The organism is Oceanirhabdus seepicola (assembly GCF_023684385.1).
Taxonomy (GTDB): domain Bacteria; phylum Bacillota; class Clostridia; order Clostridiales; family Clostridiaceae; genus Oceanirhabdus; species Oceanirhabdus seepicola.
This window is the reverse complement of record NZ_JAGSOJ010000002.1, coordinates 1,038,082-1,095,752: the sequence shown is the minus strand read 5'-3', so window position 1 is coordinate 1,095,752 and position 57,671 is coordinate 1,038,082. Positions and strand designations below refer to the sequence as shown.

57 protein-coding genes and 2 riboswitches (2 of these 59 only partly in view) are annotated in these 57,671 nt (G+C 31.0%); all 57 genes read right to left on the bottom strand.

All coding sequences use genetic code 11. The features are described 5' to 3' along the window. Positions 1 to 603, bottom strand: the 5' portion of a protein-coding gene (locus tag KDK92_RS12490) for a cobalt-precorrin-6A reductase (RefSeq protein ID WP_250859589.1). It extends 174 nt beyond the left edge of the window; only the first 603 of its 777 coding nucleotides appear in the window; its start codon is at positions 601 to 603; the stop codon falls past the left edge of the window. Positions 604 to 694: 91 nt separating this feature from the next. Further along, positions 695 to 1,414, bottom strand: coding sequence for a precorrin-3B C(17)-methyltransferase (gene cobJ / locus KDK92_RS12485; protein WP_250859587.1), 720 nt, complete (start codon positions 1,412 to 1,414; stop codon positions 695 to 697). 34 nt (positions 1,415 to 1,448) lie between these two features. Further along, positions 1,449 to 2,504: a cobalt-precorrin 5A hydrolase gene (gene cbiG, locus KDK92_RS12480; RefSeq protein ID WP_250859585.1), complete on the bottom strand. Its 1,056-nt coding sequence runs from the start codon at positions 2,502 to 2,504 to the stop codon at positions 1,449 to 1,451. Positions 2,505 to 2,632: 128 nt separating this feature from the next. After that, positions 2,633 to 3,394 carry a precorrin-4 C(11)-methyltransferase gene (gene cobM / locus KDK92_RS12475; RefSeq protein ID WP_250859583.1) on the bottom strand — a complete coding sequence of 254 codons (762 nt, stop codon included), beginning with the start codon at positions 3,392 to 3,394 and terminating at the stop codon, positions 2,633 to 2,635. 12 nt (positions 3,395 to 3,406) lie between these two features. Next, complete coding sequence (locus KDK92_RS12470) at positions 3,407 to 4,090, bottom strand: cobalt-factor II C(20)-methyltransferase (protein WP_250859582.1); 684 nt, start codon at positions 4,088 to 4,090, stop codon at positions 3,407 to 3,409. A gap of 86 nt (positions 4,091 to 4,176) precedes the next feature. After that, positions 4,177 to 4,737, bottom strand: coding sequence for a precorrin-6Y C5,15-methyltransferase (decarboxylating) subunit CbiT (gene cbiT, locus KDK92_RS12465; RefSeq protein WP_250859580.1), 561 nt, complete (start codon positions 4,735 to 4,737; stop codon positions 4,177 to 4,179). Next, on the bottom strand, positions 4,737 to 5,339 hold the full coding sequence (gene cbiE / locus KDK92_RS12460; RefSeq protein ID WP_250859579.1) for a precorrin-6y C5,15-methyltransferase (decarboxylating) subunit CbiE: 603 nt from the start codon (positions 5,337 to 5,339) through the stop codon (positions 4,737 to 4,739). The genes cbiT and cbiE overlap by 1 nt, the downstream gene beginning before the upstream one ends. Positions 5,340 to 5,371: 32 nt before the next feature. Further along, the gene (gene cbiD, locus KDK92_RS12455; RefSeq protein WP_250859577.1) at positions 5,372 to 6,466 is read right to left on the bottom strand and encodes a cobalt-precorrin-5B (C(1))-methyltransferase CbiD; all 1,095 of its coding nucleotides are present in this window, start codon (positions 6,464 to 6,466) and stop codon (positions 5,372 to 5,374) included. A 12-nt stretch (positions 6,467 to 6,478) separates the two neighbouring features. After that, positions 6,479 to 7,105: a precorrin-8X methylmutase gene (locus KDK92_RS12450; protein WP_250859575.1), complete on the bottom strand. Its 627-nt coding sequence runs from the start codon at positions 7,103 to 7,105 to the stop codon at positions 6,479 to 6,481. Positions 7,106 to 7,134: 29 nt separating this feature from the next. Further along, positions 7,135 to 8,517: a cobyrinic acid a,c-diamide synthase CobB gene (locus KDK92_RS12445; protein ID WP_250859574.1), complete on the bottom strand. Its 1,383-nt coding sequence runs from the start codon at positions 8,515 to 8,517 to the stop codon at positions 7,135 to 7,137. A gap of 89 nt (positions 8,518 to 8,606) precedes the next feature. Next, positions 8,607 to 8,800, bottom strand: a riboswitch (cobalamin riboswitch). A 112-nt stretch (positions 8,801 to 8,912) separates the two neighbouring features. After that, positions 8,913 to 9,752, bottom strand: a complete 840-nt coding sequence (locus tag KDK92_RS12440) for a hypothetical protein (RefSeq protein ID WP_250859572.1) — start codon at positions 9,750 to 9,752, stop codon at positions 8,913 to 8,915. 28 nt (positions 9,753 to 9,780) lie between these two features. Further along, positions 9,781 to 10,599 carry a hypothetical protein gene (locus KDK92_RS12435; RefSeq protein WP_250859571.1) on the bottom strand — a complete coding sequence of 273 codons (819 nt, stop codon included), beginning with the start codon at positions 10,597 to 10,599 and terminating at the stop codon, positions 9,781 to 9,783. 45 nt (positions 10,600 to 10,644) lie between these two features. Further along, positions 10,645 to 11,466, bottom strand: a complete 822-nt coding sequence (locus tag KDK92_RS12430; RefSeq protein ID WP_250859570.1) for a CalY family protein — start codon at positions 11,464 to 11,466, stop codon at positions 10,645 to 10,647. Positions 11,467 to 11,600: 134 nt separating this feature from the next. Continuing rightward, positions 11,601 to 12,689: a pyridoxal phosphate-dependent aminotransferase gene (locus tag KDK92_RS12425; protein ID WP_250859569.1), complete on the bottom strand. Its 1,089-nt coding sequence runs from the start codon at positions 12,687 to 12,689 to the stop codon at positions 11,601 to 11,603. A 21-nt stretch (positions 12,690 to 12,710) separates the two neighbouring features. Further along, positions 12,711 to 13,664 (bottom strand): adenosylcobinamide-phosphate synthase CbiB, encoded by a 954-nt coding sequence (gene cbiB, locus KDK92_RS12420; RefSeq protein WP_250859568.1) that lies wholly within the window; start codon positions 13,662 to 13,664, stop codon positions 12,711 to 12,713. Next, complete coding sequence (locus KDK92_RS12415; protein WP_250859567.1) at positions 13,664 to 15,145, bottom strand: cobyric acid synthase; 1,482 nt, start codon at positions 15,143 to 15,145, stop codon at positions 13,664 to 13,666. Before KDK92_RS12415 ends, cbiB begins: the two co-directional genes overlap by 1 nt. 10 nt (positions 15,146 to 15,155) lie before the next feature. Next, positions 15,156 to 15,986 (bottom strand): sirohydrochlorin cobaltochelatase, encoded by an 831-nt coding sequence (locus KDK92_RS12410; RefSeq protein WP_250859566.1) that lies wholly within the window; start codon positions 15,984 to 15,986, stop codon positions 15,156 to 15,158. A 16-nt stretch (positions 15,987 to 16,002) separates the two neighbouring features. Beyond that, positions 16,003 to 16,184, bottom strand: a riboswitch (cobalamin riboswitch). A 194-nt stretch (positions 16,185 to 16,378) separates the two neighbouring features. Continuing rightward, entirely contained in the window at positions 16,379 to 18,196 is a 1,818-nt protein-coding gene (locus tag KDK92_RS12405; protein ID WP_250859563.1) for a 5'-nucleotidase C-terminal domain-containing protein, read from the bottom strand. A gap of 168 nt (positions 18,197 to 18,364) precedes the next feature. Beyond that, positions 18,365 to 20,503 carry a hypothetical protein gene (locus KDK92_RS12400; protein ID WP_250859562.1) on the bottom strand — a complete coding sequence of 713 codons (2,139 nt, stop codon included), beginning with the start codon at positions 20,501 to 20,503 and terminating at the stop codon, positions 18,365 to 18,367. A gap of 73 nt (positions 20,504 to 20,576) precedes the next feature. Further along, positions 20,577 to 21,233, bottom strand: coding sequence for a hypothetical protein (locus KDK92_RS12395; RefSeq protein WP_250859560.1), 657 nt, complete (start codon positions 21,231 to 21,233; stop codon positions 20,577 to 20,579). Between the two features lie 43 nt (positions 21,234 to 21,276). Then, a complete protein-coding gene (locus tag KDK92_RS12390; RefSeq protein ID WP_250859558.1) occupies positions 21,277 to 21,972 on the bottom strand; it encodes a YveK family protein in 696 nt (231 codons plus the stop codon). 156 nt (positions 21,973 to 22,128) lie between these two features. Then, positions 22,129 to 22,821 (bottom strand): single-stranded DNA-binding protein, encoded by a 693-nt coding sequence (locus KDK92_RS12385; protein ID WP_250859557.1) that lies wholly within the window; start codon positions 22,819 to 22,821, stop codon positions 22,129 to 22,131. 186 nt (positions 22,822 to 23,007) lie between these two features. Beyond that, the gene (locus tag KDK92_RS12380; RefSeq protein WP_250859555.1) at positions 23,008 to 23,496 is read right to left on the bottom strand and encodes a VanZ family protein; all 489 of its coding nucleotides are present in this window, start codon (positions 23,494 to 23,496) and stop codon (positions 23,008 to 23,010) included. A gap of 98 nt (positions 23,497 to 23,594) precedes the next feature. Beyond that, positions 23,595 to 24,452 (bottom strand): mannose-1-phosphate guanylyltransferase, encoded by an 858-nt coding sequence (locus tag KDK92_RS12375; protein WP_250859553.1) that lies wholly within the window; start codon positions 24,450 to 24,452, stop codon positions 23,595 to 23,597. A 238-nt stretch (positions 24,453 to 24,690) separates the two neighbouring features. Further along, positions 24,691 to 25,671 (bottom strand): UDP-glucose 4-epimerase GalE, encoded by a 981-nt coding sequence (gene galE / locus KDK92_RS12370; protein WP_250859552.1) that lies wholly within the window; start codon positions 25,669 to 25,671, stop codon positions 24,691 to 24,693. A 165-nt stretch (positions 25,672 to 25,836) separates the two neighbouring features. Further along, complete coding sequence (locus KDK92_RS12365) at positions 25,837 to 26,220, bottom strand: hypothetical protein (RefSeq protein ID WP_250859551.1); 384 nt, start codon at positions 26,218 to 26,220, stop codon at positions 25,837 to 25,839. Between the two features lie 98 nt (positions 26,221 to 26,318). Continuing rightward, complete coding sequence (locus KDK92_RS12360; protein ID WP_250859550.1) at positions 26,319 to 27,197, bottom strand: hypothetical protein; 879 nt, start codon at positions 27,195 to 27,197, stop codon at positions 26,319 to 26,321. After that, on the bottom strand, positions 27,181 to 27,918 hold the full coding sequence (locus tag KDK92_RS12355; protein WP_250859549.1) for a class D sortase: 738 nt from the start codon (positions 27,916 to 27,918) through the stop codon (positions 27,181 to 27,183). The genes KDK92_RS12360 and KDK92_RS12355 overlap by 17 nt, the downstream gene beginning before the upstream one ends. Positions 27,919 to 27,936: 18 nt before the next feature. Next, positions 27,937 to 28,461 (bottom strand): LPXTG cell wall anchor domain-containing protein, encoded by a 525-nt coding sequence (locus tag KDK92_RS12350; RefSeq protein WP_250859548.1) that lies wholly within the window; start codon positions 28,459 to 28,461, stop codon positions 27,937 to 27,939. Positions 28,462 to 29,109: 648 nt separating this feature from the next. Continuing rightward, the gene (locus tag KDK92_RS12345; protein ID WP_250859547.1) at positions 29,110 to 29,331 is read right to left on the bottom strand and encodes a hypothetical protein; all 222 of its coding nucleotides are present in this window, start codon (positions 29,329 to 29,331) and stop codon (positions 29,110 to 29,112) included. Then, positions 29,328 to 31,292 (bottom strand): glycoside hydrolase family 32 protein, encoded by a 1,965-nt coding sequence (locus KDK92_RS12340; RefSeq protein ID WP_250859546.1) that lies wholly within the window; start codon positions 31,290 to 31,292, stop codon positions 29,328 to 29,330. The genes KDK92_RS12345 and KDK92_RS12340 overlap by 4 nt, the downstream gene beginning before the upstream one ends. A gap of 598 nt (positions 31,293 to 31,890) precedes the next feature. After that, on the bottom strand, positions 31,891 to 32,643 hold the full coding sequence (locus KDK92_RS12335) for a WecB/TagA/CpsF family glycosyltransferase (RefSeq protein ID WP_250859545.1): 753 nt from the start codon (positions 32,641 to 32,643) through the stop codon (positions 31,891 to 31,893). After that, complete coding sequence (locus KDK92_RS12330; RefSeq protein WP_250859544.1) at positions 32,630 to 34,573, bottom strand: alginate lyase family protein; 1,944 nt, start codon at positions 34,571 to 34,573, stop codon at positions 32,630 to 32,632. Before KDK92_RS12330 ends, KDK92_RS12335 begins: the two co-directional genes overlap by 14 nt. 1 nt (position 34,574) lies before the next feature. Further along, positions 34,575 to 35,903: a phenylacetate--CoA ligase family protein gene (locus KDK92_RS12325; protein ID WP_250859543.1), complete on the bottom strand. Its 1,329-nt coding sequence runs from the start codon at positions 35,901 to 35,903 to the stop codon at positions 34,575 to 34,577. Between the two features lie 20 nt (positions 35,904 to 35,923). After that, on the bottom strand, positions 35,924 to 37,009 hold the full coding sequence (locus KDK92_RS12320; RefSeq protein WP_250859542.1) for a GNAT family N-acetyltransferase: 1,086 nt from the start codon (positions 37,007 to 37,009) through the stop codon (positions 35,924 to 35,926). 42 nt (positions 37,010 to 37,051) lie between these two features. Next, positions 37,052 to 37,636 (bottom strand): hypothetical protein, encoded by a 585-nt coding sequence (locus KDK92_RS12315; protein ID WP_250859541.1) that lies wholly within the window; start codon positions 37,634 to 37,636, stop codon positions 37,052 to 37,054. A gap of 1 nt (position 37,637) precedes the next feature. Further along, positions 37,638 to 38,834 carry a hypothetical protein gene (locus tag KDK92_RS12310; RefSeq protein ID WP_250859540.1) on the bottom strand — a complete coding sequence of 399 codons (1,197 nt, stop codon included), beginning with the start codon at positions 38,832 to 38,834 and terminating at the stop codon, positions 37,638 to 37,640. 32 nt (positions 38,835 to 38,866) lie between these two features. Continuing rightward, positions 38,867 to 39,055: an LbetaH domain-containing protein gene (locus tag KDK92_RS12305; protein WP_250859539.1), complete on the bottom strand. Its 189-nt coding sequence runs from the start codon at positions 39,053 to 39,055 to the stop codon at positions 38,867 to 38,869. Continuing rightward, the gene (locus tag KDK92_RS12300; protein ID WP_250859538.1) at positions 39,036 to 39,221 is read right to left on the bottom strand and encodes an LbetaH domain-containing protein; all 186 of its coding nucleotides are present in this window, start codon (positions 39,219 to 39,221) and stop codon (positions 39,036 to 39,038) included. The genes KDK92_RS12305 and KDK92_RS12300 overlap by 20 nt, the downstream gene beginning before the upstream one ends. Then, complete coding sequence (murJ, locus tag KDK92_RS12295; protein ID WP_250859537.1) at positions 39,221 to 40,789, bottom strand: murein biosynthesis integral membrane protein MurJ; 1,569 nt, start codon at positions 40,787 to 40,789, stop codon at positions 39,221 to 39,223. The genes KDK92_RS12300 and murJ overlap by 1 nt, the downstream gene beginning before the upstream one ends. 28 nt (positions 40,790 to 40,817) lie before the next feature. Beyond that, positions 40,818 to 41,858, bottom strand: a complete 1,041-nt coding sequence (locus KDK92_RS12290; protein ID WP_250859536.1) for a glycosyltransferase family 4 protein — start codon at positions 41,856 to 41,858, stop codon at positions 40,818 to 40,820. Beyond that, the gene (locus KDK92_RS12285) at positions 41,827 to 43,104 is read right to left on the bottom strand and encodes an O-antigen ligase family protein (RefSeq protein ID WP_250859535.1); all 1,278 of its coding nucleotides are present in this window, start codon (positions 43,102 to 43,104) and stop codon (positions 41,827 to 41,829) included. Before KDK92_RS12285 ends, KDK92_RS12290 begins: the two co-directional genes overlap by 32 nt. A 213-nt stretch (positions 43,105 to 43,317) precedes the next feature. After that, a complete protein-coding gene (locus tag KDK92_RS12280; RefSeq protein ID WP_250859534.1) occupies positions 43,318 to 44,625 on the bottom strand; it encodes a nucleotide sugar dehydrogenase in 1,308 nt (435 codons plus the stop codon). 21 nt (positions 44,626 to 44,646) lie between these two features. After that, complete coding sequence (wecB, locus tag KDK92_RS12275; protein ID WP_250859533.1) at positions 44,647 to 45,795, bottom strand: non-hydrolyzing UDP-N-acetylglucosamine 2-epimerase; 1,149 nt, start codon at positions 45,793 to 45,795, stop codon at positions 44,647 to 44,649. Between the two features lie 94 nt (positions 45,796 to 45,889). Continuing rightward, positions 45,890 to 46,546 (bottom strand): sugar transferase, encoded by a 657-nt coding sequence (locus KDK92_RS12270; RefSeq protein WP_250859532.1) that lies wholly within the window; start codon positions 46,544 to 46,546, stop codon positions 45,890 to 45,892. Between the two features lie 64 nt (positions 46,547 to 46,610). Then, positions 46,611 to 47,591: an LCP family protein gene (locus KDK92_RS12265; RefSeq protein ID WP_250859531.1), complete on the bottom strand. Its 981-nt coding sequence runs from the start codon at positions 47,589 to 47,591 to the stop codon at positions 46,611 to 46,613. 563 nt (positions 47,592 to 48,154) lie between these two features. Beyond that, on the bottom strand, positions 48,155 to 48,931 hold the full coding sequence (locus KDK92_RS12260) for a tyrosine-protein phosphatase (protein WP_250859530.1): 777 nt from the start codon (positions 48,929 to 48,931) through the stop codon (positions 48,155 to 48,157). After that, positions 48,932 to 49,642: a CpsD/CapB family tyrosine-protein kinase gene (locus tag KDK92_RS12255; protein ID WP_250859529.1), complete on the bottom strand. Its 711-nt coding sequence runs from the start codon at positions 49,640 to 49,642 to the stop codon at positions 48,932 to 48,934. 16 nt (positions 49,643 to 49,658) lie between these two features. After that, positions 49,659 to 50,366, bottom strand: coding sequence for a YveK family protein (locus tag KDK92_RS12250; RefSeq protein WP_250859528.1), 708 nt, complete (start codon positions 50,364 to 50,366; stop codon positions 49,659 to 49,661). 211 nt (positions 50,367 to 50,577) lie between these two features. Next, positions 50,578 to 51,279: a CpsD/CapB family tyrosine-protein kinase gene (locus KDK92_RS12245; protein ID WP_250859527.1), complete on the bottom strand. Its 702-nt coding sequence runs from the start codon at positions 51,277 to 51,279 to the stop codon at positions 50,578 to 50,580. Positions 51,280 to 51,582: 303 nt separating this feature from the next. Next, on the bottom strand, positions 51,583 to 52,569 hold the full coding sequence (locus KDK92_RS12240) for an LCP family protein (RefSeq protein WP_250859526.1): 987 nt from the start codon (positions 52,567 to 52,569) through the stop codon (positions 51,583 to 51,585). A 24-nt stretch (positions 52,570 to 52,593) separates the two neighbouring features. Further along, positions 52,594 to 53,352 carry an adenosylcobinamide-GDP ribazoletransferase gene (gene cobS, locus KDK92_RS12235; RefSeq protein WP_250859525.1) on the bottom strand — a complete coding sequence of 253 codons (759 nt, stop codon included), beginning with the start codon at positions 53,350 to 53,352 and terminating at the stop codon, positions 52,594 to 52,596. Positions 53,353 to 53,362: 10 nt separating this feature from the next. Beyond that, positions 53,363 to 53,911 (bottom strand): bifunctional adenosylcobinamide kinase/adenosylcobinamide-phosphate guanylyltransferase, encoded by a 549-nt coding sequence (gene cobU, locus KDK92_RS12230; RefSeq protein WP_250859524.1) that lies wholly within the window; start codon positions 53,909 to 53,911, stop codon positions 53,363 to 53,365. 4 nt (positions 53,912 to 53,915) lie between these two features. Beyond that, the gene (locus KDK92_RS12225; RefSeq protein WP_250859523.1) at positions 53,916 to 54,503 is read right to left on the bottom strand and encodes a histidine phosphatase family protein; all 588 of its coding nucleotides are present in this window, start codon (positions 54,501 to 54,503) and stop codon (positions 53,916 to 53,918) included. Beyond that, positions 54,503 to 55,588 carry a nicotinate-nucleotide--dimethylbenzimidazole phosphoribosyltransferase gene (gene cobT, locus KDK92_RS12220; protein WP_250859522.1) on the bottom strand — a complete coding sequence of 362 codons (1,086 nt, stop codon included), beginning with the start codon at positions 55,586 to 55,588 and terminating at the stop codon, positions 54,503 to 54,505. Before cobT ends, KDK92_RS12225 begins: the two co-directional genes overlap by 1 nt. Positions 55,589 to 55,859: 271 nt before the next feature. Beyond that, on the bottom strand, positions 55,860 to 56,501 hold the full coding sequence (trmB, locus tag KDK92_RS12215; RefSeq protein ID WP_250859521.1) for a tRNA (guanosine(46)-N7)-methyltransferase TrmB: 642 nt from the start codon (positions 56,499 to 56,501) through the stop codon (positions 55,860 to 55,862). A 74-nt stretch (positions 56,502 to 56,575) separates the two neighbouring features. After that, positions 56,576 to 57,671, bottom strand: the 3' portion of a protein-coding gene (locus KDK92_RS12210; RefSeq protein WP_250859520.1) for an ABC transporter permease. 44 nt of this gene lie beyond the right edge of the window; the window shows 1,096 of its 1,140 coding nt (coding positions 45–1,140); its start codon lies off the right edge, out of view; it ends in the stop codon at positions 56,576 to 56,578.

Here is a 57,671-nt window from a genome sequence, read left to right as displayed (position 1 = left end):
TACACATTCTATATTATACTCTTTATAAAAAGCTTTATTCAACTGATAGCTCACAGGCCCCTTTATCATTATAAGATTATGAGGTTCAATACCTAGTTCCTCCATCTCAGTCATGACTTTTAAAGTTGGAAGCACTCTGTGTATTACTCTGTTATGGACATTTAGCTCCTTAACTCTTTTTATATTCCTACTACCAGTGGTGTTAAGCACGTTACCCTGTATATTCTCAAGTACCTCTTGAAGACCTTCATATCCTTCTACTAGATGAACCAGTTCCTCATCTCCGTACTTTTCAACCACGCTCTCTCTCTCATACCTCAAATAGGTTATACCACTCTCATTACAAGCTTCTATAATATTCTTTGAAACCTCAACAGCATAAGGGTGAGTACTATCAAGAAAGATTTGTATATTAAGTTCTTTTATCTTATCTTTGAATCCCTTTTTATCAAGAGGTGTTGTGTTGAGTATTTTTATATCATACTCGTTTAATATATCTCCACCATACTTTGTGGCCGTTGTAACAAAGACATCTCCTGTAAATTCATTGATTCTTTGTAAAATCTCTCTTCCTTCGCTTGTTCCAAGAACTAAACCTATCATCCCTACCTCTCCTCACTACCTAATGTAGTTTCTCACGCCAGTGAGAACTCTCCATCATTCTACATTATCAATTATCCATTATCCATTTGTTTTAATCTATCTTATATCCTCTAGGAGTTATTATTCTTCCATTTTCAATATATGTATTACTATTACCAATAACCACGATAGACATCATATCTACAATTTCTTCATCGAAGTTTCCAAGAGTAGATATATGCACGCTCTGATCATCCCTAAGTGCATTTCTAACTACCCCTATTGGAGTATTCCCATCTCTATATTCTCTAACAATATCAAGACACTCTTTAAGATATTGTGGTCTTCCTTTACTTCTAGGGTTATATAATGAAATTACAAAATCCCCTTCTGCCGCAAGTTTCACACGTTTCTTTATAGCTTCATATGGAGTCATAAGATCACTTAAGCTTATGTTACAGTTATCATGCATCAATGGTGCTCCAAGAACTGAAGCTGCTGAGCTACTTGCAGTTACCCCTGGTATAATCTCCACATTAGCATTATTATCCAGCTGTAATATCAAACCTGCCATTCCGTATATACCTGAATCACCGGTGCTTATAACAGAAACAACCTTATCTTGAGCAAGTTCGATTGCTTTCTTACATCTATCCTCTTCACCTCTCATACCAGTAGCATATGTTTCTTTTCCTTCAAGAAGGGGTTCAACCATTTTTAAATATTTTGTATAACCAACAACTATGTCACTTTCCTCAATAGTCTTTTTTGCCTTTATTGTCATATGCTCAAGACCACCAGGTCCAATTCCAATAACATATAATTTCTTCATATGAAATCTCCTCACTTTAGGCATATTATATACCTTACTTAATCTTTCCTATAGCCAAAGTCATTCCTTCTAGCTTCTCCTTATGATGTGTTATCTCCCCACCATAGAGTTCAATAACAGGTTCAGCCACACATCTCACTCCAGTAATTTTCTCCACAAAATCACTGCCTTCATACTTTAAGTGAACTGTGCTTATCTCCTCTTTTGAATAAGTTCTAAAAGGACATTGAAGGTGCTCTGCTAATTCAATTATGCACTTTTCATCTTTCTTAATATCAATAGATACAATTTCCTTAACTCTGCGTTTATCTATATTATATTGCTGAAGTTTTTCTTCAACTGTTCTAATCATCTTTTCCTTTGAAAATTCTCTTCTACATCCAATCCCTAGGATTATATCCTGTTTCATGAGATATAGCATAGTTTTTTCATTATTATCTTTCCAATTGATTTTATCTAGTATCTCTTTTCCGTCCAGAGGATTACCAACAATAACAGCTCCATGAACGAGCTCTTTACTGCCTTTTCCCTGGTCAAGATTAACATACCCTCTTGGCGTAGATATCTTATTATCATTATCAATAAATACAACGCTTTTATTGTTCACCAAAAACGCTGCAATATCCTTGCATACTTTCATGTCATGGATGATAAGATTATTTTCCTTTGCCACCATATCTGGCGCACATATTCCAAGATTATCAGTTGCGGTTGTTATAACAGGAACGGCATTTAATCCCTCACCAATTATGTGTGTTAACTCATTTGCCCCACCAAGATGACCACTTAAAAGACTTATTGCAAACTTACCTGTACAATCCACCACCACAACAGCTGGATCTGTAGCTTTACTCTTCATTAAGTTTCCAATTCCCCTTACAGCTATTCCTGTAGATGAAATGAATACGATTGAACCATATTTTACAAATGCATTTTCAACACACTTTTTAAATCCCTGCTCTTTCACTTCATTGCTCTTCATCATATGAATACATTCACTTTGAAAAGTTGATTTGAGAACATCTACCACCTTATATCCTATAGAATCGCCCTTAGCAGTCACACTTATTACTACAACCTTGCTCTTCATAATTTTCCCCTTACTCATTATTCACATATAGACATCCTACATCAAAATTCAATATAAGATATTCTGAAGCATGAAAAATATCTTCAATATTTATTCTTTGTTCTTTGTTCTTTGTTCTTTATTATCTATTATTTATTTTTCCCGTGGGAACTTCTGAACATGTGTGTAAAATCCTTATCATATAATTTACTCTTCTCATATTCACAGTCAATAAAATCACCCACAAGAATTTGTGCTTGTTTTTTAATTCCTGCTTCATGAACCTTCTCTGCGATGTCATCAAGAGTTCCAAATATAACTCTTTCATTTTCCCACGTTGCTCTCTCAACTATAGCTATAGGCACATTTTTCCCATATCCTCTTCTAAGCTTATCAACAACCTTTTCAATCATGCTGATTGAAAGGAATATTGCCATTGAAGCACCTACTGAAGCAAGTCTCTCAAGATCTTCTGTCTCAGGTACTGGAGTTCTTCCTTCAACTCTTGTTAAGATAATAGTTTGAGTTACCCCTGGAAGTGTAAACTCTTTCTTTATAGCAGCTGCTGCCGCTGTACATGAGCTAACCCCTGGAACTACTGTATATTCTATATTTAACTTATCAAGTTCATCCATCTGTTCTTTTATAGCACCATAGATAGCTGGATCGCCTGTGTGTAATCTTACAACATCTTTACCTTCTTCAGTTGCTCTTTTCATAACCTCTATAACATCCTCAAGAGTCATAGAAGCTGAGTTAAATTTTTCAACTCCCTCTTTACAGAATTCAAGATGAGCTGGACTAACTAATGAACCTGCATATATAACCACATCTGCTCTGCTTAGAGCATCTCTTCCCTTAACTGTTATTAAATCTACATCTCCTGGACCTGCACCAACTATATAAATCATTCTATTTTCCCCCTATATAACCTGTGCTAATTCTTTTTTCTTAGCAAGAATTAACGCCATATATTCTTTGTTCTTTATAATTTCTTCTCTATCTCTTAAAATCTCTTCTCCAACTCTTCCAGCTTTCTTTATATAAACATAGTCAAATCCATTAGCATCTAAGAAATCAACAACCTCTTCTTCTCTCTTATATACTTTCATAATAACCAAAAACTTTTCATCTTTAACAGCATCTAATCTAGCTGCTGGCGTAACCATAAGAGGTTCATTACCAAGCACTAGGTATTCATTAGCAACAGCGGCACTAGCACAGAAAGAAGTTATACCAGGTACAGTTACAACCTCAAATCCTCTTTCGTTGATATAATTCAACAAATGAGTGTAAGTACTATATACAAAAGGATCTCCTATTGTAAGGAATGATACATTCATACCTTTCTTTAAATATTGATATATTGCTTCATATGTTTCCCTTGCCTTATCTTGAGTATTATCCTTTCCCATTGGAAAATGAATTATCTCAATCTTCTTATCTTCACTAATATACTCTTTCGCAGTTTCGTATGCGATACTCTCTCCACCTTCAAATGCACTTGGAGCAAATATAACCTCACTGTTCTCCATTGCTCTAATAGCTTTAATTGTTAGAAGTTCACTATCTCCTGGTCCAACACCTATTCCAAATAACTTTGCCATTACTTTTCCTCCTCTTAGGCATATTCAAAAAACTAACCAGTCAGCATGCGACGGATATTTTGTATCATACGCCTTAATCAATATTTTTATTTTCTTCCGTTAATTATAAAAATGGGATTGTTAGCCAATATCATTTTACTCTTACCCTTTATTCTGTTAACAGCTACTTGTACACACTCATATTCCATACCCATTTCTTCAAGTTTGTCCATAGCTTTCACGGCATTTGTCAATGTGATGAAGTTCAGTACCATGTTACCTTCATCATAAAGGAGATTGTAGCATATTTCAATTATTTCATCCAACTCTCCGCCGCTTCCTCCGATAAACACTGAATTAAACTTTCCATTAAGTCCTTTTAGTTCTTCAAGAGCCAGACCATGGATTACTTTCATATTATCTATTCCAATTTTATCTATATTGAGTTTAATAAGCTCAACAGCTTTATCTTCCTTCTCAATAGCGATAACTTCTCCCTTTGGACAATTCACTGCAGCGCCAATACTCACTGAGCCTGTACCCGCTCCAACATCAAGTATTCTACTGTCTTCTTTAATATCCATTTTTACTAGACTTAAAGTTCTTACTTCTTCTTTAGTCATGGGAACCTTAGCTCTTATAAATTCATCATCTTTTATTATTCTCATTAGACTTTTCTCCTAACAACCACAACACTCAGCCATGAAAACTCTTTATTCATAAGTTCCTCAGGGCTTCCTTCTGTGATTTTTTCATCTTCATAGGATAGATTCTCCCCAACAATAACCTTACACATAATCTCATTATTGAAAAGTTCTTTGCATAACATCTCAGGAGTATTCTTCTTACCTGTTAACCAAAACGAAGTTTCCTTCTCCTGAACACATTGTATAAAGTTATTTTCTCTCCCATGCATACTACTCACATGTGCATTATGCCAAGGAAGAGCTTTCTTTGATGCAAGATATTGAAAGCTACTTATACCAGGAATTATTCTAATCTCTTCATCCATATTTCTCTTCAAATAATCACTTATCCCATAGAAACAAGGATCGCCTGATGCTACTATAGCAGCATTTCCTTGGTACCCTTTGACCTCTTCAAGTATAGAAGATATGCTAGTTACACATTTCTTGTTCTTATCTATAAAATCTATACTCTTTAATGCTCTTTCAAAACCTAGAATTACATCACTTTCTTTTAACACATCAATAGCTAAAGGAATAATATATTCTCTAGCACCTGGCCCAATACCAACAATGGTTACCATTATTTATCCCCTCCTATATAGAAAATTACATTCTATTTCTCTATTGTGCTGTATAAAAGTCCTCTCTTCATTGCAAAGATTGCCACATCACACTTCATCTCTTCATAATTGTATATCTCGATTCTTCTTTGAATCTTCTCACATAAATTCTTATATATGAAATCATATTTATCTTCATATTTCTCATGGAGTTTATTAACAGCTCCTTCTGTTGTCTTCTCATCATATATATCTTTCACAATGGAAGTATCAACTCCATTCAACGCCAACTCTAGTGCTAAACTCTCAAGTCTAACATCACTAACACGTGAATGAGTCTGAAAACATCCCATTGATATTTTGCACATCTTTCCTATATGACCTACTATGGTTACCTTTTTAATTCCAAGTCCTCTGCATGTATCAAGAGCAAACCCAACAAAGTTTGACATCTCAACACACTTGGATTTATCAAGTCCCATCTTCTCACAGAAATTCTCACCCATATTCCCAAAAACAAGAATAGGTTCAGTTACTCCCTGTTTAAACTTAGACTGTATCTCAAGCTCCACAGAACCTTTCAAAGCTTCTTCACTCATAGGAACAACAATCCCTGTGGTACCTAATATAGATATTCCACCAATTATATTAAGTCTTGGATTAAAAGTCTTTTTAGCAATTTCCTCCCCTTCAGGAACAAATATTGTAATTGTCACACCACAGTCCTCAGGTAGAACCTCATGAACCTCTTTCTTTATCATCTTACGTGGAACTGGATTTATTGCTGGTTCTCCAACAGGTACATATAAACCTTCACCCTTGACAACTCCTACACCAATACCACCTTTTAGTTCATAACCATCTTCTTTTTTCTCAGCTCTAGCCCATATCTCGATACCATTAGTTATATCTGGGTCATCTCCACCGTCTTTTAAAACACAGCATTCCACAAAATCTTCCCCAACCCTTACCTTCTCAACTGGTATGGTAAGTCTAATCCCTTTAGGGGTATCAATCTCTATACTCTTAAGTTCACTCTTTTGAAAGAGCATTTGTGTTGCAGCTTTAGCAGCAGCCGAAGCACATGAACCCGTCGTATATCCACATCTAAGCTTTTTACCACCACTGTTAATATATAAATCTAACATACTTATCAACCTCTAGTTTCTGTCTACATTTAAGTACATAAGAGCATTCACAATTGAAGCTGCAACAGTACTTCCACCTTTTCTTCCTCTTACAGTAATCATTGGTATATCCATCTTTTCAATCTCTTCTTTGCTCTCAGCTGCTCCCACGAATCCTATCGGTGCACCTAAAACGAATTTAACATCAGCTTTTCCTTCTAACATCAACTCTTTAAGTCTAAATAAAGCAGTTGGTGCATTACCGAATACATAGAACTGAATCCCCTCTTCAACAGCCTTCTCAACACCTGCCATAGAACGAGTTATCCCTCTCTTCTTTGCATCAATAGTAACATCCTCATCACTTACATAACATACAACTTCACACCCTAATTTTTCAAGTGCTCTCTTATTCATTCCAGACATAGCCATCTTTGTATCAGTGTATATCTTAATACCTTGTTTTAAAAGATTACCTGCAGCATCTATTGCTCCTTCTCTAATATAAGTTATATCCTTATATTCAAAATCTGCAGTAGTATGTATCACTCTCTTTATTATTGACAATTCTCTCTCATTAAAACTATGCGGACCCATCTCCTCACCTATTATCTCAAAACTCTTAACCTCAATACCCATTGGTTTTTTAATATAATCCATCTCAATTCCTCCTTATTCTTCTGAGAACTTTATTTTTTTATCTTTGTTATTCGTTCTTTGGCTTCTTTCAGTATGTCAATAATAAATTTCTCATTTCCCAGGAAATGAATATGAGCATAAGCCCCTAAAGTATTTTTCTTCACATATCCACATTTCCACTTTTTAAGTTCGCCATAAATATTAACCTTCTCAACCTCATATGATGTTTCTTCTTGAAGGTCAACAAATGATCTATGAAACTCATGACAATTAATCCTAAGATTACTCTTATGTATAGGTGATTTTTCTCCTACTTCAACAGTAGCATACCCAAAATTTTGGAGTCTCTTTGTCATATAACTATTACCATTGAAAAATGAAACCAAAGAATAAGTTTGCTGTGTATCCTCAAGCGCTTCAATTTCTTTATTATTTATACCTTGAGTTAAATACATTAACCCACCACATTCTGCATAACAAGGTAATCCATCTTCAAGTTTCTTCTTTATATCATTAATTAATTCCACATTTGATGAAAGTTCACTTCTGAATACCTCAGGATATCCCCCTCCTATATATAGAAAATCTATATCCTCTGGTAGACTTTTATCTTTTAATGGGCTAAAATAATGAATTTCCCCTGCTCTCTCTAATATATCAAGATTATCTTTATAGTAGAAACTAAATGACTTATCTAGAGCAACTCCAATTTTAAGATTTAATCCTTCAATTTCTCTGAAATCATATTCAACATCATATTGTTTACATTCCTTTGAAATACTCAGAATTGAATCAACATCAACATATTTTTCTACCAATTCACCACAAAGTGCAATCTTCTCCTGAATATCCTCAACCTCACTACTCTGAATAAGCCCAAGATGCCTTGAACCAAGCTTTAATCTATCATCCTTAGGGATATATCCTAATACATTTACCCCGCAATTTTCTTCTATTGATAACTTTAATAGTTTATAGTAACTCTCTGATATACCATTCAGAACCACTCCAGCTATATTTGCATTTCTAAATTGTTTAAGTCCCATAATCTCTGCACATAATGTTGTAGAGACTCCTTTTGGAGATAAAACAAGAATGATTGGTAAACCTAAGGTCTCCGAAAGATGATATGTGGAATATTTCTCATCAATCCCTTTCCCATCATATAATCCCATAACTCCCTCGATAATAGCATAATCTTTATTGCCATTTGCGATTGAGTATTTAACACCCTTCTCTCCCATTAGATATAAATCTAGATTTCTGCATGGTTCACTTGTAATCATACTATGGAAAGCAGGATCTATATAATCTGGTCCAACCTTATAACTCTGAACCTTTTCCTCTCTGTTAACAAGAGCCTTTAATAATCCCATAGTAAATGTAGTTTTTCCTCCACCACTTCCATTTGAAGCAATAATCAATCCCTTCATAATCTTTACCTCTCATTTTTCTCAAAATAAAACGGACTCACTCAAAAAGGGCAGAGAAAGTCCGTAAAAAGAATTTCCCTCCGAAATCTTATGCTTAATATACTAGGCAGGTCTCCTGACTTGTGAATCACTCTCCCCTTCTCCTTCTTCAGAATATAGATATCTATACAAACTATTCTAAATGGATATGAAGGCTCGTCCTCACTTACAGTAGCGGGGGCTGTTGTGGATTTTCACCACATTCCCTTTTCACCCTATGGGCACCTAGATTTACTAATTTATTTTTCATTCTATTTATCTAATAATCATTATCTTCATTATATAATATTTCAACAAAATAAACCATAATCTTTTAAAAACTCCCACAATCTTATTAATGCATATTCAAATAACTACTAATCCTGATTTTGAAGATACCCTTTTCCTATTGAATTCACCCAGTAATAAGCCATTTGTTCAAAGTCTTCCTCACTCATATCTTTAGGAGTAACTACTATTTTATTACTCTTAACCAATTCCATAACAGCATCTTCTTCAAATTGAGTACTACTTACTTTATATCTCAACTTTAGACTCTTTCCTGCGTGTGGTCTATATGCGCAATCTCTATGGAACTTTATCTTGTATGTCCATTTTTCATAATATCCAGGTTTCAATGCACCCACACAGTACCCCTTATTTATTCCGGCCATTGTATTGTTATTATCTTTCCATTCTCTTAAACTAATAATCCCGTCTCCACCTCTAGTCCCCTTACCATTAATATCAAACTTATCAATCTTATCTCCAATCAACTTATATTTTTCAGTTATATTACTATGTAAAATATATACCTCCTCCAGCTTTTTTTCCTCAGCTGAATTAAATATTTCCCTTTTCAACTCTTCAAAAACCATACCGTATCCAAGTTTATTCTTCATACTCAATGAAAAGTTACCAGTATAAAATATAGGTATACTTCCATTGTTTTTAATATTCACTACAACAGAATTATCCTTTGATAGCCCAATATAATCATTAGGAAATATATGTGTACTCTTTATATTTAGATTAAAATTTTTAGTCTTATCATTCACAACCACATTCATTGTTCCACTGGTTATCTTAGAAAGTTCACTTAAAATCTCTGATGTAAACCAAGCACGTGTGGTTCTAGCGGTGATTATGATGATAATAACACACAATATAATTATACCTGCAACTGCAGTTCTTCTTGCTCTTTTTCCTATACTCATTCATAATCACCCTCTCTTTCCACATGTTCTACTGTTTCGTAAAGAAGTCCTTCTCAATTGACTCATACAGCCATTCTGTAGTTGTATTAAAATACTGTTCTGATACATCTTCTGGAACATTAATTATATAACTTCTGGATATATTTCTAAAAGTCTGAAGATTATTCTGCCCACTGTAAACTTTATATTGAATAGGCATGCTCTTTCCAATATATTGAGATGAAGCAGCATTTTCGTGGAATTTAATTTTATATTTCCACACTTCTCTACATCCTGGTTTTAACATACCTGTTGTATACCCTTTAAAATTTCCAAACATCCATCCATATATATTCTGTACTTCTCTTAAGCTTATCATCCTATCTGCACCGTTTTCCCCATTGATGTTATATGTATCTAAGAGATCTTTGAGATATGAGAATTCACCTATAAGCTTTTTTTTATTGAAATACTTTTTGCTTTTTACTTGCTTATTCTCTGCATTATATACCTCTCTTGTAACATCTTCTACAATGAATCCATTTAGTATAAAGGTATCTTCTCCGCTATAACTGAATCCACTGCTATAAACGATAGGTATACTACTTTCGTTCACAATCTCAAATTCAATATTATTACCTTCTGTTACAGAAAGATAATCTCCAGGAAATATCTCATTAGGATTTATATTTATGGTAAAATCCTGTCTAGCATCATTTACCTTTATTTTAAGATCACCTGTTGTAATTGTGGTAGACTTACTAAATACATTCTTCATGAACCATGCGTAAGTTGAGTCAATATTTTGTGCTATAACAATAATAGCCAGTAGAATTATAATTATTTTAAATTTCTTTTCCCTTCTCATATTAACCACACCTTAAATTTAAATATCTCAATTTTTTAAAACCACTTACAAAGTATCCTTCCAATCTCTAGCTATTTCATCAAAACTACCATCATCATTATTAAAATCTAACTTCACAACTTTCTGCGCAAGCAACATATTAGTTATAGCGTCAACTCTGTTTTGTGTTGCCTCTGCACCGTAATCTAAAAATATATTAAATCCATTTTTGATATTATACTCATTTCCACATTTCTCATGAAATTTAATTTTCATAGACCATGTTTCACTTTCTCCTGGCTCAAGCTGTCCAGCATATACTTTTGCAAGTCCAGCTGGTTTTGTGCCACAAAATTCTATCCACTCTCTAATGCTTATTAACTCATCAGCAGGTCTAGTATTTACAGCAAATAACTCGCCCTTAAGGTCGTACCTGTCTATATCAAGTACATATGCTCCCAGTGGCGCGGCCAAACTAAAATCCCTTACATAAAAGGTAGTTGAAACAACCTCCCCAGTTTTATCCTTAACAGTTCTTGATAGATTCTCAAATACCAATCCATTACTAAGAAAGTTGCTATCTTTTCCATCTGAATATTTAAAATTGCTTAAATACACCATATCAAGTGTTCCTGTATTGCTAATCTCTATTTCAGCCGTGTCATTCTCACCAACCGTTATATAATCGCCTGGTACTAATTTGCTACTTGCAATATCAAACCTAAAATTTTCAGTTTCTCCATTTGCACTCATTGTAAGAGTTCCACTAGAAATTTCATTTTTTTCACTTGTTGCACCTGCAGTAAAGAATGCAAAAGTTCCATACCCTATTCCAGCTAATGCAAGAAACCCCAGTAAAAGCACAATCAAAAGAGTCCTTTTTTTCATCTAAACACCCACTTTAAATTTATTGAAAAAAATATTTATATTTCATATTTAATATTCCTTTAAGTGAAAATTTTATGTAAAAAAAAAGCACGGTCACCCGTGCTTTAAAAACAACTCTCCACTCTCAACTATGTCTATAAGTTATTCAGCATATCAAACAACTTTTCATTTCTATCTTTATCTTTAATCGCAAGCCTTATATTATACTCACTAAGACCTCTATAATTATCTGCATTCCTTATGAGGAATCCCCTCTCGAGACATGCATCATAGAACTCCTTTGATGTGATTCCATTTAATTCACATAATACATAGTTCCCTAGGGTCCTATACACTTTATTAAATACAGAAAATCCCATTAATCTCTTAACAAAAGGCTCTCTGGTATTCTCTAACCATTCTATACTCTTCTTATTATAATCATCATCAAAAAGCACAGACTTCACAGCCTCTACTGCAAAACTATTTATATTCCATGGATTCTGCTTTTTTTCAATCTCATCTCTCATCTCTTTTGAGCTTGTTATACCGTATCCAAATCTGATTCCTGGCATACCATAATATTTTGTAAGAGCCTTAATTACAAGGAGACAGCTAAATTCATTCACCCATTTTACAAGGGATTGATCTTCAAGTAGTGTGAAATGAATAAAAGCCTCATCAATGATAACCTTCTTACCAGTTTTCTGGCAGTGCTGAAGAATTTTTTTAACACTCTCTTTATCTAGCACACTACCATCAGGGTTATTAGGATTTGCTAATATAACTCCCTCTACCCCATCAAGCTCCTGGAGCAATTTCTCATAATCTATATACATTGAATATGTTCCATCTTCATTTTTCTTCTCTTTCATATGAAAATACTCAATGTGTACTCCCCATTTTTCTGCACTTAAATGGTATTCTGCAAAAGAAGGAGCTGGTATTAGTATACTCTTTAAAGTAGATATTGAAAGATCAATTATCTCTGCTGCACCATTTCCAAGTAGAAATAAATCCTCATTAATCCCCTCATATCTACTTAGTGATTCTCTCACCATTCTGTATTTTATATCTGGATAATTTACAACATTTTTTAATGCCTCATCCAAACTCTTTTTAAAACTTTCAGGTACCCCTAACGGATTTATATTAGAACTGAAATCTATAAGTTCCTGTCCTTTTAATTTACCCTCAGTATAAATATCTCCTCCGTGCACCATAAAATCACCGACCTCTTTCATTCTCTTTTAGGCTTATCATCCTTATTTATATACGATAACGATTATTAACAAGTAAATTGCTAAAAGCCATATCTCACTACCATACATAAGCTTCACAGTATCTTTAATATGCTCAAGACTTAAAGTTTTTACCTTATCTCCAATAGTTGGCTTATATATCTTCTCTCCAAAATAGGTATTGGTTCCCCCTAATTGAATTCCAAGAACTCCTGCTGTAGCTCCTTCAGGATATGCACAGTTTGGACTTTTATGATTTTTTCTATCTCTAATCATTATCTTTAATCCATTAACCATATTACCACCTACAACTGGAGCCGATAATGCCATAAGGAATCCTGACAATCTTGCAGGTATAATATTAAACACATCATCAACCTTTGCTGGGAAGAAACCTATATGCTTATATTTCTCAGTTAGATACCCTAGTGTTGAGTCCATTGTATTTATACCTTTATATAGCATAGCAAGTGGCGCTCCGCCTATCATGGCGTAAAATAATGGGGCTATAACACCATCTGCAGTGTTCTCAGCCACAGTCTCAACATCCGCTCTTATTATCTCTTCTGCACTCAACTGTGAAGTCTCACGTCCTACTATGTATGAAAGCTTTAGCCTAGCATCCTCAATATCATCTTTCATAAGGGCATCATAAACTTTCATTCCCTCAACATTAAGACATTTGCAGGCTAATGTAGTCCACAGAATGAAAATATTCAATCCATGATGTAATACCCCAATCTTTCTTGTGATGAATAGTAGGAGAAATGGAACTAAATAAGTTACTAGTGCAACTACTATTACAATCACACCACCATACATTTTAAGCTGTTTATCATTTTTAGCAAGCTTTCTGAATATCTTATCTAGTTTTCTAATAAGTCGTCCTATATATATGATAGGATGTGGAAACCCATAAGGGTCACCTACTATCCAATCAATTATCACAGCTATAACAACATCTATTACATACCACATTAGTTTTTCTTAACTCCTACAATCTTATATATTTCATCCATATCTAAAGCATTTCTAACTAGATCAGCAAGTTTATCAAGTTCTTCTTCTCTTATACTTTCATATTCTCTACTCTTACGTTCTTCTAATCCTTTTTCTTTTCTTAAGCCATTTAGTATATACTCTCTAAAATTCACACTATCAAAAATACCATGAATGTATGTACCAATTACATTCCCTTTATCGTTTATTGCTCCATCCTTAACTTTAACTTCCTTGCCATTTTCACTGTAAATTTCAAAGATAGACTTACTTCTTTCTCCATATTGACATTGTCCCATATGAATCTCATAACCATATACTTCTCCACTACATTCACTGCATGTTGCCTTTACTCTTGTCATAGTCTTATCTTTTTCAAATACAGTTTCAATATCAAGTATACCTAGTCCATGAACTTCACCAACAGTAGATTCTGTTTCATAAGGATCCTTTAACTTTTCCCCAAGAATCTGGAATCCACCACATATACCAATAGTCATTTTTTCAGCAGAGTGCTCTTTAATAAGCTCCTCAAGACCACTTTCCCTCACAAATACTAAATCCTCAAGAGTATTCTTACTTCCAGGGATTATTACCATATCTGGATTTCCGAATTCTTCTTTTCTAGTAACAAATCTTACTGATACATCTTCTTCAATTGTTAAAGCATCAAGATCAGTAAAGTTTGAAATGTGAGGAAGCTTTATTACAGCGATATCTATATCACCTTTCTTCTTCTTGTTAAATTCAATAGCTCCGTCCTCATCCTCAAGCATTAGCCTAAAGTAAGGTACAACTCCAAGTGTTGGAATATGAATAACATCCTCAAGCATAGTAAGTCCTGGCTTAAGTATCTCCACATCTCCTCTGAACTTATTTATAATAGTTCCTTTAACTCTCTTTTTCTCATCATCCTTAAGTAGCAACATAGTTCCTGCAAGGGATGCAAACACTCCACCTTTATCTATATCACCAACAAGAACAACAGGCGCATCAACAAGCTCAGCCATTCCCATATTTACTATATCTCTATCTCTTAAATTAATCTCAGCAGGGCTTCCTGCTCCCTCCATAACAACAATATCAAACTCTTCCTCAAGCTTCTCAAATTCATCTTTGAGCATATCTTTAAACTCAAGCTTCATATTGTGATATTCCATAGCTGTAGAATTTCCCCATACCTTACCATTAACAATTATCTGACATTTTCTATCGCTCGTAGGTTTTAATAGAATAGGATTCATAAAAACCTGTGGCTCCATACCAGCTGCATAGGCTTGAAGTACCTGAGCTCTTCCCATCTCTTTTCCATCAAGAGTTATATAAGAGTTCAATGACATATTCTGTGACTTATAAGGAACAACCTTATATCCATCCTGCTTAAAAATTCTACAAAGAGCTGCAACAAGAATAGATTTTCCTACTGATGATGCTGTCCCTTGAACCATTATCTTAGCCATAATAACACCCCTATCCTCTCTTCTTTGTCTTTCCTAAACTATCAAACTCACCACTTATTGCATCTTTTATTCTATCAATATAAATATCTCTTATTTTCTCATTCTCACCAAGTCCATGCATGTATATATCCACATTGAAACCTTCTTCTGTAAGGATTGTTTTCCATGAATCCTCCTCATCTGAAGCCATATCATTTTGTGCATGGTCCCCTGCTACAACCATAAATGGCATAAGTGTAACATTCTTAATTCCTTTTCTTTTAATTCTCTTGATTACTCTATCTAAAGTAGGGTACCCTTCCACTGTAGCCATATATACATTTTCATATCCATTATCATGAATTACACTCTCTAAACAAGAATATGCTGTTGTTGAAGGGTGCATTGTACCATGTCCCATCATTATTACACATTCCTTATCTTTAAATGTATCCTCAATAGCATTAAATACCATAGTGTAATCATCAGGAGTATCTTCTTCCTCTCCCTTGAAATAAAGAAGTGGTCTACCAACTTTTATAACTTTAAAATCAGCATAGAAAGTATGCATTATTGATATTTTTATATAATCATACTCTTCCCCTGGTATCACATGGATAGGTTGTACATATACTTCCTCAAACCCTTTATCTTTTAAATCTTTTACTGCTTCTGCTGGAGTTGGTACAGTAATACCATCTCTATTCTTAATTTTATTAATTATTTTATGAGAAGTGTATGCCTTAACAACCTCATACTCTTGAAATTCTTCTCTTATTTTACCCTCGATTCCATCAAGAGTTAACTTTCTTGTTTCCTCATAGCTTGTACCAAAGCTTGCTACTACTATCGCTTTTTTCATGTTTGCTTCCCTCCGAAGATTTGTATTTGTAACGGCAGGTCTCCTGACTAATGATTCTTCCTCCTCTTGCCCTTCTCTGAATAACTCAAGTTCAAATGGATTTGCAAGATTTGTCCTCACTTACAGTAGCGGGGGCTGTTGTGGATTCTCACCACATTCCCATTTTAAGCTACATGCACCGTATACATTTTTCTAACAATAGATATCTCAGCTCAATAATTGTTTTATACTTGTCCATAACTCATTGAAACCTTGAGATTTTGGAACAAGAATAAATCAAATTTCGCGGTAGAATCTCTATATTTAAGTTTATTATAACCTATATAAGTAGTCAACGTTATTTGACACAAAAAAAAACGCAGAAACCTAAATTTCTGCGTTGAAAAACTTATTTAGTTATATGGAATTTCTATAGAATCTCCAACAAAAATCATGTAAGGTTTTTCGATTTCATTAGCTTCAGCTAACTTCTCATAAGTAGTTCCGAACATTTCAGCGATTTTACCTAATGTATCACCTTCAACTACTGTATAAGTGTTCATGTCAGCATTTTTAGCTGTAGTTGGAACTACTATAACATCACCTGGGAAGATCATGTTAGGGTTAATTCCAGCATTAACTGCAACTAACTCTTCATATGAATCTAATTCTAAAGCTTCAGCGATTGTTCCTAAAGTATCACCATACTTAACTACATAAGCACCAAGAGATACTATTCTACCTTCAACTGCTGCCGCTTTTCCACCATCTTGGATAAATGCAACAAGAGCTTCGTCTTGAGTCATGAACTCTCCAACTCTCTCTGCTGTTTTAAACATTTCATAACCGTCTCCACCAATTCCTAAGAAATCACTAGTAGCCATGATATAGTATTTTTCTGGATCCATTTTAGTATCTCCAACCATAACTTCTACGATTCTATTTCCTGCTTCAGCAGCTGGATTGAATACGTAAGTCATACCTGCAACATGAGGGAATGCACCCTTAGCTTGTGGATAACTATCAATACCATGCTCAAGAGCAGCGATGATATCTTTTCCTAAGATTTTCTTAGTTGTTACTGTGTTACCAAATGGGAATGCAGTTACAACATCACCTTTAGTGATATCTCCAGCTTTGATTGAAGCTCTGATTCCTCCACCATTTGTGAAAGCAACGTCAGCTTTAGTAGCCGCTAGCATAGCGTCAGCGATAAGATTACCAAGGTTAGTCTCACCAGTTCTAACATCTCCTCTTTCACCATCTAAGTCCACATCAGTTTTACCAAGAACAACTGATAAGATTTCTTTATTCTCTGCATCAATTTTTTCAACTAATTCTGTCATTTCAACTTTTGGTTCTAATTCTTTAGCTTCTTTTTTACCAATTAATTTTGCTTCAGCAGTTACTTTACCGTTTTCAACTGTTAATTCAACAACACCAAAGTTGTTTCCTTTTTCACCAGTTTGAACTAATAAAGTATCTCCATACTTAACAGGCTCTTGAATATCTGTGTGGCTGTGTCCATCGACGAATAAATCAATTCCATCAACTTCTTTACATAAATCCATTGAGTTATTTTCACCTTCAACACCTATGTGTCCAACAGCGATTATAACGTCTACTTTAGACTCAAGCTCTTTAACCATTTTCTTAGCTACATCAACTTGATTCTCAAAAGTTAATCCTTCAACATTCTTAGGATGTGTCATGAATGCTGTATCAGGAGTAGTTAATCCGAAGATACCAACTTTAACCCCTTCATATTCTTTTATAATATAATCTTTAAGTAAAAGATCTTCATTTTCATCTTTAACGTTTGCAGAAAGGATTGGGAAATCAGCTAATTCAACTAGCTCCAACAATCTCTCTTTTCCAAAATCAAAATCATGATTTCCTGCTGCCATAGCATCATACTTAATTAAGTTGTATGCTCTGATAACACTCTCACCTTTTGATAATGTTGCTATAGGTGGTCCTTGAATAGCATCACCAGCATCTAATAATAAGAAGTTTGGATTATCTGCTCTTAGGTTGTCCACTAAAGTAGCAATTCTATCAATACCAATACCATCATATTTGCTTGCGATCATCATACCGTGGAAATCATTAGTATGTCCAATTACAATTTTCACAGGCTCATTAGTATCAGCAAATGCATTCGTTGGCACAACAAACGCCACTAACATAAATAAAGCTACAAAAAAACTTGTCCATTTTTTAGTTCTCATTCCTTTTAAACCCTCCATTAACATATTTATTACAATTATAATTATATATCCATTTTGTATATTAGTAAATATCTAAATTTTGAAATTATTAGTAGTTATTATTAATTAATATTAACTACAACAAAAGCGACATTAACTATTGTCGCTTTTGCTAATTAAATCTTATATTTAGTTTTCTGCAATAACATTTAATTCTAATCGATCCTGTTCTGAACCGGATACACTATCCTTAACCAGAATCAATAATTTATATTCCCCAGTACTTCTGGGATAGAATGGTATCTCGTTACTAACAGTATATTGAGTTAGACATTCCCAAATACCATCATGTATAGCATAGACTTTATACATAAGTCTATTACTATCATCATTATTACCATCATATTCAGCAGAAATATTTATGATATTTTTGCTATGAGCGTTAATTTTACGTCCACCATGATTTTCGCCTTGATCGAAAAGTGTGCAAGACCCTTTATTAAATGAAGTAATCTCAACGTGGCTTATTTCCATTTCAGTCTCTTCCATTGGAATAATAACTTCCATAGACACCTCGTCCATATAAGAGTTAGGAAGATTCCAAGTATCATTATTAGGTCTATATTGTGTTTGAGTACTATCATCCTTTACACGTGCTCTTAGGTATACCTTATATTCTCCTGGATCTCTAAATGTATAAGTAAAAGACTTTTCTATATTATTACTATCACCCTCATCATATTCCTCAATTACTCGCTTACCTCTAGCATCCCAAATTAAGAAAGCAAATTCCAAATTACTAAGATCTACCCCTTGTGATTTTTCACTATCTGGAGATATTTTAAAAGTATAAGTTTCTCCTAATTCAAACCCATTTGAGTTAACAACCTCATCTTCACTAGCATTTGTAGCCGTTACATTAAACAGCCCTTCAAAATTCTCATCAGAGTAATGACTTCTAACAGCATCTTCATACTCAACGGAAAATCTTTTCTTAACAAAAGCGTCTATTACATATTGTCCTTTAGATAATTCAAAATTATTATTTGTTTCACTAACTGTTATAATATCATCATTAATATCCATAATTGAGTCAGAATAGTTTTTAATTGTTTTGCTCCAAACTGATTCTTCACCAACTTTTACAGCTAATTGAGAATTATTTATTGAATTATCTTCATGGAAATTATCTGTATCCACCTTTATTTCAACATTCTCACCCGATTTATCTATAACTACATTATCAATTGATAGATAATCGTCGTTATTATTATCTTCTTTCCTTACAAAAACTTTTCTAACAATAACAGGTTTACTTTTATTATCCTCTACAACTATATTGAATACCCCATCATGCGGTGGTATCCACGTATATAAGTTAACGCAATTATCTAGTTTTTCTTGATATTCCCTTCCTTCATTCCATCCTTTAATAAATACTTTATAATGCTTATTCCATTCATCAGAATTTTTAATCAACCTCATTTCAAAAGGTTCATCTTGTATTGCAACTGCTGGAAACTGAGTATTATAATTAGCGCTACTCAATAGGGTTTTGTCAAAATTAAATGTTAAATTATCGGTATCAAAAGATGTAATAAGATTAACTCCTTTAAACACATCTTTCTCCAATAAGGAAAAATTTTCATAATATGTTAAATCAGTTCCATCACACTTACCATTCTTAATTCTAATGTATATACCAATGTTATCAAAATCTTGATCGTAACTTTTCACAATATTACTTTCATTGATTGCATTAGGTATATCTGTAATATTCCAATCAAAGGTTCTTATCAAACAACAACCTGGAAGTGTATCCCCATAATCTTTTATAAGAAAGTGGTTATTGTTATTTTTCCCCCATATTTGAACATTTTCTCCATCAATACTAATCCCTGCAAACATCATATGAATGGTATAGTTTTCTCTATAAGCAGTTATCTTAGGTAAAAAATAAGCCTCTCTTATGCTCCTGTTCTTTGAAGATGATAAACTCTTTGCATCCTTTCCTTCAATGGCAGCATCTGATTCTGATTTAGGCATTATCTGTTCAATATATTTTATCTCCTCTTCAGTTAATTCATAATATAAATCTTCATTGATCTCTTCTTCATTAAGTTCTTTATCAATACTGTTGTAAATTCCTTTTACTGTTTTTATTACCTCTTCTTGTGTTGAATCTTTTTCTTCCTGATTTTCAGACTTTGCTTCATCACTAGTGTTTCCCTCTGCAAATACCATACTAGGCATAAGAGTTAAAAAAAACACGAATACCATCGTGATTATTAGTGCTTTTCTTAATGTAAAATCTTCTGTTTGTTTCACCTCATCAACTCCTTTCAAGTTGTTTATTATCTATTTTATTAAAAATTTAAAATAGTATAACCACATTAATGAATTATTTACTTTTAATTAGTTCGATTTTATCATCCTTCAAATTAATTCTTTCATAGAGCATCATTCTCTCTATAAGAACAGGATTCAATCGAATTGTTATTACATCACCTTTTTTTATATTAGAGAAATTAAAAGTTATTTTCTTCTCATTTCCTTCATCTATCAACTCTTTATCAAACTCATTGTGAAACTCAGCGTTTATGTAATCCTCAAGCTTATCATTCTCGTCTGTTCCTGTTATTCTACCATTCTCTGATATACTCTTTGGAAGTGCATCCTCTCCATTTCTTCTTTCAATCAAAGTTACCTTAAGGTTGTCTCCCTTTACATATTCAATAGGACTTGTAACAGGTACTTCATTTATCAATAACTCGTATTCCCATTGCATTTGAGCAAGGAAACCTAAATCTTCTTCTGATAAAATTCTTTTTAGCTTATTCTCATAGTACAAATCACATACCTTTTCGATTTCCTCTTGTGACATATTATTTAATTTGTCATAATCCCCTTCAATCTTTTTAAGAGTCTTTGCAAGGGTTTTCTGATTTTTATCCTTATTTGCATACGCTGTTGTCAAAAATAAATTGATAATCAACGATATTACCAATATTATACATACACCTATAAATTTTACTCTTAGTTTTCTAATCTCCTCCACTTTCATGCCTCCATTTTAATAACATCTCTTTTCCTTCTAATCACTATTTAACCACTAAGCTTTCATCAAAGGGTATACTAGCTAGAACAGGTATCCCAATTAAATTATGTAGTTCCTCCTCATCCTTTACCTTAGTATCCATATACTCAAGTAAGAAACATATTCCTATAGACACCATAAGTCCTAAGAATAATGAGATAACTATATTCAACTTAACATTAGGAGAGATTGGTTCTGAGGATATGAAAGCCTTATCCAGTATGTTAAGCTCCCCCGCTGGAAGTATGTACTTACATTCTTCAATAAATATTTCTGTAACGCTATTTGCAATTTCTGACGCATCCTTAGGTGATAAAGCTTGTACAGTTATAGTAAATAATTGTGTATCCACTTTAGGATTTGCATGTATCATTTCTTTTAACTGTTTATACTCATATTCTTTAAATTCCTCATTCACCTGTTCAACAACCTTCTTTGAAGTGGCTATTTCAACATATGTTTTAACGAGTTTTTGATACATCATAACATCACTACTAGTATATTTATCCTCATAGAAATATCTTGCATTTTCCTTACCTATAACTATAGAAACCTTTCCTTCATATTTAGGCTTAATAAGAAACATAGTAACTATTGCTGCTATAATAACGCATAATGCAGTGATTGCTATTATCAGTTTTCTTCTCTTGTGAATTACCTCCCAAAGGTCCTTTAAGTTTAATTCCATTTCTTCTTCCATAATCCATACCTCACTTTCTCTTCTAGTATTTAATTATACCTTAAAATATTACAATTTGTAAATATTTTCCATTTCCTTTTTTTATACTATATCTTACTTAAAAATCTATAAAATAAAAGAATCCATCAAATTAAGTCAATTTGATGGACTCTTTTATTAGAACTTACAATTATTTAGATATTCAACGTTATATGTACAAATTTCAGTGGCTTGTTCACTTAATTTGATAATACTACTGCAATTATCACACCTAATTTCTCTCACAATCTTTCTATTCTGTATACCACCATTTATAAAACATTGAGATCCCACATCTAATCTCTTAAAATCTTCATCGGCCTGATTACTTAAAGATGTGATAAAAACATAATCAGATTTCTTATCATTTTCTTCATATACATGAAGCTTTCTGTTAATTGCCAATTGATACTGGGCGTTTGATACTCCACTAGCTAACTTTCTATACTTCACCTTTCTACATACAACACCTAATATAAAAACCTGATTTGATATCTCTTTTAAATCCTGGAAATCAAGATTTTCTGAAAGTTTTACTAAATCAATAGCGTTAACTACCGTTTCGAATCCTTCAATAACTCTAGTCTCTCCACAAATGTCACATTCGATAATCTGTCTTTTCCCTCTGCTTGCCATAATTCCTTTTATAAAGACAAAATCATTCACTGAACAATCTTTACATTTTTTAAAGCTTTCATAAATCACTACTCTTGGGAAATCTCTTTTACCATTTCTTCGAACAACTTCTAATGTGATTATATCTGAAATATCGTTAATTGCTTCAATTTCTATAATTCTTCCTACTAGGTGAACGTAATTCTCTCTTGCCATCACCTTTCCCCCTGTCTAGTTGACTTATCGCTAAAAATACTCCTGTATAAATAAAATTTTTATCATGCTATGGGTTAACTTCATTGTTGTTGTCATAAATTTACATAATTCCCCCATAAACACTCCATTATAATTTTACTCCATGATAAATATATGTCAAGTTTAATAGGCAATTTTTTCAATATTTTATTTGAAAAATATTCTTTTAATACCATTCCTTATGACAGGTAATTGCGTAATCAATAACAACATAAAAATTCCACCAGACGTATCTATCAAAACATCTCTCAAAGATCCATCTCTTCCAAGTACGAATAGCTGATGAAACTCATCGGTACATGCATATATAAAAGTTATTATTATAGAAATTACAAAACTCTTCTTATAAAGCATACTTGTATATACCTTTGCTCCCCTAACTAAATATTCAAATGTTACAGCTCTATATAATAAAACACTCAAAATTCCATATTCGGTAAAGTGCGCTAGCTTTCTTATAAAAAAATCAATATTCCCCTTAAACAAACTTTCTACATTAACTCCAGCTGCATCAATAATTTCAACAATAAAATTACTTTTCTCATTTGAAGTTTCTGCTACATCACTTGAGAACATGAAAATGACAATCATCCAACAAATCACCATTCCCCATCTTATAGCCCTCTTCCTTTCCATAAACTCTCCTTTTCTATATTACTCATAATTGATTATTTCCCAAGATAAGTATATCATTAAACACCTATTTGAAATTGTAAATAATATATGAAAAAACATTATTCTATCATTGATATATCATTTCTTCGTAAAGCCTCGAAAGACCCCAGATCATCCCATTTAAACTCACTTAGAATCACATAAATCTCATCATACTTTTCCATAATTCCGTAATCTATAGATACCTTATCTACTAGCATATACTTCTCTTTTAGAATTTTGTTATACTCATGATCCTGATACATACAAATATCAGTGAGAACCTTAAATGTATCAGGTAAAAACTTCTTAGATAACCTTATTATATTCTCTCCTCTGAATAAGAACATTCCGCTGTTCCATAGATAGTTACCCTTATCTATATATTCTATTGCTCTTTCAAGTGAAGGCTTCTCAACAAACTCTTCACATTTATATATTCTTTCATTATATTTATGTGGATTATATCTTATATAGCCAAAAGCTGTCTCAGGTCTATTAGGCTTTATGCCAAAGGTAATGATAGCTTTATCGTTATACTCTAAGTATCTCTGGCCGTTCTTAATATCTTCATAAAATTTATGAGAATCATCAATAATGTGATCAGATGGAATAACCAATACTGCAGCATCCTCATATTTCTCACGAATCCTCATTACCCCTAAAAGAAGTGCAGGTGCAGTATTTCTACTATGTGGTTCAAATATTATATTATCATAATTAATATTACATAACTGTGATCTTACCTCATCCTCATAGTCCTGACATGTTACTACGAAAACATTCTCTTTCCCAACAATTCCTTCCGCTCTATTGAATGTTTGCTGAAGTAAAGATTTATCATTATTAAACTTTAGGAACTGCTTAGGCTTCTCTTCTGTTGATAGTGGCGCTAATCTTTTGCCTTTGCCTCCAGCTAGTATTAGTATAGTTAGCATACGAGGGTCCTCCTTAGTGAAATATAATATATACTTATATATTATATTATTTTTTATGTTGATTTACTAGTGAGCTGATGCTTAGAAAATTCTTAACCCAGGACGTTCCTGAAAATAGATTCCGTGAGGAAATCATTTTAGGAAGTAATCATAAAAAATATAACCCTATTTTTAGACTATATTCTTTCACATGTCTAAAAATAGAGTTACAATTCAGTTGAAATGTCATAACTTTTATTTAATACCCATTAGGATGATTATTATGCCAGTTCCATGCTGTTTCAATTATGTTTTCTAATGAATTATATTTAGGTTCCCATCCTAATTCTTTCTTTGCTTTATCACTTGAAGCAATAAGTGTTGCTGGATCCCCTGCTCTTCTTAGTGCAATTTCTGCATTTATAGTATGCCCTGTAACGTTTCTAGCAGCTTCGATAACTTGTTTTACAGAAAAGCCTTTTCCGTTTCCTAAATTATATATTGCACTATCTTCACCCTTCATTAATCTTTCTAAAGCTAGAAGATGTGCGTTTGCTAAATCTGTTACATGTATATAATCTCTAACACAAGTTCCATCCTCAGTGTTATAATCATCTCCAAACATAAAGATCTTTTCTCTCTTTCCTAAAGCAACTTGAAGTATTATAGGAATTAAATGTGATTCTGGATTATGATCTTCGCCTATTTTTCCACTTATATGTGCACCTGCTGCATTGAAATATCTTAATGCTGTGTATTTAATACCATAGGCATTATCACACCACTTTAGGATTTTCTCTACTGCTAATTTAGATTCTCCATATGGATTTGTAGGGAATGTTCTATCTTGTTCTAAAATAGGAATATTCTCTGGCTCTCCATACGTTGCTGCTGTGGAAGAAAATACTATATATTTAACTTTATAATCTCTCATTGCTTCTAATAATGAAATTGTTCCACCTAGATTATTATTAAAATATTTAAGTGGTTCTTGTACACTTTCACCAACAAGAGAATCAGCAGCAAAATCTATTACAGCCTCAATTTTATTTTCAGTAAAAACCTTATCTAATATATCTCTATCTCTTATATCTCCAACATATAATTTTCCACCTAAGATTGCTTCTTTATGTCCTTTTTGAAGATTGTCCAAAATCACAACTTCATGACCATTATCTAAAAGTTCTGCTACCATATGACTTCCAATATATCCGGCACCACCACAAACTAATATATTCATAATATAATTCCCCCTAACCTAATTATTTTTCTTATACACCCCTTAAATTATACCCTAAATTTACCATGATATAAAGTTCTTAAAAAATAAACTATCCAGATGCTTCACTTATCTTGATATTAAATGGGAAAAGCCACATTCTTAAGTCTAGAATGTAGCTTTTTATTATCTAATATCATTTAATTTTTCAACCACAACCAAATCAACTATAAGGTATATGCAAACGAATGAAATCTGAGTTAAGAACCTTCTACTAGCAATTACCACTATATTGAGTGATGCCATATATATTATTGATATAGTTACAAATATCATATCAATAAATATCCCCGTTAATATCACCCTAGCCATACTCTTATCATAATTTAGCTTCTCCCACATTACCCAAGCAACAAAAACTCCTCCAATAAATATTGGGATTGTATGAATTTTATAACTGATTACAAGAGAATAAAAGACCATATTATCTTTTCTAATTAACCCAATTATCCCTCTAATTACATATCTAGCACCCTTTATTAGAACTAAACATCTGATGATATCCCTCATTTTCAACACCTACTATAATGATTGCAGCTATATTTAACCTTATTCCAGGGATTAAATAATTATGAAGTAGATATCATCAAAAATATATTAATTCTGTTTTAAACAGAATTAATATATTTTTTTCTATGCGCTTTTGAATAAATTAAAAGCATTAAAATTCCTGTTATAAAAAATATAGTTCCAACCATAAGGAAAAAATTTATATACCCTAATGCAAATTCCTTTAATGCTACTTTTAAATAATCGTTACCAACACCAAATCTATATGGTATTTTATATAATAATCCCATGATAGATGGAACAATAACCATCAGTGATGAGGCGATAAAACATCCTCCAACCCACAAAAGTGATGAGTATAGAGTTTTTATATTTACCAGTATTAAAATGATAGTTAAAATAAGTGTTGTAATAATCAAAGGAAGGAATTTATCATATATTATAAATATCCCTTCTCTAAATTTTTGAAATTCCCTATATTTTATTACTGAAGCTAAATCAAAAATAATAGAGTGTTTATTTACAATATTAGAAGATTCTTTCGAAACCACTTCCATCTGCTTTTTCAATTCCTCATTTATTATCATGTTATTTTCTTTAGCATAATTATTTATAAAAATTTGAAGATTTTCATCCAAAGCTTTTGTTTCTAACTTCACATCTACATATTCTCTGGATGCTTTTATATATTCCATAGTATTTTCTATATTATTAATTGTTAAATCCTTAATATCTTTATCACTAACTGATTGTACAAAAACACTCTCAGGTATGGAAGTGACCATACTGTAATTCTTAAAACCATAGTCTATTTCACTTCTCAATAATTGAAAATAATCGCTTTTTTCCAAATTATTTATATAAAATTCTGAACTCAACAATACATTTCTTGTAAACATAGACACAAGTATTGCCATAAAACAGAACATTAATATCATACTTATTAAAAATTTAAAAACTTCAACTAGTTTTTTCAAGAATAGCTCCCCCTTCTTTTAATAATATTTCTTCTACAGGGGTACCTTTCACTAACTCACAAATAACTACATATCTTTTTGGTGCATTTCCTATATAATTAAAAGGATAACAAGTGTACAAAGTAAGTCTTTCCTTATCTGTAGCAGCTATTATTGATTCATCGTAACCCTTAACTATTTTTATATCTGTAACTCTATATTCATATTGGTAAACATACTTACCATAGTTAGCATTAAACAGAACCTTCTCCCCTTCTTCTACCTTTCCTAAATTCTTAAATAATGAGTTTCTATGCCCAGCTAGAACTACATTACCATTTTCACCTGGATATCTTGATCCAAAATAGTGCCCCACTGCTATTAAAAGCTGTTTTTCAGAATCTCCATTAATAACTGGATAATCTATTGATGCTGACTCAATAATTATATTTCCAAACTCCTCACCATATTCTGGGAAGATTTTTTTATCATCTTCAGGAGTATTACCAGATTGATTAGAGTTCTTATTATTGTCTTCCATCAAAATTCTTGATTCAGTAGAGGGCTTATAATCATGCTCTATGAAAATTCTTGACAAAAAAAAGGCATATTTCATATAATTGAATGTTCCAATAGTTATAAGGGCAATTCCACTAATAAAAAGCAATAAGGGAATTCCAAATAGAATTCCCCAACTTTTTCTTTTATGTGATTTACCCTCTGAGATTTCTTTTCTTCTCATAAGGTCCTCCAGTTTGCTTTATGCAGTAACTCTTTTTCTTATTACAAAAAAAGAACCTACTGACATTAAGAATAATAATCCACCTACAACTAATACAGTATTGTTTATTCCTGTTTGTTTAACTTCTGCTGTTGAAAAATTCGCAATAACACTACCTGTTGAATCCTTTGCTACCACTGAAAGATTACCATTTGATTCTTTTGCAACATTAATATCTAAATCAATAACTTTTCCTGCATCCTTAATAGCTTCAAGTACCCTCTGAGTGTCCTCTTCATTTAAATCAGAAGCATCCTTAATGTTAGCAGCCTTCATTATGTCATCTGCCTTAGTAATTTGAGTTTTGATACTAGTTGCTTGGCTCTCTGTAAGTTCATTGTTTTTCAAGTAGTTTTCAGCTTGAATGATATATGACTCTGGTAGATGAGCATCTTTTAATGCTTTTATTACATCCTCACTTGGTTCGGCAAAAGCAATTACTGAATTGCCTATAAACAAGAAAAGTAATACAGCTACTGTTGTAATTTTCTTTCTTAAATTCATATTTTTCCTCCTTTTTAAGATTAATTAACTACTAAATATTACAAATAGTTTTATTTATTGTTAATCCATAACACTATTTTAGTATAATATTACTAATTTGTCCATAAATTATTACCTTTTCAGATATAATAGAGCAAATTTTTTATTGCTATATTAAGTTTAAGTTTTTTGTTAGACATTAAGTTACTATTTCTTTTAACTCTTGTATATAAATATATCTATAGCAAACCCCTCAATTGTTTCAAAATCCATATTTCTAATTTTATTTTTATATTCGGAAGATACTTTCTTAACCTTTTTATCTAAATGGTAAAAAACTCACCATATTCCCTATTAGGGAGACTTTATTCCGCTAATAGTTTATCTACCGTAAATACTCTAAATATAGAAGAAAGGTATATCCTCTCCACCAAGAATATACCTCTAAATCTTTTGGATTTTTGTCGCCCTCACGGGCCTTTTTCACTCTATTTTAACTATATTCCCTTACTTCAACTCCACTTTCTCTTTTCCCCACTAATTACTCCGCTTATTTGTGCCAATGCCAAATTTTCCTCCTCCTTTGTTTACATTCTGTTCACGGCCCTGTAGGGTCCTAACGAAGGATTGCTTACCTGACTAAGTTTACTATAATTTTTCTGTTGTGTATTAATCTATTACATTAATAGTCTCTATAATATCTTTATCAACTATAGTATTATTATTGTCTTTATATAACGTTACTTTAATATTTGCATTGGACTTGTAACTTATTCTATATATTGAATCTGTGTTAATACCCATAAACCAAGTTACACCGTTATCTTTAGGAATATCATACATTAATAGAACTTCATTTTCTCCAACTATAGAAAGTGAAGTATCTGTCATTGCCCATTTTTTTCACCATTAGCTGTTGAAATATTAAATGTTTTATCTAATAAATTAACATTATTAACTTTTAACTCATCAGGCAGTAATTCTTCATATCTTTTTACTACTAAAATTTCGTATTTATTATAATTTCCTTCTGTATATTTGCCATTTGCGATAACTTCATAAGAGTCGCTTAAACATCCAAAACTTATATAATCATAGTTATCTTTGAAATTAGCACCCGTAAACTCCCAATTAATTAAATCAGTTGATACCATTTCATACATACTAAATATCTTCGGTGATACTGTTTTATTTGTAATACTTACCCAAGCGTAGTATTTGCCTTCCTTTTCACATATACTTTCAAAGTTATTAATTGTCCATTCAGGATATGGTAAAATAGTAGAAACACTTTCCATTTTAAGAATATCGGGTACAGTGCTTAATGTCCTAAAATTAATACCATCTTTACTAACTAAAACTTTATTTGAGTGATTTAAATTTGAAGTATACCCATACTCTATAAACAAGTACACTTTATTATCTTTTACTATAGCTGTGGGAGAACCACTACTAACCTTGGCACTTGGTAAGTCCACTAAATATGGATCTTTGTCAGGACTGGCGACCTTACCAATATAATTCCATTTTTTGAAGTCATCACTAACCCATAACTTTATGTTTCTATTAGGTATTGTTTCGGCATAAAAAAAATATTTATCTCTAAATTTAATCAAAGTTCCGTCTTCTGTATACACATCTATTACTGGAGAATCAGGAACATACGACCATGTTTTTAAATCAGTAGAATACGCAAAACTTGTTTTACCAATCAAATTATTATTATATGCACCATTATATCCTCCAACTGCAATCTTATATGGTCTTAACCTGTCATCAGGCTCATATAAAATATTCGATACTTCACCACATATTTTTTCATTCCAATCAGCCTCATTTGCTGTTCCCTCTATATTTGTATCAAATCTTGTAATAATATCATAATTAACTAAATCTTTTTCTATTAACATAGGTTTAATTTCTTTAATGTATCTATTAAAAATACTAATGCTCTGATACTCTGAATTGCCTTGCAAATTAACATTTTTATCTTTATAATCTAAAATTATAAAAGTATAATCATCTTGTAAAGGTTTAGAAATCATATTAGATGTAACTATTTTATTTTTGTCATTATTAACACATGCACCTAGTGTCAATTTTTTATCATTTTGTGTTAAAACTATATTTATATCATCACCAGCATCCCATGTTAATCCTGCTAATGCTAATACTTTTATTGAAATATCATTCGCTCTATATTCTAAATCAATTTTACCACTATTAAATCTAACACTAATCTCTTGTGTATCACTGTAAAAGTTTAAAATATATTTAACAGTGGTATCGTTTGAATCAAAATTAGGCTTTAATCCATTTAGGAACAATGTAAATTCATCTTTTAAATTTACTGTAATAGGATTTAATCTATTTGTACTAGAAGAAACTGTTGCTAGTTCGTTTGTTACTTCTATTGTTTTCTTTAACGGGTATCCATTGCTAAACTTTAAATTCTTATTTGAGTAAATATAGTTTGTTAAAGTTGTTGAATTATTGACTTTTAACGTACCATTAGTGACTGTTATAGGATTACCTACAATTGTTTCAACAGTGTAAGTTTTCTCCCCTAAATCTCTAAGTATATTTTCATCAAAATTAGATTTTGTACTTTTGTTTCTTTTTTCTAAATCCGAGTTATAATCATAATTCACTTTTTCAAATAATTTGGATTCAACATTACTTCCATCATTGATTTTTATATTTTCTGCTTTACTTATAGTATAGTGCTTATCACATGCTGTATTCTCAGATTTTATTTGTCTCATTTGAATATTATAATCAACCATTGCATTACCTCGCTGTAAAAATACAAAGAAGAATACTATTGTCCAAATAAATAACCTTGTTTTCATAATATCACCTCATATTATTTTCACGGATTATGCCACACTTCTTAAGTTGAGTTTTAATTCTGAGTGCACCATAAGTCCCACCGGTTCTTCATGAACTCTTTTTATTTCTTGTTTACATTGTACTGAAAAACTTCTTATTTTACTCATTTGATAAACATCTCCTTTTCATGTATATATTATACATTCTTCATGTGTCTATCCAATCGAGTATACTCCACTACTCTAAATATAAAACAAGACATAGTCTCTTCATCATTTAATATGCCTTTTAAAATCTTAGATTTACTCGCACTTTCGGGTCTTTTAAAATCAATTTCAACTTTATTCCCTTACTTTCTTGTTTCCGCGCTCTTATCTCTCTAGCTATCTTCCCTACTCTTTCCATCTATCCTTTGACCGCTCGTTTTTTTTTACTTGGGTAAAATATCCTACTTGAAATTTCACCTTATCTAGGAACATTTATACCTCAGCGGTTATTCCAGAAAATAGATGACAACATAACTTCATTTTCTGGTTGCTAAAGTTGATGGCATTGTCCCTGAGGATAGTTCCATGGGATTTCTTGCCTGACTGAGTTTGCTATATAAATTGGATACCGTCATGAATTAATTTCTGGGTTGCTACTAAATTTTTCTTTAAAAACATAGTATATAAATTTAGTATTGCCTACTAAATATCTCTTCCACATTCTCTTTGGCTCTTGGACAAATCTATAGAACCATTCCAAACCAATTTTTTGCATCCAAACTGGTGCTCTTTTAGTTATTCCTGAAACTACATCAAAACTTCCCCCTACTCCCATACAAAATGGTATTCCTATCTTATTTATATTTTCGTTTAACCAAAATTCCTTTTTTGGTGAACTAAATGCTACAAATAAAATATCCGCCTTTGTCTCTTTCATTTCACTAATAATTTCCTCATTATCTTCATCAGTAAAATATCCATTTCTATATCCAGCTACTTGTAAATTAGGATATTTTTCCTTATATATTTGTACTACTTTTTCAACAACATCTTGTTTTGCTCCAAAAAAGTATATTCTATACCCTTTCTCACTAGATAATTCTATTAAATTTTTCATTAAATCTATTCCAGCAACTCTTTCAGGTAATGATTTTTTTAAAAATTTGGATGCCCACACTATAGATTGACCGTCTGCATTTATAATAGGACATTGTTGTATAATTGTTTTCAAATTTTTATTGTTTTGCATAGTCACAACTTTGCCAGCATTTATAACAACATGTTGCACTATCTGTCTTTTCTTAATATATTCTTCTATTTGTTGTACTGTTTCTTTCATTGTTAATGAAGCTACATCACAATCGAACATTTTAATGTTTTTCATAATTGTCACCTCTAACATTTTTATAACTGCAATAGGTATAATTTTTTTTATTATATTTAAATTTATTGTCTTTAAAAATAACAGGCTTTGTAGAAATTATAGAATATACTTTTTTTTCTACATAAAAATCATTTTCTACCTGGATTCCAATGGTTTTCTCTTTATGTAAAAATGATTTAGATATCCATTTTTCAACAATCTTATATGGTTTAGAACAATAGAAATATATTCCATCACCAACATTGATTTTAACTAAATTTTTATTTATTTTTTCTAAGGTTAAATTACTATCTAAAATATAGTTCAAAATTCCCTTTCCCTTAAATTCATCTTCAACTATTATTATTTCTTCATCTTTCATGTAACTTATAGCACGATGATGTATATTAGGTTTATAACCATCATGTTTACCATACAAATAAATCAGATTAGAATCTTCTCCATAATCCACTAATTCGACATTTGCTTTTTGTGACCATAAAAATGGGCCTTGTATATTTGATTGATTTTTTTCTGTAGTTAAAGTATTGTGATTAGATGTCAGCCTAAAATAATCTCTCCATTTTGATTGAATATTATATATATATGTACCCGAATCCACAAATACTGATTCTTTGTTATGACTATAGACTAAAGATAAAGCATCCGCATGTCCATGAGCAGCTATACTTCCAAACCCTAAAGCACCTGAATCAAAAAGTAAGAAATTACTTTTAGCATTAATAATAGAATATCCACCTTTCTCATATACTTTAAATTTCCTATACTCATAAGGCTCATTTTCGATTTTATCAAATAAATATCCTAATAAAAACTGTACCTCTATTAAAGGTTCATTTATAAAAATTAATTTTTTTTTGTAATATACAGAAGCTAATTGTAAAACGTACTCGTAATAGTTCTTGTCTCTTCCATCCAAATCTAGTATTTTAGCATCATCACTATCACCAAAATCAATATTGTTACTATTTTTATATAAATATCCTATAAATTCAGCCATTTTAAAAATTATTTCTTCATGTAATACTTCTCTTTCTATCTTCTTTAAGAAAATATTATATTGCATCATTATATCTAATACAAAAGCATGATAATGCATTGATTGTTCTTTGTTAACCCCATCTTCATAAACTTGAAGTGGTATTTCTTTCTTTAAAACATTATAACCTTTTTCAAACCAGTTTTGAGCATATACTGGTTCTACACAATATCCAACTATTGATGTAATAGCAGCTTCAACAATTAAATGATTATTAGCTGAAGAAAATCTTGAGAAATTATGCGCAACATAATTTATAGAAGTTATTATTGTTGAAAGTATATCTTCTTTAAATTGCTTGTCCATTTTATCCTTAATTTGAGAATAAGTAATAAGCAATTGGTATGAGCGTAAAGCAATTTCCATTGGTGACGCCCAATTTACACCTTTTAGAAAAGGATTTTCATCAATCCAACTGTAAAATTGGTTCTTTAAAGTATCGTATACTTTTTTATCTCCGCCACAATTGTATTGAATAGCCAAACCTGGAAGAAATAAAAATCTATTTACTTCCCATGTATATCTTATTTCTCCTATGTCTTCTCTATTTTTAAAAGATATATCAAAGCAACTTTTCTCACTAGGCCATTCTCTACCATTATTTCCTTTATGCCAATTTATTTTTTGATATTTCAATAAACTATCTCCATAAATGCTAATGTCTGATTTGAATTTATGTTTTTCTACTTCTAATACTTGAAAAATATTTTCTATTCTTTTATCGATATCTTCAAAAGTTGTTATTTTCATTTTATTTACTTCTAAAACTGACTTAGAAGTAGAATATGTCTTTTTATACATTATTTTTTTATATTTTTCATGGAATCGATATAAGATTTCACCCAATGACATAGCTTTTAATCTACAATAAAGCCATTTTAATTTACTCATTTTATACTCTTCCTTTAACTACATTAGAAATAATTCTTTTAAATTTTCCATTTTTAGTTCTAGCGATATCTTCTACTAAGTTTATATTTATATCAATTTTATCTTGAAATATTTCCTCAAATCCTTTTATCACTCTACTTGTTTCTCTGTTATCAAAGCCTTGTTCTGGAACTATTTTTATTTCAAATTTATCAAAATCATGCTGTATTACTTGTGACTTCGAAATATATTTTAATTCTTTAAAAACAGTCGAAATAAGTCTCGGGCTTACAAAACCCCCACTTTTTGTAATGATCATATCTTCTTTTCTAGTTTCTATAGGCTCTATAATCCTATGTTCTCTACCACATAAACATTTTCTATTATTAATTCTGGTATAATCATCAGTAACATACCTAATCAATGGCATTGCATAATTATGTAGGGTTGTACCAACTAAAAATCCTTCTTGCGCTTGTTGTCCTTTATCATCAATAATTTCAGTCACACTATATTCTTCATTAATATGCAGACCGTTGTGGTATTTGCATTCGGATGCACTCACAACTCTTTCTGCTAACCCATAGAAATCCCAAACTTTACATTGAAAATACTTTTCTATTATTCTTCTTTGAAACTCATAAATGGGCTCTGATGATGTAAATACTGCATTAAGTTTAATCTTATCATTATTTTTTTGTAAATACTTTGCAATAACATATGCTGTTGAAGGATATGCTTGCAACGATCTAGGACCATATTTTTTAATTGCTTGTACATAATATTTTAAGTTTTTATCAGATAAGTAATAAGATGACAAAAACAATTGTTTTTGAATAAAGTTTTGTTCCCAAAAAATATTTTTTTCTTCTTTAATTTTAACCTTATTTCCTCTACAAACTATCATTTTGTCTCCTATATTTATTTTTGACCACTGCCACTGTCTCCATACTATCGCATTTTCAAAATTTATAGAATACAAATCTCTATAAAAATGTGCTGGTGTTCCTGTTGTTCCACTAGTGTGTCCTTCATTTAATAAAAACTTTGAAGCATTAACAGCTTTTAATTGCTTAAAATTCTCTTTTACATCTTTTTTAGTTAATATAGGAACTTTCCATAAATCCTCCTGTGTGCTTATATCAGAAGGCTTAAGTTTAATTTGGTCAAATAAATTCTTGTAATATGGAACATTATTATAAGAATGACTTATAATCTTTCTCAGATGTTTGTCTTGATAATTCTGTAGTTCTTGTTTTGAATAATATTGGCTTTCTTCTAATGTCTTAGAAATTAATTTAAATTTGCGCCCTTCTTTCAATAATTTATTTTTAATCCCATATAAATACATACTTCTCACCTTCTTAAAAATTATTTTCTTAATAATTTACGAATATGGCTATTCCCTTTTGCCCACATCTTTAGTTTAATATATCTGTTAAAATACCAAGTTTTACTATTGTTATTTATAATGTAGAAATTGTAATTCATATGAACAGAATCAGTCCAATCAAATTTATACTTTTCATTACCTCTTAAGAAATCAAACTCTGATTTGTTGTCCTTATAATTCTCAATTAGATATTTCAAAAGTATATATCCAGCTCCAGTGTTAGCGTATTTCGGATCATAAATAGGTATATAATAATAATTTTTATTTTGTGTTTTGAATCCAAAATGAATTGCTGCTACATCTTCATCAATTTTTAGATATGAAAAATCTAGTAGCTGTTTCTCATACAAAATTGGTATCAAAGTTTCGTAAAATTTGATATATTTAGCATTATGAAAAATACTTTGTTTCCATTTTTTTTTGTGTAAATTGATGAACTTTTCCCAAACATTTTTATTCATTTTTTCATTAATGCATACTTCAATTTTTTTTTCTTTTCTTAGGTTTCTTTCTCTTCTTTCAATATCCTTTATTTGCTTTTTATTCATTTTACTTTCTATTTGTTCATATAGCAAATATGGTGTAATTACACTTTGTTCAGAATAGCATGTACCTTTAAAAGATTTTGTAATAACTTCATTTATCAAATTCACAATATTACTTCTAGTATTAAAATTTTTCAACTCCATAAAATCCCACTTATCTTTATTAGAATAAATTTCTCCAAAAATTTTTTTTAATAATTGATAGTGATTATAATTTTTATGAAAATAAAAATCACAATAATCTGCAGTTTTACTTACTATTGGTTCTAGCACCTTAGCTTTAATAAAACCAATCTTTCTTTCTTTTATAAGCAATGGAGCTAATCCTATTACTTTTTTTCTTTCAAAAACCATAACTACAAAAAGTTTTGCTTTTTCTTCAATCATATGTTGTAAGAATACCTTTGTCCAATCCCATGTGTAGAATATTTCAGATGATTCTATATTACTTACTAATTCTTCCCAGTCATCACTATAACTTTGCAGTTCATTAAAATCTGTAATAATTTTTAATTGCATAACCTTTCCTCACTTACTTTTAAATCTAATTATTAAATTCATTTACTTAATAATTTCTAATTTATCTTTTATTTCATCACACATTTTTACCTCATTTAACTTATGCATATTTAAAATTTTTCTATATTTAAAATATGCAATTTCATTGAATCCTATCTTTTTTATCACATGATGAGAAATTGTATTTTTAGTTGATACCACTATAAATTTGTTTAAATACCGAAATTTAAAATCTAAATATGATAACATATTATAATATAAATTTTTACCTCGATATTCTTCTAAAGTAAAACAATTATAAATATATACTCCATTTTGAGGAATATTAAATATTCTATTTATTTCTCCAATTTTTTGACTATTAAGCGATATACATGAATAATGTACTACTTTCCCATCTATTAAAATACCATAAATTTGATTACCCCTTTGTAAATCGCTTAATAATATTTGTGCTTTTCTATTAGGTAATGTTAATACTTCATTTTTATCTAGGAGTTTTATATTGAGATTCTTTATTTTACTTTCTAAAGGTTGGTGAGATTTTTTTTTTAATATTAAAATATCATTTTTTATATATAACTTTCTGATTAAAAACTTCATTACTTTTTTAACTATTTTTTTCAATCTACCCCTCCTCAATTACATAGGGAAAATCATTATATATTTTAATATCTCCCATATAATATCCATTACTTTTATTCAATATAAATTTTTGATTTTTGATTGTTACGCTCAAAAATTGAGACTGAGTATTTCTATTTATTTTAATAGTCAATTCTCTTCCCTCTAAATCCTCTTCTGTATTAATAATAAAAGTATTTTCATTTTTAAGTTTGATATGAGTTTTACAATATATGTAATAGTACTCCGCAATTTCAGTTCCTGTTGCATACCAAAGATTATATTTTTTTAAATAAGCGAATATATATTGTAAGTTCTCTAAATCACTAATAATATTAGGATATTGTATTCTATTATCAGCTCTTAACGGCGAACTATGTTCTTGTATACTTATAATTTGCTTATTACTAACTCTCTCATCCAATAGAAATTCTATTGATTTTCGTTTTTTTATCTTTTCTAATATTGACTTTGCATACTTTTTAGTAAATATTTTCTTATGATTTTTTAAACTATAAAAAGATCCATCAATTGTAGAAGGGATATCAATAACATCATGAAAAGTCTCTAATTCGTAATTAAAATTTTTATTGGTTATATTTTCTTCTAAAGCAGCATCCCAGTGTCTACACCACCATAAAAACCCAGTTTTTGATATAGATTCATCAGAATATTGGTTAAATTTATACCCACAATACTTCCCCCCTTTAGGATACTCACCTATTGCCTTATATAACATTTCCTTGCCTTTTTCAATAGTTTCAATTGCTTGGTTCAATGAACCAAAAGTTTCCCATTCCTCTTTAAAATCAAATCGTGTTTCTCCAGCAACACCATGTGTCAATCCATGATATGCTATCTCTACATTTTTCTTTTTATTAATATCATTTAAAAATCGAACAAATTTTTCATCCTCTAAAATACTTTTTGAATATATTTTTTTATTATTATTCTTTAAAATAGGCTCTCTTTCACCAACCACAGTAAATAATGTTGTGCTCACTTCAGGAAAGATATTAAAAATATTTTTTTCAAGTACATCCCACATTGAATTTTTTTCTCTACCAAAATGACCCCAATCTTCACCAAGAGCAAGTTTTTCATTATTATTCTCATCAATCCATGTATTAGCAAAATCATCAATCATAAGTAACACAGGACTATCCGCATTATTTTTCCACTTACATTTTTCAATTCTCATAGTAATTCACCTCAACTAAACAGCTTTAATCCTTACTTTTCTTCTATAATTATCCACAACATCATTATCTGGTATACTTTTAAAACTATACTTACAGTTCCTATTGTTATTGGCCCTATAACTTTTGCCCTTGCACAAATAATAACATTTTCGCTAATACTAGGCACTATTTTATTACTATTTTCACCACTCATAGTAACTTTATGACTTAAAACATTCATTCCCAATAACTACATTCTTGTGGATTACCGCACCCATTCCATCATAACCAAATTTAGTTCCTTTTCCTATCTCAGTCTCATATGGTATTATAATATTGTATAATAAAAAATAATTTGTGATACGCTTAGTTACGAAAAATAGGCATTCTGTAAAAACATATAACATTAACGCTCTCGAACTTTTTCTCTATTTCCTCTAAATTTCAACATGATTTTTCCACTTATATTATCTAATACATCAAGTTTTAACAAAATCAAAGCTATAAAATATATACTTAAACTTACTAAAACATTAACTAATAAATAAAACAAACTATGTAATTTAGAATTAGGCAACATCCCTAATTCTATTGTTAAATTTTGTAATACCACTAATGAACAACATAAAATTGATCCTGCAATAATAACTTTGAAAGAATTTAAAATAAAATCTCTTATTTTAAATTCAACAACCTTTTTCTTCATACTTCTTATGAGTAAAATAGAAACAAAAATTGTTGAAACTGAAGTACCTAATGCTAATCCTTTTGCACCTATTATTTTAGAAAAAATTATGCTTAATACAATATTTAGACCTACAGCTAGGACACCATTTTTCATAGAAGTTTTCGTATCTTTGAACGAATAAAAAGCTCTATTCAGTATGTCCCTTATACCTAAAAAGCAAAGTCCAAGTGAATAAAAACTAAGTATATTAGCAGATATCATAACATCTTGTTTCGTGAATTTACCATATCCAAATAACAAATTAATAATATCATATCTAAAAAAATTTAGTATTATAGTTATAGGCAACATAATTGATATTATTATACTAATTGATTTTGTTAATGTTTTACTAAATTGTTTCATATCTTTATGAGCTACTTGTTCTGATAATACTGGAAATATCATCATTATTATTATAAATGCTATTGAATTGTAGCTTGCCATATTTAATTTATTTGCTAAATTAACAGTAGTTAAAACCCCATCTCCTATAGTTGATGCTATTCCCCTATCCACCATCATATTTACTTGAATTGCCATTGTTCCTATGATCATAGGACCTATCATATACACAGCTTCTTTTATATGTTTATTTTTAAAGTCAAAGCTTATTGAAAAAACAAAACCTTTTTTTCTCAATTTTGGAATAAACATAAGAAACTGCAACACGCTTCCAAATGCAATTATTATCATCGTGTCATACATACCATACCTAGGGTATATTAATAATAAGCTTAGAATAACCATCAGGTGTATCGGGATAGATATAGCAGCATTTAAAATAATATCCTTAAAAGATGATAAAATTCCAACAGAAACATATACTGATGTCATTAAAATCATTGTAGGCAAAATTATTCTTATTAATTTAGAAGTTAATTCTAAGCCATCTCCAGAAAATCCCGGAGCTAATACCATAACAATATTTTTTGTAAATATCTCTCCTATAAAAATTAAGATTATTACAATTATTGTTATAATACAAATAAAGTTACTTGCAAACTTATTTGCATCTGTTAAAGATTCATTTATTCTAATAGAAGTGTAGATTGGCATAAAAATAGAAGATATAACACCTCCAATTGAAGCAAAAATCATGGTAGGAAACATAACACTATAAATGAAGCTATCAGCTTGCCATCCTGCTCCTAAAACCCCAACAGTAACACTCTCTCTAATAAACCCCAATAAAATTCCTATTATTGTTATAATTACCATTAATATCGTTGTTTTCATTGCTTTCATAAATTCACCTTCACTAGTCATATAAAATTTATATAGTCAAATAAATTTCCTTTATTTGATTTATTACATTGTTTATATCATATTGTTCTACTGCTACTAAATTATTTTTTTGAACTTTAGCTCTGGCCTTATTATCAGAAATATATTTTTCTAGTGCTTGAGAAAACTCCTTTAAGTCACCACTTTCAAATAGTAGTCCATTTTTATTCGGTTGAATAATTTCAGGTATTCCCCCTACTTTAGTTGCTACAACAGCCATTCCATAATCCATAGCCTCAACAATAGAAATTCCAAAAGCTTCAAAGTAAGAAGGCATTACCAAAATACTACTTTCAATTAAGAACTTCTTCTTGGTCTCACCATCAATCCACCCAACAACTTGAGTACAATTATTAATCTCCTCACTAATAACTATTTCTTTTACTTTATCTATATCCCCATCTCCTGCTATAATAAATTTCACTTCAGGATATTTTGCATGAATCTTGGGTATTATTTGTAATAAATCATATATGCCTTTGTTTTTGGTTAGTTTTCCTAAATAAATCACTTGTAATTTTTTATCTTCTAATTTAATTTTTTCATTATTTAATTTAATCCCATTTATAACTTTAACAATTTTAATATTATCAATATCAAATCTATCAATTAATTCATTCTTAAATTTTTCAGATAAAACTATAATTTTATCTGATCTTTTAATAACTTTTTGAACTCTTTTTTTTATAATGATAGGTGCTGTATCATAGAATTCTATAAATCCACCACCATGAATATGTAAAATCACAGGTATGTTCTTTGGAGTAATATTTACAAATATACTTTTTCTATAAAAACTTCCCTTTGATGCAGTATGCACATGAACTAAGTCTATTTGTTTTTTAACTAGCATTTTCATATAATGATAAAGTCCCTTTGAAAATTCAATTAATCTGTTATTACTGTAAGTAGATACATATTTCAAATCAAATTCTTTTAATATATGAGATTGCTTATATTCTCTTATTACTGTAGCTATTCCTCCTTTTAGATTTATATTAGGAGCAATTATACAGATCTTCTTTTTCATTTTTTTTTCTCCTTAACAAATTATTTGTATAAGCAACTATAGTCACAAAATATGTACCTGCTAAAGGACTTAAAATAACGTGTCCTCCTAGAAATGAAATAGTAAAACCAATAATCAATGAAATAAATAAACTTTTTTGAACCATTGAGCACGATTTGATTAACATAAAGCTTGCTTTAATAGTTAAACTAGTTAACTTAATTATTAATGGTAATGCTAAAGGTATACCATAAAAATATATAAGATCAAGTAAGTCCATTTCAATCATTCCATGTCCAAAAATGAAAGAATTTATCCATTCTGAACCTCTTACAAACCCAACACCGACGATTAAATGGTACCATTTACTTTTCCAAAACTGAAATGCTATACTAGCTAAAATATTTCTGCCACTTAACAGGAATGTAGGGATATCTGTTTTGTTATAAAAATGACTATATCTCAAAAAAATTGTATTCATATAAGTTGAATAATATATCTTATAAAACAAAAACATCATTATTGCCAAAAGTATAATCATACACATATTTTTAATATATTTGTACTTTCCTTTAATTCCAAAAATAACATAATAACTTGTTATAATTACTAATCCAGCAATTCCTGCTTTTGTACCAAGTATGATTAGTGAAATAGCCATAAATAAATAAAGCAAAATATAATACATTTTTTTCTTTTCATAAATTATTTTATATAATGTTATAGGAATACACATTATTAAAACAGCTGTAACACTATTTAATTCCATAAATATACCCTTATGTCCAACATCTCCATATGAACCTACACCTATACCTAAAATTTTTGTTATTACTATTGTTCCAGATACTAATGCTCCTCCGATTAAAATACTTTCTATTAATTTATTCTCTTCAATTTTTTTCAGTTTAAAATAATTATTTAGAAATATTAATAAGAAAACATTAAATAATATTTTAGTAGCAAATGCTATTTCCTTGATAAGACTAACGTTGTAATTTATTGAAAATATGTATTGTTGAAAAAGAAAAGTCACAATAATAAGTGAAATAACCAAAATATTTTTACTTGATTGTTTTATGCAAAGAATTGTTATAATAATCAATAATAAAGATCTAATTAACTGTCCTGGACTAACTATTGAATTCAATTTTAAATTGTATACTACTATACCGTTTAGTATATCTATAACAGGTGTAATTGCCATCAATAAAAAAATTAATCTATCTATATTATTCACTTTATACTCTTTATTTATATATATCATATTGCTCCTCCGTTATAGAATATAAATACTATCTAAAATAATTACATTAATTATGAAAGATATTTACATGTAGTTTAACACATATAAATATCTTTCATAAAATACGTAAAATTAAATATCCAACATTCTTATTAACTAAAAACAAAGTATCGTTGCTAAATATAAACTAACTCAATCATTATAGTACAGACACTTTATTTATACTTTTTATAGCTATTCAACAGCAGCTGCGACTTCTTCTAATACTTCAGTATGTATAACTTTTCCTTGACCTAACAATTCATATATTAAATTACTTTCTTCACACATCTTCTTATTCAAATAATTCCTGCTATCTAGAACAGCATTCCCTCTCATCTCTCTCCCTATATCTTCAAACGGAAGCACCTTAAACTCATTATGATTTACTCCTAAAAATATTAAATCACTTCCATTACAAGCTTTTCTAATATCATTTTCTAGATATTTGTATTCTTTAACATATGGGTCTACAACAGAAATATCATAATTAGCTTTTTCTAGTAGTTCGATTAATTCAACTATAGGACTCTCTCTCATATCATCTATATTTGGCTTATAAGTTATACCTAAAATAGTAACTTTCTTTTTACCTTTAACATCTTTTAAAAGACTTTCTATTTTATCAAATATGTAATGTGGCATTGAGTCATTTGTTTCTCTAGATAATTTTATTATTTTAGCTAACTCAGGAACTTTTTCAACAATAAACCATGGATCAACAGCTAAACAATGTCCTCCTACCCCTGGTCCAGGTTGGTGTAAATTAACCCTTGGGTGCTTATTACAAAGATCAATAACTTCCCAAGCATTTATTCCTATATTCTCAGAAATTTTAGCAAGTTCATTTGCAAGTGCTATGTTTACATCTCTATATGTATTCTCCATCATTTTGCACATTTCTGCAGTAGTAGCAGTAGTAAGATACATCTCACCTTTTACAAATGTGTTATATAACTCCTTAATTTTCTGTGCTGATTCTTTATTTATCCCACCTATAATTCTATTATTATTAACAAGTTCCATTAAAATTTGCCCAGGCAATACTCTTTCTGGAGAATGTCCTAAATATAAATCTTCTCCTATCTTTAAACCGCTTCTCTCAAGTATTGGCTTCATAATCCCTTCAGTTGTACCTGTTGGTGAAGTAGACTCTAAAATAACTACATTTCCTTTTTTAATATAAGGAACTATTGATTCGGTAGCAGCTTTTACATATTTCATATCTGCCTTTTTATCCTTTGTAATTGGAGTTGGTACTGCAATTATAAATGCATCTGCCTCACATGGTTCTAATTGAGCTTTTAAATTTCCTGATGTTACTGCTGCTTGAACTAATATATCTAAATAAGGTTCTTCAATAATTATTTTTCCTCTATTTAATTGTTCAATAACTTCATTATTTACATCTACACCAATAACTTCATGACCATGTGATGCAAACATAGCTGAAGTTGGCAATCCAATGTATCCTAATCCTACAACACATATCGTTGCTTTCATTTTTCTTATCCCCCTAGAGTATTAATTAAATTCTTCTAATACAACATTTTGAATTCCAAACTTATTTAATATAGCTTGTACTATTCTTTCTGAAGCTTTTCCATCACCATAAGGATTAATAGCATTGCTCATTTTCTTATATAATTTTGCATTATTAATTAGTACTTCAGCATTATCAACTATATTATTAAAATTAGTTCCTAATAATCTAACAGTACCAGCTTCTACTGCTTCAGGTCTCTCAGTAACATTTCTTAATACTAATACTGGCTTTCCTAAATGAGGTGCTTCTTCCTGAAGTCCTCCTGAATCAGTCATAATCATATAACTCTTATTCATTAAATTATGTGTTTCTTTAGTATCTAGTGGTGGTAACAAATGAACTCTATCAATATTTTCTAAGTACTTATACACCACATCTCTAACAACTGGATTTAAGTGTACTAAATACACCACTTCTACATCTTTATTATCTTCTACTATTTGCTTAATCGCTTTGCAAATATTCTCTATTCCCTCTCCCCAATTTTCTCTTCTATGAGCAGTTATCATTATAACTTTTTTATTATCATAATCTAATTTATTTAATTCATCTGTTTCAAATTTATATTCATTCTCAACAGTTGTTTTCATAGCATCAATAACAGTGTTTCCAGTTACAAATATATCTGTGTTTTCTACACCCTCATTCAATAAATTCTTCTTAGAACCTTTTGTAGGTGCAAAATGTAAATCAGTTATAGCACCTGTTAGCTTTCTATTCATCTCTTCTGGATAAGGAAAATACTTATCTCCTGTTCTTAATCCAGCTTCAACATGTCCTACTTTAATTTTTTGATAAAATGCTGCCAATGATCCAGCAAATGTTGTAGTTGTATCACCATGTACTAAAACTAAATCTGGTTTCTCTTTTTCAAATATTTCTTCTAACCCTTTTACAACTCTTGTTGTAATTCCACTCAAACTCTGTCTTTCTTTCATAATATCTAAATCATAATCAGGCTTAACACCAAACAAATCCAAAACCTGATCTAACATTTCCCTATGTTGTGCTGTAACACATACTTTTGAATCAATAGCCTCACACTTTTCTAATTCTTTAACCAATGGAGCCATCTTAATAGCTTCCGGTCTTGTTCCAAATATGGACATTACCTTTATTTTACTCATGTTCTTTCCCCTTTTATCCATTATCTAATTTTATTAGTTCACTTAAATAATTCCTTTTTTAGTCTACCCAAAAGCTCCTTATCTCTTCTTTATATCAACTAGCACTACTATCTCCAAACAACACATTAACAGTCTTAAAAATAAGAATAATGTCTAACAATATTGTTCTATCCATACAATACTGAACATCCATTTCCATCCATTCTTCAAACCCAATATCATTTCTTCCTCTAACCTGCCAATAACATGTTAATCCTGGCTTTGCTACAAGTCTCAGTTTCTGAAAATCTGTAAACTCTGCTACTTCTTTAGGAAGACTTGGTCTTGGACCCACTATAGACATATCACCCTTTAGTATATTTAATAACTGCGGAAGTTCATCTATACTGGTTTTTCTAATAAACTTCCCTACTTTAGTTATTCTCGGATCATCTTTAATCTTAAACATAGGTCCATCCATCTCATTTTTTTCTTTAAGCTTGTCTAATAGTTCTTCAGCATTCATGCACATTGAGCGAAACTTGTACATATTAAATTCTTTCCCGTTCTGACCAACTCTTCTTTGAATAAAGAATATAGGACCACCATCTTTCTTTATTAGTAAACTAACAATTAAACAGGGAATAAACATTATAATTATCCCTGCTAATGCTCCAATAATGTCTATGACTCTTTTTAAAAAATGATAATAATTACTCTTTATCAATTCACTTTCTAACATATAACTATCTTGATATTTCACCTCTAACATCACATGTCCCCCTATAACCTATCCATAAACTAATTCCTAAACTATTTAAAATTTATTATTATATTTATTTACTATTGAAAACGAATTTTTTCAATACCTCAATATTTTTTTCTATATCCATTTGCAAAACCCAGCCTTTTTCTTTATTTATAATGCCGCCTTCACTGAATTCTGTAACTGGTATCTGAAGTGTTTCCATATCCATATGTAAATTCTTAGAATACCAATATCCATAATCTAAAATATCACCTAACTTCATATCAGTTGTTACACTATTAACCACTGTCCCTATAAGTTTGGGATATTTAAAGAAAGATAATTTACTCGTTTTATTTTTTATTGAGTTCAGTACTTCTCTATGTCTCTCAGTTCTTCCGTAACTTCCACTTGAAGTGAACCTTATTCTGCTGTATGCTAAAGTTTCTTCACCATTCAACATCATTTCTCCTGGTTCGCCTAACTCTCGCATCTTCTTATTCTCACTTATAAATCTTTTTTTAATCCAACCTATTTCTTCCTCATCCACATACACATCAACCCCACCAAGCAAATCAACAATCTTCTCAAAATCCTGAAAATCCACTATTACATAGTGGTCCATCTTCACCTTGAATGTGTTCTCCACAGTCTTTTTTAGGAGATTAATGCCACCGTAGGCATATGAATGATTAAGCTTCTCTTTACCATGTCCTTCTATGTATACATATGTATCTCTCATTAGTGAAGTTATTTTCATCTTATCCTTATTCTGATCCAGCGTAAGTATCATCATGGCGTCTGACCGCCCATTTCTTCTGGACTCTCTGTTATCCACACCTACTAAAAGAATATTAGTTATTCCTTTCTCACTTTTTATCTTCATATTACTCAGCTTTTTATTCTTTTCCCTCTCATGGACCAACTTCTCCATACTCTCAAGATTTTTTTCTATATCCACCGCTTTCTCATAATCACCTATTACGGGTCTACCGCAAATATGAATTGTTTTAGCTAATCCACAAAAGATTAATAAAGATACTATAAATAGATTCATTGCCCTTTTCATGATAATTATTCCACCTCAATTTACAATTTATATGTATTATTATACTATTATTACCATAAATTGTAAATCAGCCACAGAATATATATTCCATATATTAACTTTTCACCTTTATGTACCTTTTATCTTACATTTATTTGCTAAATTATATTTCAAAAAATGGGAATAATATATCTTATTAATGTATTATTTCCATGGTTTATTCTACCACTATCGCTAAGTTTAGTAAATATGACATGAGCGATTTTCGTGTGCCATTTCCCGACAACTTTTACATTGAATTTTTTAACTATAAAGCATATATTTTGTATTATCCTTTTGAATCTTATATTAATTTTTATAAGGTAAAAATTATATTTACCCCCCATCCCTACATTTCCAAGCTTTCATCACTTTAATTCTATTTATAATCAAATTAAAACCTCAACAAGATACATGGAAAATTTAGCTTTATTTCATATATGAATTATACTTCTAACATATTCGTAAAATTCGCATAATTTAGTCTTTTTTCTTAAGGTTAAAAATCCGTATAAAAAAAGGGCTTTCGCCCTTGATCCTAAAATCTATATACCCTTTCCATAGAACATAGAAAACAATTTACCTTTTGTTGTTATAAGTTTTTTCTTAGTAGGTTTGAATTCTCCCTTTAAGAAATCTCTATTATTCTCTGCAAGGTATAGCATCTTCTCCATATTCTTCTTTTTCTGTTCTACTATAGTCTTCCTTAAAATCGCCTTTCTTGTCTCTATGCCGTGGCCATCACTTCCTACAAAGTCATATACCCCTCTATTAAGGAGTTCTTCAGCACACTTCTTTGCTTTTTTTCCAAATACTCCGTCAATGCTTCCTACATTTAACTGAAATAAACACCCCTCATGTATTAATCGATTTATACGTTCTATATCTTCAATTATATATCTATATCTTTCAGGGTGAGCTATTATTGGAGTTATCCCATGTAGTGATAGTTCATATAATATATCTGGTATTCCCTTATCAAATTTCATCAGATTCATCTCAAAGAGATAATAGTTTGAATCATTCAATCCCCCTAATACCCCTTTTTCATAATCATCAAGAGTATTTCTGTTAAGATATATCTCCTGCCCTGGATAAATCTTTATATTTATATTTTCTTCCTGGCATGTTTCATTCAGCTTTTTCACCTTTTCAACTACCTGTTCATATGGAACCTCAAAACGACTCCTCATAAAATGAGGAGTCGCTATTACTTCTCTTAAACCGTCATCTTCAGCATCTCTGAGCATCTTCAGTGATTCTTCAATATCCTTCGCCCCATCATCAATTCCTGGTATAATGTGGCAATGCAAGTCAACCATCTATGCATTCCTCGTTATTAGCTTTTGAGATTTAGATATATTATTATCATTACCATAGTAATAATAATACTTACTACCGTATCCATACCCTGAATTTTCATCTATCTTAGACATAACAACCCCTAAGATTGTAGCATCAACTTTCAGAAGAAGATCCTTAGCTTTAATACATGCCTCTTTATGACTCTCTCCAGCTGCAACTACAAGAACCGTTCCATCAGCCTCAGTTGATAATATCTGTGCATCAGTTACAGGTAAAAGAGGCGGTGAATCTATTATAATATAATCATATTCTTTCTTTACGTCCTCAAGGAACTTTCTCATCTTATCGGAAGCTACCATCTCAGCAGGATTCGGTGGTATTGTTCCACTTGTTATAATATCAAGATTATCTCTATACTTTATTACAACTTTATTTGGCTCCATTCCATTTATAAGACAATTACTAAGTCCAACTTTATTTAATACTTTGAATTTCTTATGTACTGTTGGTTTTCTAAGATCAGAATCAACTAAAAGAACATTCTTCCCACCTTGAGCAAATGCCATAGCAAGATTACAAGCTGTACTTGACTTTCCCTCTCCAGGGCCAGAGCTTGTGACCAATATTGTTTTTAATTCCCCATCAAACTTGGAGAATTGTATATTTGTTCTCAAAGTCCTATAGGCTTCTGAAATAATTGACTTTGGTTTTTTCTCTAAGATTAACAAAATCTCCCCTCCTTACTTACCCATCAATATCATGCTTTGGTATTCCACCTATAACAGGTAGTCCTAATATTTTCTCAACTTGTTCCTCTGTTTTAAATGAAGTATCCATATATTCTAATAAGAAACATATTCCAACAGATACCATTAATCCTAAAAGGAATGCTATTGCAACATTCAATTTTTTGTTAGGTTTAATAGGTTTTTCTGGAATTTTTGCTACATTAATCACATCTATATTCACCTCAGGAAATGTCTCTGTTACCCTCTCTATAAAACTCTCACTGAGAGCATTCACCATCTTGGCAGCTTTCTCAGGATCCTTATTCTCAATTTTAATGTTTATTATCTGAGTATCCGACTGTGGGGAAACACTCAACATCTTTACAAAATCTTCTGCTAACATGAGTTCATTCTCATCTTTACCCATTATTGCATGTTCCTTTATAGCCTCTTCAGCTGTATCTTCTGCTTTTGCAATCTCAGCAAAGGTCTTTATAAGCTTCTGATACATCATAACATCATTATACTCATAGCTTGGATTATTTGTAGATTTAACTGTTCCAATAACTATACTACTAGATGATTGATATACTTTACTCAAAAAAAAGAAACTAACCATTGCACTTAGCAGAGTAGCCCCTAATGTCACAGCAATTATCAATTTGCTTCTCTTCTTTAAGACAAAAAATAATTCTTTTAAATCTAAAGTCACTTCTTCTCCCATTTTAACCCTCCTTTGGAGTCTTTTTCACTATTTTGATAACTCATTATATCACAATATCTTCTATTTCTACAATCATTTTAAATTTTAATTATTTTATGTTTGTAATGATAAAAAAAGCTATTTAAAAACAAAAAAACTCAAAGAGATTGAGTTTTTTGACAAATTACAATATATTGTTTTCTCTCTGTTTTCTGTCTTAATAATTGAATGCCTATGCTTCAATACTTGCATTTGTACTGGCAGTAATATGTTCTTCCTCACCATAATAGGCATAGTATCCATAATGTTTTTTCGACTTATTCTTAACCTTCGTCATCACAGTACCTATTAGATTTCCATTCACCTTAACCAAGGATTCATATGCTTTCTTTATACCCTGCTTTTCACTTTGGCTGCTAGCAGCTACAAGGATTGTCCCATCAACAAGTGTAGATAACACTTGTGCATCTGTTACAGGCAATATCGGTGGGCTATCTATAAGCACATAATCATATCTCAGGCTTAACTCTTCTATCAACTTCTCCATTGCTTTAGACCCTGCCATCTCTGCTGGATTTGGAGGTACAGTTCCACAGGTTATAATATGTAAGTTTTCATTGTACTCTTTTATTGCATCACCTATATCAATTTTACCTACAAGAACATCAGAAACTCCATTTATGTTTGAAACTTCAAATGATCTATGTATTCTAGGCTTCCTTAAATCTCCATCAATCACTATAACCTTTTTACCTGTCTGTGCAAATGCAATTGCAAGATTACTAAGGGTTGTAGTTTTGCCATCTCCTGGATATGCACTTGTAACCAATATACTCTTAATATCATTATCTAAAGATGAAAATTGTATATTTGTTCTAAGGGTTCTATATGCTTCCGCTCCTACTGATTTTGGATTATTCTCAACAATCAACATAAGTTATCTCTCCTATTCTCTCACTTTATTAAATATTACCATATTTTAACATTTATTTCCATGTTTTTTTCTTCCTTTCTTTTTCTAAAAATAAAAAAACTCAAAAGAGATTATTTGCAATCTCTTTTGAGCTTATTTTTCTTTACTTGCAACCATAAGTACTGCTAAAAAAAATCCTACTATTCCTCCCAATATAAACCCAGCTAAAAATACCATAAAAAAACCCCTTATCAGATAGTATAAATCATCTTGTTAATATTATTTTCGTACGATTTTTCTTTATATTTAGCTTATTTAGTATTATTACTCAAAAATCTTCTCATGAAGATACTCTATAGTTTTCCTTCTATCTATCTTGATTACCCAGCCTTTCTGCTTGCTAACCATAACCCCTTCACTATAATCATCAAGAGGGATTCTGTACTGTTCAAGTTCATTACCTGCACCTTGGAGAAAATCAACTCCAATTTTAACTGTATCTATTAATCCCATATCTGTTGAAGTATATTTATATACCTCTGTTATAAACTTTGGAATCTTTGTCAGTTCAATATTTTGGGCCTGCTTCAGTAGCTGCTTTAAGAATTTCTTCTGTCTTTCCACTCTTCCGTAACTACCCTGTCCAATTGCTCTGATTCTACAATAATATAATGCCTGTTCACCATTAAGGTTATATCCCTCATCTTCAGTACGGTCAATCTCTCCGTAATATTTCTCGATAACCTCTTTTTCCTCATCAGTTATCTCCATTTCTACCCCGTCGAATACTTCAACTATAGAAGCGAATCCTTCAAAATCTACAATTGCATAGTTATCTATCTTAACCTTAAAATTATTTTGTATGGTATCTTTCAGTAACTTTATACCTCCATATGCATATGAATGATTTATCTTCTCATATCCATGCCCCTTTATATATACATATGTATCTCTCATTATAGAAGTTAATTTTATAGTATTCTTCTTGGAGTTTACAGTCATCAACATCATTGTATCTGATCTTGAGAAGTTATACTCATCCTTATCCGCTCCAACAAGGAGAATATTTTTTATCCCCTTCTCACTTCTCACCTTTATATCTCCACAGTTATTAAAAGAGTTAAAAACCCTCTTCAGTTCATTTGTGTATTTGTCTACTTCTACTTGTGTATTAAACTTAAATTTCACCCCATCTACATCGCTAAACATATGCGGTGAAACAAGTCTATTGTAATCTTCCCCAAAGACCACAGTTACTTTCATAGTTGATATTATTATTGCAAACAACATGAATAATACACATCTTTTCATTTATATCCTCCATATTCAAAAACCTTATAATGCAAGAGCAACCATGACAATCAATGCCACAAGCTCACATATCTCATTTGTAGCTCCTAGTGTATCTCCAGTCTGTCCACCTATTTTCTTATTACAATAGCTATTGAAAATCCATACTACAAATAATATAACAGGTATTATTATTACTGTTTCTACAAGGGCACCACATATAGTAGCCAATCCACAAGTTATAATCACAGCTATAGCTATACCTTTACCTGTGCAGTTTTCAATATATAGATTTCCTGTTCCATGCTCCTTGGCTCTTACTGCAATTTTAGCACTGAACATAACTCCAAGGCGGGACAGAACCATATACATAAATACTCCCCAGTACTTATGCATGACTATGAGCTCATTTAGAAGTACCAACTTCATTCCCATATCCCATATTATTGCTATAACAGCAAAAGTACCAACATTGCTGTCCTTCATTATCTCAATTCTTCTCTCTTTGCCACCTTCTTTAAATGCAAAGAAACCATCACATGTATCTCCAATACCGTCCATCTGCATTCCACCGGTCAACATTATTGGTATTAAAACCAAGAATCCTGCAATTACAATAGATGGGAGTGTATTCTTAAATATTAATAGTATTCCATAATTTATTATGCCCAAAAATCCCCCTACTATAACAAATGCAAAGATTCCATTCCTGAAATTCTTCTCTTCACAATTAAGATTCTTGTTAATAGGTACTCTTGTTAAAAATTGAAAATAAAGTTGAATGTTATTCCAGAAGTTCCCCATTGTTGTCCTCCTACTTTAATTTTAATGGCAGTCCGCAGGCAACAATATAAACCTCATCACTGTGTTTTGCTATGTATTGATTTACCCACCCTGCTATATCTCTAAAAATTCTGCTAATCTTATATTCAGGTACAATTCCACTTCCCACTTCATTTGTTACCATGACAAGTTCTTTATCATGTTCTCTGCAACTGTCAATAAGTAATTTAAATTCATATTTTATATCATCCAATATACCATCTACATCTTCCATTGGCATATTATCATAATCCCGCTCCTTCTCAAAGAGGAGATTTGTCATCATAATAGTTACGCAATCTAGAAGTACATATTTCTTGTCTGTACTTTTAATTATGTTATCTAGATTTTTAAATCCTTCATATGTATTCCAATTTGAATTTCTATCTTTTATATGTCTTTGAATTCTGTTCTCCATCTCCTTATCGGTAACTATAGCAGTAGCTATATAAAGAACATCATCCGTTCCTTCAAATAAACTTTCAGCAAAGGTACTCTTTCCGCTTCTACTTCCTCCTGTGACTAAGGTTATCTTACTCATTTTTTCATCTCCCCTCAATCTTCTCTATGCTATCAAGAAATAAATTACCATGTTCATATTTTATTACTGCCATATCGCAATTATCACATGAAAATTTCCAGAATAACTCTTCTCTCTTATCCATCACATAACAATATATCATCCTCATTACCCCAGCATGGGTTATAAGTAAAACATCATCCTTTTCATTTGCAAGTAATGTGTCCATAAACTCAAACACTCTCTTTGCAATATCGCTATGACTCTCACCCTTATCAGGTCTATAGTGTCTCCAATCCTCCAGCCAATGTGAACACTGAAGTGGATATTCATCCTCTATTTGGGAAAATGTCAGTCCCTCAAATATTCCAAATCCTCGCTCATTGAGTTTTTCAGTAACTTCAATCTGCGTATATCCAAGGAGTAAAGCAGTCTGAGCTGCTCTACTTCTCTCACTAACATATATCTTACTAAACTTTATATTATCTAGTTTCTTCTTAAGAACTCTTACCTGTGCAATACCCTTTTCTGAGAGTTCCATCTCTTCGCTGCCATGGTAACTCTTTTCAACGTTCCCTACACTCTCTCCATGTCTCACTACATACAATTTCATTAGTTTATCACCTTGTTGCCTTCATAATCTATTAGATAATCTGTAACTATATTTGCATCATCAAATGTCCCCATATTATTGATAGTGTAAAGGGCACTCTCTATTATAGAAAATGCTAGAGGACATCCACTTCCTTCTCCTAATCTCATTCTAAGATTAAGCATTGGTGTAAGTCCAATCTCTTTCATTACATATATAGCACCTGGTTCCGCTGATAAATGAGATGGAAACATATAATCCTTCACGTTTTTATTTAATTTATATGCACATAATGCAGCTGCACTAGCTATTATACCATCGATTACTATTGGTACTTTGTATCTAGCCGCACCTAAAAAGGCTCCACATAATCCTGCAATATCAAGTCCACCAACTTTTGATATAACATCAATAATATCTTCTTCATTAGGCTTGTTAACATCAAGTGCCTTTTGTATAACTTTCTTCTTATTCTCAAAAGCTTCTGCTGTAAGGGCAGATCCTTTTCCAACTGTTTTCTCCACTGAAAGACCTGTGATAGCACTAATAATAGCAGCACTAGTCGTTGTGTTACCAATACCCATCTCTCCAGTTCCAAGAATACTATATCCACTCTTAACTAATTTTTCAACTATATCTATTCCAGCCTCTATAGCTTCTATACACTGTTCTCTTGTCATTGCAGGTCCTTTTACAATATTATTAGTCCCTTCCATGACCCTCTTATCTATAACCTTAGGATTATCTATCTTCTTCTTAACACCAACATCAACCACAGTTATATCCGATTTATAGAATTTTGCCAGGACATTAACACCTGTTATTCCTCTTGTGAAGTTATTAGTAACTATATACGTAAGATCTTGAGGGCAGGAACTTACCCCTTCCTCAACAACACCATTATCTCCACACATTATAACTATATTTTTCTTCTCTATCTCATTAAATACCTTACCAGTTATACCAGCAAACTTAGCAGCTATATCCTCAAGTTCGCCCAAGCTTCCAATAGGTTTCGTAAGTCCATTAAGTCTATCCCACGCTTTTTTCTCAGCGTCCTTATCTCCAGGGTAGATTTCTCTTAACGTTTCTTCGAATAGTTTCATGCCACTTCCCCCTCGACTTCAATCTAATTACTATTACATTATACTCCCATTATGCCATTAAGTCATGAAAAAAATTAAAGACTTCTGTCACATAGGCAGAAGTCTTCTTTATCTCTCATTAAAATTTTATTTTACTCAGTATTTTAGGTGTTGAAAAAGTTCAAGGTCAAGGAACAAGGTGAACGAGCAGCGCAGTGTACGTATTTGGTACATGAGCAGCACAGAGAGCCTTAGTGACGCCGAGATTGGACTTTTCTCAACCACCTAAAATTTATTTCATTCTTGCTATTAGGAAGTTTATCTTCTTCCCCATTGCTGAGAACTTCGTCTCATATTCAGTTCTTACACTCTTATCCGAGTATATACTATTATGAAGATCATAAGTTAAATATCTTAACTGATATCCTGAATCCTTGAAATAGTATGCTGAGTCTACGAAGAAAGGCTTGTCATCACTTTTAAGCCATATTTCACTCTTTGGAGCTAAGAACTCTGCATAAAGCTCAAGGAATTTAGGGTGTGATAATCTTCTCTTATTGTGTTTTGTCTTTGGCCAAGGTGTTGAGAAGTTTAGGTATATTCGCTTAATCTCATCCTGTGCAAAAATATCTTTTATTAGCATTATATTAAGAGCCATGAATCTTACATTTTTAAGATTCCTCTCTGTACATTTTCTTGAAAGGTAGCATAATACCCCATCTTGAAGGTCAACTGCTATATAGTTTTTATCTGGATTCTGGGCAGCTGTTTCAACAACGAAATCCCCTCTTCCGCAACCAAGTTCTAAATATATATCATTATCGTTTCCGAATACTTCATTCCATTTTCCTTTGTGGTCATACATATCTTGAATAAATATTCCACTGCTTTCCATGGCATCTCTTGCCCACCATTTTTTTCTTAAACGTGCCATAAATTCTCCTCCTCAAGTAAAAATCATCCTTACGTAGTATATCATAAATTTACTTTGTTATAAACTCTAAAGAATTAAACATGGTTTTGTATCGCCTTGCTCCTTCTCATTTTCAAAGATGAAATCAGGAAGAATACGGCTGCGAACGCCAAAGTTACCAATATAGATATATATACCTCTATATCACTACTTCCTAGTTGTGCTGTTTTAATTGCATTTAACGCCCATCGCTGAGGGAAGAAGTATGATATTTTCTTCATAAAGTCAGGCATTAGTTCAACTGAGAAAAAACATCCGCTCAACATACAGGTTGGTGTAACTATTACTGGCACTGCTATTCCAGATATACCATGTCTATCAGAGAATGCAACAATCAACATTCCTATTCCTATTGCACTTAATCCAAAGCTCATGATGGAAGTAAATAATATCCATGGGTTAATTCCTAAATCCGCTTTTTGTATCTTAAATATAACTATTAGCACAAGTGTTAATTGAATGAAAAGTAATATAATATTAAATAATACATTTCCCATAATATATTCAAAAGAACTTACTGGTGCTGTCCTTATCCTATAATATGTCTTGTTATACTTCTCTCTCAGTATTCTAGAAGTATTTCCAATGCAATTGAACATTATAAACATTATTAGAATTCCCATAGCTAATCCTGTAGCTTCTACAACATTACCTTTATAATTTATAATTGAATTTTCTACTTTAATTTTATCTTTACTATATTCATCATAAAGATTCTCAAATTCCTTTGTATCTTCTCCTGAAATTTTCGATAGATTTTTAAATAATTCAATTAGATTATTACTATATTCTTTAATCCATATGGATGTTTCACTTCCCTTTATAGATGTTATTATTATGCTAGGAGAATCATCGCTTAAAGCTTCTTCCTGAAATCCTTTAGATATTTCCAAGGAAATATCTATTTTATCAGAAGTCAATAATTTTGTAGTGTCTTCATCTCCACTGTAAACTTTTATATTGTTGTTATTTACAAGCTCATCTATATATAATTGTGATAAATAACTTTTGTCATTATCTATTATATTTACTCTTAAACCATTATCGTTTGTTTTAGTTCCTAATCCTATTAAAACATACACTGTCATCACGGGTAATATAATATATCTAAATATAGAGAATTTTCCTCTG

Excerpts from the sequence above, each read along its gene's own strand:
- KDK92_RS12245 (WP_250859527.1), bottom strand. The coding sequence starts at position 51,279 with ATGTTGATTGTTGAGAATAATCCAAAATCAGTAGGAGCGGAAGCATAT.
- KDK92_RS12280 (WP_250859534.1), bottom strand. The coding sequence starts at position 44,625 with ATGAAAGCAACGATATGTGTTGTAGGATTAGGATACATTGGATTGCCA.
- trmB (WP_250859521.1), bottom strand. The coding sequence starts at position 56,501 with ATGGCACGTTTAAGAAAAAAATGGTGGGCAAGAGATGCCATGGAAAGC.
- cbiD (WP_250859577.1), bottom strand. The coding sequence starts at position 6,466 with ATGTTAGATTTATATATTAACAGTGGTGGTAAAAAGCTTAGATGTGGA.
- KDK92_RS12410 (WP_250859566.1), bottom strand. The coding sequence starts at position 15,986 with ATGAAAAAAGCGATAGTAGTAGCAAGCTTTGGTACAAGCTATGAGGAA.
- KDK92_RS12225 (WP_250859523.1), bottom strand. The coding sequence starts at position 54,503 with ATGAAATTGTATGTAGTGAGACATGGAGAGAGTGTAGGGAACGTTGAA.
- KDK92_RS12350 (WP_250859548.1), bottom strand. The coding sequence starts at position 28,461 with ATGAATTTAAGAAAGAAAATTACAACAGTAGCTGTATTACTTTTCTTG.
- KDK92_RS12320 (WP_250859542.1), bottom strand. The coding sequence starts at position 37,009 with ATGCAATTAAAAATTATTACAGATTTTAATGAACTGCAAAGTTATAGT.
- KDK92_RS12445 (WP_250859574.1), bottom strand. The coding sequence starts at position 8,517 with ATGAAGGGATTGATTATTGCTTCAAATGGAAGTGGTGGAGGAAAAACT.
- cobU (WP_250859524.1), bottom strand. The coding sequence starts at position 53,911 with ATGAGTAAGATAACCTTAGTCACAGGAGGAAGTAGAAGCGGAAAGAGT.
- cbiT (WP_250859580.1), bottom strand. The coding sequence starts at position 4,737 with ATGAGAATAATAAAAGATGATGAATTTATAAGAGCTAAGGTTCCCATG.
- cobJ (WP_250859587.1), bottom strand. The coding sequence starts at position 1,414 with ATGAAGAAATTATATGTTATTGGAATTGGACCTGGTGGTCTTGAGCAT.
- KDK92_RS12405 (WP_250859563.1), bottom strand. The coding sequence starts at position 18,196 with ATGAGAACTAAAAAATGGACAAGTTTTTTTGTAGCTTTATTTATGTTA.
- cobT (WP_250859522.1), bottom strand. The coding sequence starts at position 55,588 with ATGAAACTATTCGAAGAAACGTTAAGAGAAATCTACCCTGGAGATAAG.
- murJ (WP_250859537.1), bottom strand. The coding sequence starts at position 40,789 with ATGAAAGCAATGAAAACAACGATATTAATGGTAATTATAACAATAATA.
- KDK92_RS12300 (WP_250859538.1), bottom strand. The coding sequence starts at position 39,221 with ATGTTATATGTTTTTACAGAATGCCTATTTTTCGTAACTAAGCGTATC.
- KDK92_RS12415 (WP_250859567.1), bottom strand. The coding sequence starts at position 15,145 with ATGGCTAAGATAATGGTTCAAGGGACAGCATCATCAGTAGGAAAATCT.
- KDK92_RS12425 (WP_250859569.1), bottom strand. The coding sequence starts at position 12,689 with ATGAAAGAGGTCGGTGATTTTATGGTGCACGGAGGAGATATTTATACT.
- KDK92_RS12260 (WP_250859530.1), bottom strand. The coding sequence starts at position 48,931 with ATGGTTGACTTGCATTGCCACATTATACCAGGAATTGATGATGGGGCG.
- KDK92_RS12450 (WP_250859575.1), bottom strand. The coding sequence starts at position 7,105 with ATGGATTATATTAAAAAACCAATGGGTATTGAGGTTAAGAGTTTTGAG.
- KDK92_RS12265 (WP_250859531.1), bottom strand. The coding sequence starts at position 47,591 with ATGAAAAGGGCAATGAATCTATTTATAGTATCTTTATTAATCTTTTGT.
- KDK92_RS12310 (WP_250859540.1), bottom strand. The coding sequence starts at position 38,834 with ATGAGAATTGAAAAATGTAAGTGGAAAAATAATGCGGATAGTCCTGTG.
- cobM (WP_250859583.1), bottom strand. The coding sequence starts at position 3,394 with ATGATTTATATAGTTGGTGCAGGTCCAGGAGATGTAGATTTAATAACA.
- KDK92_RS12385 (WP_250859557.1), bottom strand. The coding sequence starts at position 22,821 with ATGGCAAGAGAGAATTACGTTCACCTAGTAGGAAGAATTATAGAAATT.
- KDK92_RS12335 (WP_250859545.1), bottom strand. The coding sequence starts at position 32,643 with ATGAAAAACATTAAAATGTTCGATTGTGATGTAGCTTCATTAACAATG.
- cbiE (WP_250859579.1), bottom strand. The coding sequence starts at position 5,339 with ATGGTAACCATTGTTGGTATTGGGCCAGGTGCTAGAGAATATATTATT.
- KDK92_RS12435 (WP_250859571.1), bottom strand. The coding sequence starts at position 10,599 with ATGAGAAGGGAAAAGAAATTTAAAATAATTATAATTCTACTGGCTATT.
- cbiB (WP_250859568.1), bottom strand. The coding sequence starts at position 13,664 with ATGTGGTATGTAATAGATGTTGTTATAGCTGTGATAATTGATTGGATA.
- KDK92_RS12330 (WP_250859544.1), bottom strand. The coding sequence starts at position 34,573 with ATGAGTAAATTAAAATGGCTTTATTGTAGATTAAAAGCTATGTCATTG.
- galE (WP_250859552.1), bottom strand. The coding sequence starts at position 25,671 with ATGAATATATTAGTTTGTGGTGGTGCCGGATATATTGGAAGTCATATG.
- KDK92_RS12285 (WP_250859535.1), bottom strand. The coding sequence starts at position 43,104 with ATGATATATATAAATAAAGAGTATAAAGTGAATAATATAGATAGATTA.
- cobS (WP_250859525.1), bottom strand. The coding sequence starts at position 53,352 with ATGGGGAACTTCTGGAATAACATTCAACTTTATTTTCAATTTTTAACA.
- KDK92_RS12440 (WP_250859572.1), bottom strand. The coding sequence starts at position 9,752 with ATGAGTATAGGAAAAAGAGCAAGAAGAACTGCAGTTGCAGGTATAATT.
- KDK92_RS12430 (WP_250859570.1), bottom strand. The coding sequence starts at position 11,466 with ATGAAAAAAAGGACTCTTTTGATTGTGCTTTTACTGGGGTTTCTTGCA.
- KDK92_RS12470 (WP_250859582.1), bottom strand. The coding sequence starts at position 4,090 with ATGGCAAAGTTATTTGGAATAGGTGTTGGACCAGGAGATAGTGAACTT.
- KDK92_RS12375 (WP_250859553.1), bottom strand. The coding sequence starts at position 24,452 with ATGCTAACTATACTAATACTAGCTGGAGGCAAAGGCAAAAGATTAGCG.
- wecB (WP_250859533.1), bottom strand. The coding sequence starts at position 45,795 with ATGAGTAAAATAAAGGTAATGTCCATATTTGGAACAAGACCGGAAGCT.
- KDK92_RS12290 (WP_250859536.1), bottom strand. The coding sequence starts at position 41,858 with ATGAAAAAGAAGATCTGTATAATTGCTCCTAATATAAATCTAAAAGGA.
- KDK92_RS12325 (WP_250859543.1), bottom strand. The coding sequence starts at position 35,903 with ATGTATTTATATGGGATTAAAAATAAATTATTGAAAGAAGGGCGCAAA.
- KDK92_RS12355 (WP_250859549.1), bottom strand. The coding sequence starts at position 27,918 with ATGAGAAGAAAAGAAATCTCAGAGGGTAAATCACATAAAAGAAAAAGT.
- KDK92_RS12340 (WP_250859546.1), bottom strand. The coding sequence starts at position 31,292 with ATGAAAACAAGGTTATTTATTTGGACAATAGTATTCTTCTTTGTATTT.
- KDK92_RS12365 (WP_250859551.1), bottom strand. The coding sequence starts at position 26,220 with ATGAGGGATATCATCAGATGTTTAGTTCTAATAAAGGGTGCTAGATAT.
- KDK92_RS12345 (WP_250859547.1), bottom strand. The coding sequence starts at position 29,331 with ATGACAGATACTTCACTTTCTATAGTTGGAGAAAATGAAGTTCTATTA.
- cbiG (WP_250859585.1), bottom strand. The coding sequence starts at position 2,504 with ATGAAGAGCAAGGTTGTAGTAATAAGTGTGACTGCTAAGGGCGATTCT.
- KDK92_RS12390 (WP_250859558.1), bottom strand. The coding sequence starts at position 21,972 with ATGGAAGAAGAAATGGAATTAAACTTAAAGGACCTTTGGGAGGTAATT.
- KDK92_RS12380 (WP_250859555.1), bottom strand. The coding sequence starts at position 23,496 with ATGGAAAGGAAGAGGGCTATAAGATGGGGAATGGTGATTTGTTGGATG.
- KDK92_RS12270 (WP_250859532.1), bottom strand. The coding sequence starts at position 46,546 with ATGTTAGAGGTGAAATATCAAGATAGTTATATGTTAGAAAGTGAATTG.
- KDK92_RS12305 (WP_250859539.1), bottom strand. The coding sequence starts at position 39,055 with ATGAATGTTTTAAGTCATAAAGTTACTATGAGTGGTGAAAATAGTAAT.
- KDK92_RS12240 (WP_250859526.1), bottom strand. The coding sequence starts at position 52,569 with ATGAAAAGATGTGTATTATTCATGTTGTTTGCAATAATAATATCAACT.
- KDK92_RS12250 (WP_250859528.1), bottom strand. The coding sequence starts at position 50,366 with ATGGGAGAAGAAGTGACTTTAGATTTAAAAGAATTATTTTTTGTCTTA.